The sequence below is a fragment of the Rahnella sp. Larv3_ips genome, from assembly GCF_003697865.1.
GTDB lineage: Bacteria > Pseudomonadota > Gammaproteobacteria > Enterobacterales > Enterobacteriaceae > Rahnella > Rahnella rivi.
This window is the reverse complement of record NZ_MJIB01000003.1, coordinates 345,610-402,106: the sequence shown is the minus strand read 5'-3', so window position 1 is coordinate 402,106 and position 56,497 is coordinate 345,610. Positions and strand designations below refer to the sequence as shown.

Below are 56,497 nucleotides of genomic sequence, written 5' to 3'. Positions count from 1 at the left end.
ACGCGCAGACGGCAGCCTGACAGATATTGCAATTCAGGACGGCAAATTCGCCGCCATTGGCACGCTGGCAGCCGATGCCACCGCCCGCCAGACGCTCGATCTTCAGGGCAAGATTTACGCCAGCGCTGGCTGGATCGATTCCCACGTTCACTGTTACCCAAAATCGCCGATTTATCATGACGACGCCGACCTGATTGGCGTGGCCTGTGGCGTCACCACCGTCGCAGATGCCGGCAGCACCGGCGCCAACGATGTCGACGATTTCTATCAGATTACCCGTGCGGCGAAAACCAACGTCTACGCGTTTGTGAATATCGCCCGCACCGGCATCGTGACGCAGAACGAACTGGCGGATATGACGCAGATCGACAAAGTCGGCGTGCGTGACGCCATCGCGCGAAATCCCGATTTTATCATCGGGATCAAAGCGCGTATGAGCAGCAGCGTGGTCGGACAGAACGGCATCAAACCGCTGGTGCGCGCCAAAGAAATTCAGCAGGAAAACGATGACCTGCCGCTGATGGTGCATATCGGCAATAACCCGCCGAACCTCGATGAAATCGCGGATTTACTGACGTCCGGCGACATCATCACCCACTGCTACAACGGCAAGCCGAACCGCATTCTCTCGCCGGAAGGCGTGCTGCGCGATTCGATTAAACGTGCGCTGAGCCGCGGCGTGTTGCTGGATGTCGGTCACGGCACCGCGAGTTTCAGTTTTGAGGTGGCGGAGCTGGCAATTAAGCAGGGCATTTTGCCGCACACCATCAGCTCCGATATTTACTGTCGCAACCGTATGAACGGGCCGGTGCATAGCCTGGCGACGGTGATGTCGAAATTCTTTAGCGTCGGCATGACGTTGCCGCAGGTGATTGATTGCGTGACCTCTCATGCCGCTGACGCGCTGCGCCTGCCGGCCAAAGGCCGTCTGGAAATCGGTGCTGACGCCGACCTGACCCTGTTCGAGCAGCGTTTTGCGCCGCAGGTGTTTGTCGATTCCGAAGGACAGTCCGTGAAGGGCGAAAGTTTGCTGGTGCCTCTGGCCGCTGTGGTCGCGGGCGTCACCCTGTTAACCGAAGAAGGGAAATCTGCTCATGTCTTCTGAACACTCTCTGTATGAAAAGTACCAGTTAAAACAAGTCATTAATGCCTCAGGCCGCATGACGGCGCTGGGGGTTTCCACGCCGCGCGAGGAAGTCGCCGCGGTCGTGAATACCGGTCTGAATCATTATTTTGAGATGAAAGATCTGGTGAACAAAACCGGCGCATACATCGCGAAACTGCTGAACGTCGAAAACGCCGTGGTGGTTTCCTGTGCTTCTGCCGGGATCGCGCAGTCCGTGGCGGCGGTGATCGTCAAAGATAACGCCTGGCTGCTGGAAAACCTGCACGCCGCGCCGCTGGAAATCCCTCACGACATCGTGCTGCCAAAGGGCCATAACGTGAATTTCGGCGCGCCGGTGGGCACGATGATCACCCTGGGCGGCGGTAAAATTGTTGAAGCCGGTTATGCCAACGAATGCTCTGCCGCGCAGCTTGCTGCCTGCATCACGCCGCGCACCGCCGCCATCATGTACATCAAATCGCACCACTCGGTGCAGAAAAGCATTCTGTCGGTTGCGGAAGCCGCCGAAGTGGCGCGTGCGCATAATGTGCCGCTGATCGTCGATGCTGCCGCTGAAGAAGACCTGACCTGCTATTACGAGATGGGCGCAGATCTGGTGATCTACAGCGGCGCAAAAGCCATCGAAGGGCCGACCAGCGGTCTGGTGCTCGGCAAAAAACAGTATGTCGAATGGGTAAAACTGCAATCGGGCGGCATTGGCCGTGCGATGAAAGTCGGCAAAGAGGGCATTCTCGGCCTGACGCAGGCGATTGAAAGCTATATCACACTGCCGAAAACCACCGGGCAGGAAATGGTCGACAAAATGACGCCATTTATCGCCAGCCTGAATGACATCAACGGCGTCTCGGGGCGTGTGGTCTGGGACAGCGCCGGGCGTGATATCGCCCGTACGGAAATCACCTTTGATGAAGCGGTACTCGGCTGGAAAACCAAAGCCATTGCGGACGCCATGAAGAACGGCGATATCGCCATTTATTTCCGTGGCTATCGCGCCAACGAAGGCAAGATCGAAGTCGATGTGCGCAGCGTGACGCCGCCGCAGCTCGCCATCGTCGCAGAGCGTTTTAAACAACTTTTCAGCGGAGAAAAAGCATGAAGCTGACCCCGAATTTCTACCGTGACCGCGTATGTCTGAACGTGCTTGCCGGTTCAAAAGACAATGCCCGCGAGATTTATGAAGCGGCAGAAGGTCATGTGCTGGTGGGCGTGCTGTCCAAAAATTATCCGGATGTCGCGAGCGCGGTGGCGGACATGAAAGAGTACGCCGCACTGATTGAAAACGCTTTGTCCGTGGGCTTGGGCGCGGGCGATCCGCGTCAGTCGCTGATGGTCAGCCAGATTTCTGCGCAGGTTCAGCCGCAGCATGTGAATCAGGTTTTCACCGGCGTCGGGACCAGCCGCGGAATGCTCGGGCAAAACGACAGCGTGGTCAACGGCCTGATTTCACCGACCGGTAAAGTCGGCTTCGTGAAGATCAATACCGGACCGCTGAGTTCAGCCTCTGCTGACGCCATCGTGCCGGTGGAAACCGCCATTGCGCTGCTCAAAGACATGGGCGGCAGCTCGGTGAAATATTTCCCGATGGGCGGCCTGAAAACCCGTGACGAGTTCGCGGCGGTGGCCCGTGCCTGTGCGGAACAGGATTTCTGGCTGGAGCCGACCGGCGGCATCGATTTAGAAAACTTCGAGCCGATCATGGACATCGCGCTGGCGGCGGGCGTGACCAAAATCATCCCGCATATCTACAGTTCCATCATCGACAGCGCGTCGGGTCATACCCGCCCTGAGGATGTAAAAACCCTGCTGGCCAGCGTCAAAAAACTGCTGGGCTGAAGGTCCTGACCTTTCCTGCGCGGTAAGCCGTCTGCGCGGTTAAACACCCTGCATCCCCCGTTCACTGCGCGGGTGCAGGGTTCTCTTGTCTGACAGTCCCAAATTCTGAGGAAATGTATGAGAAACTGGTTTCTGATTTCAGGTTTAACCTCCGCGATGCTGGCAGTGTCTGCCATGCCGCTCTATGCAGCAGAAAAAACAATGAATTCGACGATTTCGCATTTTGCTTATGTCGGCACCTACAACCCGAACGGGGAAGGTGTCTACCGCTTTACATTCGATCCGAAAACCGGCGCGCTGAGTGATAAAACCCTCGCCAGCCAGTTGCCCAATCAGGCGCAGATGGTACTCAGCCACGACGGCAAAACGCTGTTTATCGGCAGTGAAACTGACAATTACAACGGCGGTGAACACGGATCCGTGGCGGCTTACCGCATTTCGCCAGAAGACGGCAGCCTGACGCTGATTAATCAGGTGGATTCACAGGGCGCGGGGCCGGTGTACTTGTCACTGACGCCAAAAGGCGAACATCTGCTGGTGGCGAACTACATCAGCGGCGTGGTCGCGGTGTTCCCGGTGGAGGCCAGCGGAAAACTGAGCGAAGCCAGTAACAGCCAGCAGGATGCCGGTCCGGCGGGCGCGGGCAAACCGGCCGCCGCCGCGGAGGGCAGTTTTGCCATCAGCGACCACAACGGACCCCACGCGCATATGATCGCCACCGATCCTTCCGGTAAGTTCGCCTTCTCCACGGATCTTGGGCTGGATCGGATTTATCAGTGGAAACTCAACGGCGAGAGCGGCGCGCTGGAAGCTAACGATCCGCCGTTCATCAAAGCCTCTTCGGAAGGCGCCGGGCCGCGTCATTTTGTTTTCCATCCCAACGGCCACGTGGTTTTCCTGATCAACGAAGAAGCCTCGACGCTGACCAGTTATCGCTTTGATGCAACCAAAGGCACGCTGACGGAACTGCACAGCCTGTCCTCGCTGCCCGCCGGTTTCAAAGGCACCAACTTTGCGGCTGGCATCGTGCTGAGCAAAGACGGCAAACATCTGTACGTGGCCAACCGCCTGCACAACAGCATTGCGCAGATCACCGTGACCGGCGAAGGCGCAATGACCTGGAGCGGGGAAACCTGGACGCGGGGCGATTACCCGAGAACGCTGACCCTGTCCCCGGATGGCAAATATATTTACGCAATGAATCAACGAAGCGATAACATCACTACATTCAAGGTATCGCCGGACAGCGGCAAACTGACGTTTGTCGACAGCTACGTGGCGGTCGGCAGTCCGTCGCAAATGGTGATTGCGCCTTAACCGGCGCAGCAGAAACAAACCCCGTCCACGGCCAGTCATTGCCGTGGACGGGGCCTCGCTGAAACGAACTGGAAAAACCATGGTGAGATTTCCCAATCAACGGCTGGCGCAATTGTTCGACGCGTTACAGACCGAAACCCTGCCTCAGGACGAGCTGGCGAAGCGTCTGGCGGTGTCAACGCGTACCGTGCGTGCTGACATCACCTCGCTCAACGAAATCATCGCCGACTACGGTGCAAGCTTTGTTCACAGCCGTGGCAGCGGGTATCAGCTGAAAATCGACGATCAGGCGCTATTCTCGTCGTTACAGCACACGACGCAACGTAAACCGAACCCGACGCCGCGCACCGCCGCCGAACGGGTGAAAACGTTGCTGATCCGCTTTTTGACCTCAGCTTTTTCACTCAAGCTGGAAGATCTGGCCGATGAATGGTTTGTCAGCCGGGGAACCCTGCAAAATGATATGGCTGAGGTGAGGGAGCATCTGGCGCGCTACCACCTGAATATTGAAACCAAGCCGCGTTATGGCATGAAGCTGTTTGGTGCAGAGCTGGCGATCCGCGCCTGTCTGACCGATCTGCTGTTCCAGCTGGATGCTGAAGAACAGGCGAATCCGCTGCTGAAAGCGGAAAGTCTGGAACCGGAAGCGCTGGTGCCGCTGACGCGCTTTATGCATCAGCTGCTGACGCAGTCCTCCATTCAGCTGACCGATGAAGGCGAGCAGTATCTGATCCTCTATTGTGCGGTCGCCATCAAGCGCATTACCGGCGGCTATCCGCTGACGGATTTTGATGCCGAAGACGGCGACCCGGCGGTGAAACAGGTTTCTGTACGGCTGGCGGCTGAGCTGAAAAATCTCGTCGGCAAGGAAATCCCGGCTTCTGAAGAAGCCTATCTGCGGGTGAATATCGCTGCCCGTCGCGTGCAGCAAATTCTGCCGACCGACATTAATGCCGACGATGACGAATCGCTGGTCGATTACATTCTTTCATATATCAACTCGCACTATAACTACGATCTTCAGGGTGATAAGCAGCTGCGCGCCGACCTGCTGACGCACATCAAGACCATGATTACGCGGGTGAAATACCAGATTAATATCCCCAATCCGCTGCTGAACAACATCAAACAGCATTATCCGATGGCCTATGACGTCACGCTGGCGGCGGTGTCCAGCTGGGGGAAATACACGCCGTATACCCTCAGCGAAAACGAGATCGGTTTTCTGGTGCTGCACATCGGCGTCGGGCTGGAGCGGCATTACAATATCGGTTATCAGCGCCATCCGCAGGTGATGCTGGTGTGCGACACCGGCAATTCGACCATCCGCATGATCCAGGCGCAGATCAGCCGTAAGTATCCGCAGCTGGTAATGAAACAGATTGTGACGCTGCGTGATTACGAGAAGCTGGAGCACATCGACGAAGATTTTATTATCTCCAACGCCCGTATCAGCGAGAAGAATAAGCCGGTGGTGGTGCTGTCGCCGTTCCCGACCGAATACCAGATGGAACAGCTCGGCAAGCTGGTGCTGGTCGATCGCACACGGCCTTATATGCTGGAAAAATTCTTCGACGAAAAACACTTCATGATCGTCAACGAGCCGATGACCCAGGCGGAATTATTCCGCCATGTGTGTTCGCAGTTGGAGGCCGAGGGATATGTCGATCAGGCGTTTTATCCGTCGGTGGTGGAGCGTGAGGAAATCGTTTCGACCATGCTGGGCGAAGGCATTGCTCTGCCGCACTCGCTGGGGCTGCTGGCGAAGAAAACGGTGGTGATTACGCTGCTCTCGCCGCAGGGCATTGCCTGGGGAGAAGGGGAGACGGCGCACGTAATTTTCCTGCTGGCCATCAGCAAGGCCGATTACGAAGAAGCGATGGCGATTTACGATTTGTTCGTGACGTTTGTGCGGGAGCGTTCGATGAGCCGTTTACTGAGCAGTGAAAATTTTGAAAGCTTCAAGGCCATTGCAATAGATTGCCTTTCCCGCATTTAGCCTGCATCCCTGACGCCGCAGTGGCGTTCGTTCACCCGAATCACTGACTGATGTCAGCTCATCGGGAGTCTCTCGCTGGCTGCCTTGCTGCAACGCCAATGACTATGACTATGACGAAGACTATGACTAAGAGTGAGGAGTCTTAGTCTTCGTCAAATCCTGAATTGATCAGGTTCACGACTGCGGTCAGCGCCTGCTCTTCATCGGGGCCGGTGGCTTCGATTTCGATCTGCTGACCTTTCGGGGAATCGAGCATCAGCAGTGCTATCACGCTGCTGGCTTCTGCTTCTATGCCTGTGCCATTGCGCAGCATCACTTCCGATTCAAAACTCTGCACCAGTTCAAACAACTTCATGGCCGGACGGGCGTGCATGCCTAACCGGTTTTTGATTTCTACCGTTTGTTTCACCGTCATGATTTGCGTTTTTCCAGCGTGCGATGGCGGGATTGCACATTCTTCCCGCGGGAACGGAAATAGTCGGCCAGTTGTTCTGCGATATACACCGAACGGTGTTTACCCCCGGTACAACCAATGGCGACGGTCAGATAGCTGCGGTTGTTGGTTTCCAGCATCGGCAGCCATTGTTCGAGGTAGCTGCGGGTCTGGTAGATAAAGTTGTGCACTTCGGTGTGACGATCGAGGAACGCCGCCACCGGTTTATCAAGGCCGGTCATCGGACGCAGTTTCGGATCCCAGTGCGGGTTTGGCAGGAAACGCACGTCAAACACGTAATCGGCATCAATCGGCAGGCCGTGTTTGAAGCCAAAGGATTCGAAGACCATCGTCAGTTCACGCTCACGTTTGCCCAGAAGACGGGTACGCAGCATTTCTGCCAGTTCATGAACCGACATTTCTGAGGTGTCGATGATCAGATCGGCGGCGGAGCGCAATGGCTCGAGCAGATCGGCTTCTTCATCGATGGCACTTTCAAGGGACAGGTTTTTGCTGGAAAGCGGGTGCAGACGACGGGTATCGCTGTAACGACGGATCAGGGTATTGCGGTCTGCGTCGAGAAACAGCAACTGCGGCGAAAAACTCTCAGGCAGTTGTGACATCGCATGCTCATACACTTCCGGTGTTTCTGGCATGTTGCGCACGTCAATGCTGACGGCGGCAGACGTATTGCGTTCGACAAGTGTCTGGGCGAGCTGCGGCAGTAAAACCACCGGCAGATTGTCCACACAGTAAAATCCCATGTCTTCTAATGCCCTTAGGGCAACCGACTTCCCGGAACCGGAACGGCCGCTGACAATCATCAGCACCATGGTGTCACTCCCCTGGCATTCAGTGTTCAGAATTCACTTTCCCGGCGCGTTGCCGGGAATCATCAATTTATTCGTTTTCTGTCATTATCTGGAACAGTTCTTCGTCGCTTTGCGCTCCGCGCAGACGGCGACACACTGTTTTATCAGCCAATTTTTTGGCCACTAAAGACAAGGTGTGTAAGTGGGTTTTACATTGATCTGCCGGAACCAGCAAGGCAAAAAGGAGATCCACCGGCTGATTGTCGATAGCGTCAAACGCGATCGGTTGATCGAGCTGAATAAACACGCCGACGGCGCGTAATGTGTCTTCTTCCAGCTTGCCGTGCGGGATGGCGATCCCGGCACCGATCCCGGTGCTGCCCATACGCTCACGGGTCAAAATGGCGTCGAAAATCACTTGTGGCGACAAATTCAATTGTTTGGCAGCCAGTTCGCTGATGATTTCCAGCGCGCGTTTTTTGCTGGCGCAATGAACGCCGCTTTTGGTGCATTCGGCATTCAGCACCGACGTTAATTGCATTGCAGTATCGTTGATCATGTCATCTTCACTTTTGCACTGATTCACCCTTAAAGCTATATCGGCTCGTTCCCCGAAGGTCACAAGCCGATGCCCGAAGGTGTGTAGCACAGGGTTGGCTACATGAATGTCAGTGCTGTTTCAGTTTGTCTTTATGTTTGTTCAGCTGGCGCGCCAGTTTATCAACCAGGCCGTCAATCGCTGCGTACATATCCTGATGCTCCGAGGTGGCATGCAACTCGCCTCCGTTCACATGCAGCGTCGCTTCCGCGATTTTCTGCACTTTTTCAACGCTTAACACCACATACACCTGATTTATCCTGTCGAAATACTGTTCGAGCTTCGCCAGTTTCATCGTGATGAATTCTCTCAGGGGATCGGTGATCTCAATGTGATGTCCGGTAATGTTGAGCTGCATAATGTCTTCCTTCTCTGTTGAGGTCAAACTAACTGTTTACGCTGGTTTGAGGGCGGGATGGACAAAGACTCTCGGTATTTTGCGACAGTACGACGCGCCACCATAATTCCCTGATTGGAAAGCAGGGTAGCTAACTTACTGTCACTCAGCGGTTTTACAGGATTCTCCGCTGCAATTAATTTCTTCACCAGCGCCCGGATCGCGGTGGACGATGCCTCGCCGCCGCTGTCAGTACTGACGTGGCTGGAGAAGAAATACTTCAGTTCGAAAATGCCACGCGGGCTGTGCAGGAATTTCTGCGTTGTAACGCGTGAAATCGTCGATTCGTGCATTTCCACGGCGCTGGCGATATCGGCCAGCACCATCGGTTTCATGTATTCATCACCCATCTCAAAGAACGCCTGCTGCTGCTCAACGATGCAGCGCGTGACTTTCAGCAGTGTGTCGTTGCGGCTCTCCAGACTTTTGATCAACCACTTGGCTTCCTGCAAATTGCTGCGGATAAATTGCCCGTCGCTGTCGCTGCGGGTCGAATTGCCCATCGCAGCATAATGCTGGTTGATTTTCAGTCGCGGAATGCTGTCTGAGTTCAGTTCGACAGTCCAGACACCGGACACTTTGCGTACCAGCACATCCGGGATGACGTATTCGGATTCGCCGGTGTTGATCGACTGGCCCGGTCGCGGATCAAGAGACTGGATCAGGAGCATCGCTCCTTTCAGTGTATCTTCTTTTAGACGGGTTGAACGCATAAGTGCGCGGAAATCATGGTTCGCCAGCAAATCCAGATGTTCGCTGATGATAAGCCTGGCTTCTGTAATGAAAGGCGTTTCCGGGACGTACTGGGAAAGCTGAATCAGCAGACAATCGCGCAGGTCGCGTGCGGCGACACCCACGGGATCAAAACGCTGAACGCGTTTGAGCACGGCTTCCACTTCGTCCATCGTGACGTCGTCATCGCCGATACTTTCGAGAATATCGTCGAGAGAAATCGTCAGATATCCGGTGTCATCCACCGCATCGACAATCGAGGTCGCGATAGCCGCATCGGTGTCGGAAAACGGCGTCAGTTCGACCTGCCACATCAGGTAATCCTGAAGCGTCTGGGTGGTTTCACCCTGATAAACGGGCAGTTCGTCGTCGCTGTAATCGTTACCGGTACCGGACGGTGTTCCGGCGGTGTAAATTTCATCCCAGGTCGCATCCAGCGGTAACTCTTCGGGCATGTCTTTTTGCTCGAGAGCCTCGCGGGTATCCAGACCTTCACTGTCAGCGGTTTCGACCGCATCGATCTCATCGTGAAGATCGGTTTGTTCCAGCAGAGGGTTGCTCTCCAGCGCGAGTTGGATCTCCTGTTGGAGCTCAAGCGTGGACAATTGCAACAGGCGGATTGCCTGCTGTAATTGAGGAGTCATTGCCAGTTGTTGGCTGAATCTGAGTTGCAAACCTTGCTTCATATCTTGGCTTTATATCCGTAGATGAGTTCGAACGGCAACACTTCGGTCAGAAACGGCCTGTTTCAGTGTAAAGCGAAACAGGCGCGCTTCAGGCGGCGCAGATCACAGACGGAATTCTTCACCAAGATAAACACGTTTCACTTGTTCATCAGCAAGAATGTCGGCTGGGGTGCCGTGGGCGATAAGCTTGCCCTGACTGACGATATAGGCGCGTTCACACACGTCGAGCGTTTCACGGACGTTGTGGTCAGTGATCAGAACGCCCAGACCGCTGTCGCGAAGATGCTCAATGATTTTTTTGATGTCGATAACGGAAATCGGGTCAACACCGGCAAAGGGTTCATCCAGCAGGATAAACTTAGGGTTGGCTGCCAGTGCGCGGGCAATTTCCACACGACGGCGTTCACCCCCGGACAGCGACTGGCCGAGGTTATCGCGCAAGTGAGAGATATGGAATTCTTCCATCAGCTCATTGGCGCGATCATTGCGCTGTTCTTTGTTCAGGTCGTCACGGATTTGCAGCACGGCCATCAGGTTGTCGAACACGCTGAGGCGGCGGAAAATAGAGGCTTCCTGAGGCAGGTAACCAATGCCGCGACGTGCGCGGGTATGCAATGGCAAAAGGCTGATGTCTTCGTCGTCAACGATGATTCGGCCAGCGTCACGCTGTACGATACCGACCACCATGTAGAAGGTGGTGGTTTTACCGGCACCGTTAGGGCCAAGTAATCCGACGATTTCGCCTGAATTGACTGCCAGGCTGACATCTTCAACGACCTTACGGCCTTTGTATGCTTTCGCCAGATTTTCTGCGATTAATTTTGCCATAAATTATCAGTTACTCTTTTTGGTCTGGCCACCGGCTGCTGCCGGGGTCTTTTCCTGCAACTGTGTCGGAACCAGCACGGTCGTGACACGGTTGCCTTTATCACTGAAGGCTTCCATCTGCTGTTTTTGCACCAGATAGGTAATACGATCGCCTTTCACATTGCTGTCCAGCTGTTCAAGGTAAGCGTTTCCGGTCAGGGTCACCAGATCGGTTTCCACTTCATAACGGACTTTCTGCGCGTGACCTTTGATCGGTTTACCGTTGTCCTGCAACTGGTAGAAGGTCACCGGATTACCGTAGCCTTCCACCACTTCTTTACCGGAGACACCTTGCGGGCGGATCACCACAACTTTGTCGGCTTTAACCTGAATCGAGCCCTGATTCACCACCACATTGCCGGTAAAGGTTGCCGTGTTGGTGTTCACATCCAGCGCCTGATTGGCGGAATCAATGGTGATCGGTTTCGTTGTGTCGTCTTTCAGCGCGAATGCCGGAATGCTGATGGCCAACAACGAGCCGGTGATCAGAAGATTACGGATTTTATTTTTTGCTTTGAATTTCATAAGAGGTCGTTACCTTTTCGATCAGCTCTGCTGTTTTATCGCGCAGATTACCACGCATTTTCATGCCGTTAGATGTAAAACCTGTGCCATAAAGCGTTACTTCATCGTCTGAGGCAACGTCCTGTGTCGTCAGGTTAACCTGTGCATTATCCGTTTTGATTCTTTGCAGCTGTGATGTTTCTGGCGTCAGGCTGTCTGCCTGCACATGCCCATAAAGATAGAGCATTTTATCCTGAGTCATCTTGGCTTTATCAGAACGCAGCACCCAGGTTGGCACTTTATTCTTGTCATACATGGTCGCCACCGGGTTGGTAAACCATGTTACCTGATCGGTGGTGTAGTATTTGACCTGATCCGACACCAGTTTGTAGGTCAGGCTTCCCAGCGGGTCATACACCATGGTTACCGTGTGGGAACTTTGGTAGGTCGGTTCCTGATCGTTGACCGCCTGCGGCGCATCATCCGTATTGTCTGACAGTGACCAGCCAATCAGTATCAGCACGATGGCGGTCAGTACCAGAATGATCCAAAGTCTTGTTTTATTCATATCGACAGCCCTTTGGCGTCCTCCAGCTTGCCCTGCGCCAGCAGAATCAAGTCACATAATTCGCGTACTGCGCCACGGCCACCGGCAATGCGGGTCACGTAATGCGCCTTTGGCAGCAGGATAGGGTGTGCATCCTGAACCGCAACGGAAAGACCCACTTCAGCCATCACCGGCCAATCAATCAGGTCGTCACCGATGTAAGCGACTTCCTCTGCCCGAAGCGACAGTGTATCTAACAGTTCGCGGAAGGCCAAAAGCTTATCTGATTGCCCCTGATACAAGTGGCGAATTCCAAGGGTTTTGGCGCGATCTTCCAGTAATTTCGCATTACGGCCTGTAATAATCGCGACCTCAATGTCGGACGTCAGCAGGCAACGAATTCCATAACCGTCGCGAACGTTGAAACTTTTCAGCTCTTCTCCCTGATTTCCCATGTAGATCAGGCCATCAGACATGACGCCATCCACATCGCAAATCAGCAGGCGAACCGCTTTCGCACGTTCAAGCACATCGGTGCTGACCGGACCGTAGCAGGTATCCACCAGGGCTGCGCTATTACTCATTCAGGGCATTCCTCAATTAAACTACGCCAGCGCGCAGCATGTCGTGCATATGTAACACACCTAACAATTGGTCACCATCGGCAACCATCACACAGGTAATGTGTTTTTCCTGCATTAAATTCAGTGCGTCGACCGCCAGCAGGGAAGGGCGCACGCGCACGCCGCCGGTAGTCATCACTTCGGCAATGGACGCGTTATTGATATTGACGCCCATGTCGAAAATGCGGCGTAAGTCACCGTCGGTAAAGATCCCTTCGATTTTCATTAAATCGTCGCAGATGACGGTCATTCCCAAATTCTTGCGGGTAATTTCCAGCAGGGCATCACGCAGAGACGCATCGCGGCTGACGTGCGGGATTTCGTCACCGGAGTGCATGATATCGCTCACGCGCAGCAAGAGCTTGCGACCGAGTGCTCCGCCAGGGTGCGACAGGGCGAAATCTTCCGGTGTGAAGCCGCGCGCTTCCAGCAACGCGACGGCCAGCGCATCGCCCATCACCAGCACGGCGGTAGTGCTGCTGGTCGGTGCCAGCCCGAGCGGGCAGGCTTCTTTCGGAACACGCACGCAAAGGTGTACATCGGCGGCTTTTCCCATGGTACTTTCGGGATTGGCGGTAATGCAGATAAGCGTGATATCCAGGCGTTTTAATACCGGGATCAGCGACAGAATCTCGTGCGCTTCGCCGGAGTTGGAGATCAGGATCACGACGTCTTGTTTGGACACCATGCCCAAATCGCCGTGGCTGGCTTCGCCCGGATGTACAAAGAACGCCGGTGTGCCGGTGCTGGCGAAGGTCGCGGCCATCTTGCGGCCGATGTGACCTGATTTGCCCATCCCCATCACCACGACTTTGCCGGTACAGGCGAAAATCATTTTACAGGCGCGCGTGAAATCGCCATTAATGTATTGATCTAACTGCTCAAGTCCTTCACGTTCTGTTTTCAGCACTTCACGTCCGACAGCCTGGAAATCAAAGTCGGAGGCGAGGGTATCGTTAGCCATAGTCAATTCCTGACAGAGTTCAGAGGCCGATGCTGTCCGGTTGAAGGAACAGCACTGCCATATAGGCGATAAATCCACAGAGTAATAGTGCGCCCGCAACGTGGCCGATGCGATGTTTGCGCATCAGGCACAGCCCGGAGAGCACGATACTGACCGCCAGCATCACCCAGTAATCGCGATGAAACGCATCCGGGTTGAACGAGCCTGGCGCCACCAGCGCGGGTAATCCCAGCACCAGACAGGTATTAAAGATATTCGCGCCGATGATATTACCCAGCGCGATGTCATCTTCACCTTTGATGGCACCGGCAATAAACGTCGCCAGTTCCGGCAGGCTTGTCCCGATGGCGATGACCGTCAGGCCAATCACCAGCTCGCTGACACCAAAATAACGTGCAATAACCGTACTGTTGTCGACAATCATCCCGGACGCCAGCGGCATGATGATAAAGCCCAATGCCAGCCATAAAAACGCCACGGTATTACTGCTGTCGGAAGGAAGCTCAGACATCTGCTCGTAAGTCAGCGTATCCAGCCCTTCTTTTTCGGCCGCGCGGGCGATTTTTATCGCCAGCATCATAAACGCGGCGGCACTGGCCAGCAGCAAAACACCGTCAAAGCGACTAAGCTCTCCGTCACTTAACAGAAAACCACACAGTCCTGTGACCAGTAACAATAGAGGGAGTTCGCGGCGTAATATATCAGAACGAACGGAAAGTGGATGAATCAGGGCTGCACCGCCCAAAATCAGAAGAATATTAATGATATTTGAACCAATTGCGTTTCCAACCGCCAAATCCATTTGATCATTGATGGCGGCGGTGGTGGAAACGACCAGCTCCGGAAGGGATATGCCGACACCGACTACGGTAATGCCGATGATAAGCGGCGGCATGCCCATCGAGCGTGCTAATACTGCGGCTCCGTACACCAGACGATCGGCGGCATAAACAAGAAGTAAGAGGCCGACAATCATCAGTACGATAGCGAGAAGCATGCAACATCCTTTATTGGGTATAATGCGAGGTTCGTTGCCCGTTCAGGCAGGCGATTCCTTCGTCAACATAAGTTAAGGCAATATTTTGTACGAAAACGGCGCCAGCAGGTTCCTGTATGTTAGACGATGAAGGCTTTTATCATAAAATGGTAATTCGTTGATTTTGACCGTCTGTGGCGGAAAAGTAAATCGATGGCAACTTTGGTAACGAAACTGGGGTAAGTTTTTGTAAAAATACCAAAGTTATACAACACGGCTTGCGGGCCAGACGTATTCTTAGCGAAAGTAATTTAAGCGGAAGTCGTCTTTAGCGAAGGCATTCCGAAGGGATAAACGAATGAGTCAAAGCGAGTCGAATCTGGTTGAGATCAAAGGCATGAGTTTTGTGCGCGGCGATCGTCCCATTTTCGAAGAGATAAACATGACGGTCCCACGGGGTAAAATTACCGCCATTATGGGGCCTTCGGGGATCGGTAAAACGACGTTGCTGCGCCTTATCGGCGGTCAGCTGACGCCTGACAGCGGTGAAATCTGGTTCGACGGAGACAATATTCCCACTCTTTCGCGCCGCAAGCTTTATGAATCCCGCAAGAAAATGAGCATGTTGTTTCAGTCCGGTGCATTGTTTACTGACCTCAATGTGTTCGAGAATGTGGCGTTTCCGCTGCGCGAACACAGTAAATTGCCCGAAGCGTTATTGCGCAGCACCGTGACCATGAAACTGGAAGCGGTGGGTTTGCGCGGTGCCGGCGAACTGATGCCTGCTGAACTTTCCGGTGGGATGGCGAGGCGTGTTGCCCTGGCGCGTGCGATAGCACTCGACCCGGAACTGATCATGTTCGATGAACCCTTTGTGGGACAGGATCCGATCACCATGGGCGTCTTGGTCAAGCTGATTGACGAGCTGAACCATGCGCTGGGTGTCACCTGTATCGTGGTTTCCCATGATGTGCCTGAAGTTCTGAGCATCGCGGATTATGCGTATATCGTGGCTGCGCAACATGTCATTGCTGAAGGAACGCCTGAGGAGCTGCAAAACAATCCTGATCCGCGCGTTCGCCAGTTCCTTGACGGTATCGCCGATGGACCGGTGCCTTTCCGTTTCCCGGCCGGTGATTACAAAGCAGAGTTGCTCGGATAATGGAGTTTCCTATTTATGTTAACTAAGGCGCTCGCCTCAGTCGGACGTCGCGGGATACAAACCTGCGTGTCTTTTGGCCGTGCGGGCCTGATGCTCTTTCGGGCATTGGTCGGTAAGCCACAATTCGCCAAGCAGTGGCCTTTGCTGATTAAGCAACTCTACAGCGTGGGCGTGCTTTCCCTGTTGATTATCCTGGTGTCCGGTCTGTTTATCGGCATGGTGCTGGGATTACAGGGCTATTTGATTTTAACCACCTACAGCGCTGAAGCCAGCCTGGGCATGATGGTCGCGCTCTCTTTGCTGCGCGAACTGGGCCCGGTGGTCACCGCGTTACTGTTTGCCGGGCGCGCCGGGTCTGCATTAACCGCAGAGCTGGGTCTGATGAAAGCGACAGAACAAATCTCCAGTCTTGAAATGATGGCGATCGATCCGCTGCGCCGCGTTGTGGCACCGCGTTTCTGGGCCGGTCTGATTTCCATGCCTCTACTGACAGCGATTTTTGTCGCGGTGGGGATTTGGGGAGGATCGCTGGTCGGTGTTGACTGGAAAGGGATCGACAGCGGTTTCTTCTGGTCAGCGATGCAAACCGCTGTAGACTGGCGGACTGACTTGCTTAACTGTCTGATTAAAAGCCTTGTTTTCGCTATCACCGTGACCTGGATTGCGCTGTTCAACGGCTATGATGCGATACCGACATCCGAAGGGATCAGCCGGGCAACGACACGTACTGTAGTGCATTCGTCACTGGCGGTGCTGGGATTAGATTTTGTGCTGACAGCACTGATGTTTGGAAATTAAAATCATGCAAACGAAAAAGAGTGAAATCTGGGTAGGCGCATTTTTGATTATCGCATTGATTGCGGTGGTTTTCCTGTGCCTTAAAGTGGCGGATATCCGCTCTATTGGTTCGGATCCGACCTACCGAATCTCAGCGGACTTCGACAACATCGGTGGCCTGAAAAGCGGCTCGCCGGTGAAAGTGGGTGGCGTCGTTATCGGCCGCGTCAGCAGCATTACGCTGGATAAAAACTACTCTCCGCGTGTCGAAATGGACATCGACCAGAAATACAACCAGATCCCGAGCACCAGTACGCTGGCTATCCGTACCTCCGGTTTATTAGGCGAACAATTCCTGGCGCTGAACATTGGTTTTGAAGACCCGGAAATGGGAACGACTATCCTTAAAAATGGTGGCGTGATTCAGGACACCAAATCGGCGCTGGTTCTCGAAGATTTGATTGGACAGTTCCTGTACAAGAGCGGTGATGGCAAGGCGGATCCTGATGCGGGTGATACCACCGCTGCGCCAGCGTCAGAAGAGAAGACCGCGCCAGCACCTGACGCGAACACGGCTCCGCAACCGGCTGCCCATTAAGAATTGGCTCACGGATTCTCCACAAAAGAGGAAATAAGTATGTTTAAACGTTTAGTTATCGCTGCGCTGCTGGTGGTTATGGCCCCGATGGCCAATGCTGCTGTGGATAAAACCAATCCGTACAGCGTGATGAATGAAGCGGCGAGCAAGACTTTCACCCGCCTCAAAAATGAACAGCCAAAAATCAAGCAGGATCCTAACTATCTGCGTCAGGTCGTGCGTGATGAACTGCTGCCTTACGTGCAAATCAAATATGCCGGTGCACTGGTGTTAGGCCGTTATTATCAGCAGGCGACGCCTGCACAGCGTGATGCTTACTTTGCTGCGTTCAGCGACTACCTGCAACAGGCTTACGGCCAGGCGCTGGCGCTGTACAACGGCCAGAGCTATCAGGTTCAGCCAGAACAGTCCTACGCCGACAAAGACATTATCGCTATCCGCGTGACCATTACCGATCCAAACGGTCGTCCTCCGATTCGCCTGGACTTCCAGTGGCGTAAAAACAGCCGTACCGGTGAGTGGCAGGCTTATGACATGATCGCCGAAGGCGTCAGCATGATTTCCACCAAGCAAAACGAATGGGCGGATATCCTGCGTCAGAAAGGGATTGATGGTCTGACTGCGCGTCTGAAACAGGCTGCAGCACAACCGATTACTCTGGACCAAAAATGAGTGACGCACTGCGCTGGGAATGCCAGCCGCCTTTGCTGACATTGCATGGCGACCTGGATCGCGAAACGCTGTTACCGGTCTGGGATGCGCGGAAAACGCTGCTCGCTGGCGTGACGCGTCTGGACGTTTCCGGTCTGGCGCGTGTGGATTCTTCCGGCCTGGCGTTGCTGGTACATCTGCGTCAGGAGGCCAGCCAGCAAGGTGCGTCCCTGACCGTGGAAGGCATCACCGATCGACTGAGTACGCTTATCGCGCTGTACAACCTTCAGGACATTATTCCGGCCAACACCGATGCAGTGCCGGTGAGTCAATAATAGTGAATGGTTACGGCAAGTTAGCGACGCTGCCGTGAACCCCTGACGTCATGACCTCAAAGCCCCTGTGCGAAACTCTTCCTCAGGGGCTTTTTCGTGGTTTAAGATTTGCCCCGATCCCTATAAGATACCGGGCTGTTATGATCCTTCAGAAGAATTGATCCCTATGGAAACGAATGAAATTAAAGACGTGCTGATGAACGCATTGGCACTGGAAGAAGCACACATTACTGGCGATGGCAGTCATTTTCAGGCCATTGTCGTTGGTGCGATGTTTGATGGCATGAGCCGCGTGAAAAAACAGCAGACCGTTTACGCCCCGCTGATGGAATACATCGCCGACAATCGAATTCATGCACTGTCTATCAAGGCGTATACCCCTGAAGAATGGGCGCGTGACCGTAAACTGAGTGGGTTATAAGACTGTCGGGCATCCGGCAGCTTCCTCGTCTTTGACTTGTATTTGAACCTCATAAAAGAGAGCAGTCACAATGGATAAATTCCGTGTACAGGGTGGGACTCGCTTAAGTGGCGAAGTCACCATCTCTGGTGCAAAAAATGCAGCACTTCCTATTTTGTTTGCCGCACTGCTTGCTGAAGAGCCGGTTGAACTTCAGAACGTTCCTTATCTGAAAGACATCGATACCACGATCAAACTGCTCGGTCAGTTGGGTACCAAAATTGAACGCAACGGTTCTGTGTTCGTTGATGCCAGCGGTGTGAATGAGTTTTGTGCGCCGTACGACTTAGTGAAAACTATGCGTGCCTCCATCTGGGCACTGGGTCCGCTGGTCGCGCGTTTTGGTCGCGGTCAGGTTTCCCTGCCGGGTGGCTGTGCGATTGGCGCACGTCCGGTTGACCTGCACATCAGCGGTCTGGAACAGCTTGGCGCAACGATCGTGCTGGAAGAAGGCTATGTGAAAGCTTCTGTTGATGGTCGCCTGAAAGGCGCGCACATCGTGATGGATAAAGTCAGCGTGGGCGCGACGGTAACCATCATGAGTGCGGCGACACTGGCCGAAGGCACCACCATTATTGAAAACGCCGCGCGTGAGCCGGAAATTGTCGATACTGCCAATTTCCTCAATACGCTGGGCGCGAACATCACAGGCGCAGGCACCGATAAGATCACCATCGAAGGCGTTGCACGTCTGGGTGGCGGTGTGTACCGCGTGGTACCTGACCGCATCGAAACCGGGACTTTCCTGGTGGCGGCGGCGATTTCCGGTGGCAAAGTCACCTGCCGCGAAGCCCGCCCTGATACGCTGGATGCCGTTCTGGCAAAACTGCGTGAAGCGGGTGGCGATGTCGAAGTGGGCGAAGACTGGGTCAGTCTGGACATGCATGGTAAACGCGCCAAAGCCGTCACTTTCCGTACCGCGCCTCACCCTGGCTTCCCGACTGACATGCAGGCGCAGTTCAGCCTGCTGAATCTGGTGGCTGAAGGGACCGGTGTGATCACTGAGACAATCTTCGAAAACCGCTTCATGCACGTGCCTGAGCTTATCCGTATGGGTGCTCACGCTGAAATTGAAGGCAGCACCCTGATTTGTCATGGTGTTGAGAAACTGTCAGGTGCTCAGGTGATGGCGACCGATCTGCGTGCATCAGCCAGCCTGGTTCTGGCGGGTTGTATCGCTGAAGGCGTAACCGTGGTTGACCGTATTTATCACATCGACCGGGGTTACGAGCGTATCGAAGATAAATTGCGTCAGCTGGGCGCTAAAATCGAGCGCTTTAAAGGCGAGTAATAACTCAGGCCTGAAGCAATAAAAAAGCCGGAAGGGGAAACCTTTCCGGCTTTTTTGTTTGTGTAATATCTGCGGTCAGTGGTCGGGATATTCCTGCACCGTGACGTGCAGCGTCAGCTTGTCGCCGTTACGCATAATTTCTACCGGGATCACCGTGCCAGGGCGTATTTCTGCCACCTGGTCCATTGTTTCAATCGCGGAGACGGCAGGCTTATTATTGACGTTTACAATCACGTCACTGACCTTCATACCGGCATTCGCCGCCGGACCGTTTGCCGTCACTTCGTTCACGACGATGCCCTGAATACGATCCAGCCCGCTGTTCGGCCCGTGCAGAGGAGAAACTTCGCGTCCGCTGATGCCGATATAACCGCGGATCACACGCCCGTCGCGGATCAATTTGCCCATCACTTTGGTTGCAAGAGCCGTCGGGATTGCAAAGCCAATGCCTTCGGGCGTCGCGCCATCATTGCTCTGGTCAAAGGATAATGTATTGATGCCCACCAGTTCACCCAGTGAGTTCACCAGCGCCCCGCCGGAGTTACCCTGGTTGATTGATGCATCGGTTTGCAGGAAGTTCTGGCGGCCAGATGGGCTGAGGCCGATACGGCCCGTGGCGCTGATGATGCCCTGCGTCACTGTCTGGCCGAGGTTGTACGGGTTACCGATCGCCATAACAATATCGCCGACGTGCGGATTACGGTTCGGGTTGATCGGGATTACTGGCAGATTACCGGCATTGATTTTCAGCACCGCGAGGTCAGTCAGGCTGTCGGAACCGACCAGCAATGCTTCGAAAACCCGGCCATCCTGCAATGCGACGATGATCTGATCGGCATTGTTGATCACATGTTTGTTGGTGAGAATATAACCGCTGTCATTCATGATCACGCCGGAGCCCAGCGTGCGGATCTGTAATTCGTTTTGCGAGCTGTTGCCCATGTTGCGGTTGTACACATTGACTACCGCGGGCGCAGCGTGGCGTACACCGGCGTTATAGCTGACCGGTTCTTCGCTGGTTTGATTGAAGTTACGCTCAAAAAGCGGTTCTGTGATCTTTTTACGCAGCATAGGGACCGCCGCCAGCAAAAGGCCGGCAACAATCAGTCCGATAATGGCGGATCTCAATAGCTTAACAAACATGAGTGTATGGGGTGCGAGATGAAAAGTGACTGAAGAATAGCACGACTTAATCGGACGCAGCAGCATCTGCGTCCGATTTTCAACGCTTTACGGCATCAGCAGGTACATATTTTGCCCTTTGCGCAGAATGCTCAGGGCGATCAGGTCCGGTTTGGTTTCAAGGATCTTGCGTAAGGCGGCCAGATTGTCGATGGGTTCACGGTTTACACCGATGATCACATCGTCTTTCTCCAGGCCCACCTGCTCTGCCGGTGTGCCTTTCTTCACGTCATCGACCTGAACACCTTTGCCTGTCTTAGCGTCCACATCACTGAGCGTAACGCCCTGTAAGGCCGGGTTGATTTTCTCGATGCTGACTTCCACTGCCGGGCTCTGGGCCAGTGTGACACTCACCGTCATCGGTTTGCCTTCGCGCAGCAAACCAATTTGCATCACGACGCCCGGGCCGGCAGTACCGACTTTGGCGCGCAGTTCTGCGAAGCTGCTGAGCGTTTTACCCTGCAACGTAATCAGCACGTCACCGGATTTAATCCCCGCTTTGGCTGCCGCAGAATCTGGCAGCACTTCATTGACGAACGCCCCACGCTGGCTGTCCAGCTTGAAGGCCTGCGCCAGTTCTGGGGTCATTTCACTGCCACGGATACCCAGCAGGCCGCGTTTGACCTCGCCAAACTCAATCAGCTGATGGCTCAGATTTTTCGCCATGTTCACCGGGATAGCAAACCCAATACCGACGCTGCCACCCTGAGAAGAGATGATTGCGGTATTGATCCCGATGAGCTCACCTTTCAGGTTAAGCAATGCACCACCGGAATTCCCCCGGTTAATGGAGGCATCGGTCTGGATAAAGTTCTCCAGCCCTTCGAGATTCAGCCCGCTGCGCCCGAGCGCCGAGACGATACCGGAGGTGACGGTCTGCCCAAGCCCGAACGGGTTGCCTACTGCGACGGCGAAATCGCCGACCTGCAAGGCATCAGAATCGGCCATTGCGATTTGCGTCAGGTTTTTCGCATCAATCAGTTGGATCACGGCGATATCTGACTGGTCATCTTTACCAATCAGTTTTGCCTTGTACTCGCGGCCATCGTTGAGCTGGACGGTAATTTTATCCGCATTGTTCACAACGTGATTGTTGGTCAGAACGTAACCTTTTGCGGCATCAATGATCACGCCGGAGCCCAGCCCTTCGAACGGCTGTGCACCCTGATTAGGCTCAGGATCTTGCTGACCAAAGAAGAATTTGAATTCCGGGGGAACGTCAGTGCTTGGCGGTTGCGTTCCGGAAACCTGAACGCCGACGACCGCGGGCAAGACTTTTTCAAGCATCGGCGCCAGACTTGGCAGCGGTTGCCCTTGTACAGCCATTGGCAAAGCAGCACTTACCATCGGCGCAGAAGCGAAGGTTAATCCAAGGCTAACAGCTAACACACTGAGCAAAAATGACTTTTTCTTCATCAGGATAACTCTCTCGCTTTCTGTAATGGGCGTCTTTTACGGACAATCGAACGATGATTCACAGCACGGGAAGGGTCAGGTCTGGAGAACGGTGCATGCGCAGGGCATGCACCGTATTTGTCCCGGCGCCGGAGAACTGCGGGGCCGGGCAATCGCGTCTGTTATTTGCGAACAGGACGCTCGCCACGCAGCAGACCCGATGCACCATCGGAGTAATCGCGTGGCATCTGCACAGGTGCCTGATCGTTATCGGCTTCAGAACCGGTCAGACGGTAGTTGAACGGATTATCTTGCTGTGGCAAGTCCGGCAACAGGTTGTTGGAGCTCTTCGCCATGTGCTGATAAAGCTGACGGTAATCCGTCGCCATGTTATCGAGCAGTTCTGCGCTGCGCGCAAAGTGGCCTGTCAGTTCCTGACGGTATTCGTCGAGTTCTGCTTTGCTTTTCTCCAGCTCATTTTTCATCACTTGCTGATCGCGTAATTGACGATTGCCAAAGCGCATCGCCACCGCACCAATTGCGATACCGACCACTAATCCAATGAGTGCATACTCCCAGGTCATAATGACTCCTATTTTGACTTCGTTGTCCCGCAGGGCTTTTTCACGTAACTTTTATGACTTAACTTTTTTACACAATGGTTTTAACGTAATTGTCACACGCATTCGTCATGCAATAGCTCCACTATAACCGTTAACCTTGTCCGAGTGGAATCCTGCCGTCACAATCACCGCGGTCCGACGCTTTTTTCACGCGCAGACTGAGGGTAAAAGCGGCGAACAGACGGCAAAAAAGCGGCGAAACGACGTGAAAAACGTAAAATTTTTTTCTCAGGGACGTTAACTAACATGCAACCCAAATCACCCCTTATCCTTTATCAGAACGCCGTAGATGCCGGAGAGTTCCAGCCGGACGCCGTTCAGAAGCAGGCCGTCGCCCAGCTCGATGCCATTTATCAGGCGCTGAGTGCCAACATTGCGCCCACCGATCAACCCGCCAGCCGGGGGGGGCTGCTCGGTCGCCTGTTCGGCAAAGCCCCGGCAAAAACCGCGCAACGCCCGGTTCAGGGCTTATATATGTGGGGCGGAGTAGGGCGAGGCAAGACCTGGCTGATGGATCTTTTTTTCCACAGTTTGCCGGGCGATCGCAAACTGCGACTGCACTTCCACCGCTTTATGTTGCGCGTGCATCAGGAACTGACCCAGCTTCAGGGGCAGGAAGATCCGCTGGAAGTGATCGCCGACCGCTTTAAAGCTGAAACCGATGTGTTGTGTTTCGATGAATTCTTTGTTTCCGATATCACCGATGCCATGCTGCTTGCGACGCTGCTGCAGGCGCTTTTTGCCCGTGGTATTACGCTGATCGCCACCTCCAACATTCCGCCGGATTTGCTGTACCGTAACGGCCTGCAACGTGCACGCTTCCTGCCAGCCATTGATCTGATTAAAGAATACTGCGACGTGCTTAACGTTGATGCGGGAATCGATTACCGTCTGCGCACGCTGACGCAGGCGAATCTGTGGCTGTCACCGGCGGGAGCGCAAACCGCCGATGCGATGCACTCCATGCTTGGAAAACTGACCGGAAACCACAGTGGCTCCGCCAATGAACGGCCTGTGCTGGAAGTGAATCACCGTCCGATGCAGGCCATTGCGGCCGTCGATGGCGTCCTGGCGGTGGAGTTCCATACGCTGTGTGAAGAAGCCCGCAGCCAGCTCGATTACATCGCACTGTCGAAAATCTATCACAGCGTGTTGTTGCATAACGTCCCGGTGATGGGAGCCGACAGCGAGAATGCCGCCCGCCGTTTTCTGGCGCTGGTCGATGAATTCTATGAACGCCACGTGAAACTGGTGATCTCCGCTGCGGTGCCGATGTTTGAAATTTATCAGGGCGAGCGGTTGAAGTTCGAATACCAGCGCTGCCTGTCGCGCCTGCAGGAGATGCAAAGTGAGGAATATCTGAAGCGGCCTCATCTGCCCTGATTGTTGACTGATTATTTTTTGTTCTATTTGTGATATAAAAGACCCGGTACAGCCTGGATAGCGAACCTTCAGACGGCCCTGAGGGAAATCTTCCTTTTTGTCGAAAAAGGGTTCGATTTTTGCAGGAGACTTCTCTATAATCTTGCGACCCCACGTTACTACAAAGTTTTTTTCCCGAAACTTTATAAGTGCCAGCATTGGCTATTCGAAGGGGTAGGTTTGCTGGACGATGGTCGTGTGAACCTCAAATACTTATTTTATAAACAAGTAAGCGTTCGGGTGTTCGCCAACGTGTAACTTTAATTGGGTAAGCTTTTAATGAAAACTTTTACAGCTAAACCGGAAACCGTACAACGTGACTGGTTCGTAGTTGACGCTACCGGCAAGACCTTAGGTCGCCTGGCCACTGAACTGGCCCGCCGTCTGCGTGGCAAACATAAAGCGGAATACACTCCGCACGTTGATACTGGTGATTACATCATCGTTCTGAACGCAGAAAAAGTTGCTGTAACCGGCAACAAGCGTAACGACAAGATTTATTACCATCACACCGGCCACATCGGTGGTATCAAGCAAGCGACCTTTGAAGAGATGATCGCTCGCCGTCCTGAACGCGTGATCGAGCTCGCGGTTAAAGGCATGTTGCCAAAGGGCCCGTTGGGTCGTGCAATGTACCGTAAAATGAAAGTTTACGCGGGTAACGAGCACACTCATGCGGCGCAACAACCGCAAGTTCTTGACATTTAATTCGGGATTATAGGCAATGGCTGAAAATCAATACTACGGCACTGGTCGCCGCAAAAGCTCCGCCGCTCGTGTTTTCATCAAACCGGGTAGTGGTAACATCGTAATCAACCAGCGTAGCCTGGAACAGTACTTTGGTCGTGAAACTGCCCGCATGGTAGTTCGTCAACCACTGGAACTGGTCGATATGGTTACTAAATTTGACCTGTACATCACTGTTAAAGGTGGTGGTATCTCCGGTCAGGCTGGCGCTATCCGTCACGGTATCACCCGTGCACTGATGGAATATGACGAAAATCTGCGTGGCGAACTGCGTAAAGCAGGCTTCGTTACTCGCGATGCTCGTCAGGTTGAACGTAAGAAAGTCGGCCTGCGTAAAGCACGTCGTCGTCCTCAGTTCTCCAAGCGTTAATTTTCTGCTGCTCATGCAGCACAGTGCTACGGCACGAAAATCAACGTCAAAAACCCGGTGCTACACCGGGTTTTTTTATGCCCGTCATTCCGCCAGAGCGTGTGTAAAACAGGCATTAATGATTTTCAGACACACAATTCACCACGAAATCATCTCGCCGTCCCCACAGCACGCGTAAAATCTGGTAAACTATCACACACTTTTGTGCCTATTCGCCGAGCAGTTGACGTTGCCGCGCTTCCTGGTTGGGTTCGCCCTGCCAACGGTTGTCTATGAAACTACGGAACAAAAACTGCAGGCTGGCGATAAAATGATTGTTCAGGATAGCAGCCTGACAGTTGGCTATTCGCTGTATAATTCTAGATAACTTGGAGGTTTTCATGGCTGTCGCTGCCAACAAACGTTCGGTAATGACGCTGTTTTCCGGCCCGACCGACATTTTTAGCCATCAAGTACGTATCGTACTGGCCGAAAAAGGTGTCAGTGTCGAGATTGAGCAGGTTGAGATGGATCACCTGCCGCAGGATCTTATTGACCTCAACCCCTATCGCACCGTGCCAACGCTGGTCGATCGTGAGCTGACCCTGTTCGAATCCCGCATCATCATGGAATACCTTGATGAGCGCTTCCCGCATCCACCACTGATGCCGGTTTATCCGGTTGCACGTGGTGAGAGCCGTCTGATGATGCACCGCATCGAAAACGACTGGTACTCTCTGATGCGTCAGGTTGAACAAGGTACTGCTGCTGAAGCTGATGCAGCACGTAAGCAGTTGCGCGAAGAGCTGCTGGCGATTGCGCCAATCTTCTCTTACATGCCTTATTTCAAAAGCGAAGAGTTTAGCCTGGTCGATTGCTACCTGGCACCGCTGTTATGGCGTCTGCCAGAGCTGGGTATTGAGCTGTCAGGTACCGGTTCTAAAGAGCTGAAAGGCTACATGACCCGCGTATTCGAACGTGATGCATTCCTGGCTTCTCTGACCGAACCCGAGCGCGAAATGCGTTTGCATACACGAGGTTAAGGTATGGAGATGAACGACATGTCTCCGCGCCGGCCTTACCTGTTGCGGGCCTTTTATGAGTGGTTACTCGATAACCAGCTCACTCCGCACCTGGTGGTTGATGTCACGATGCCCGGCGTCATGGTTCCGATGGAGTTTGCTCGTGACGGACAAATTGTTCTGAACGTTGCACCTCGCGCCGTCGGTAATCTTGAACTGGGTAATGACGATGTACGTTTCAACGCCCGCTTTGGCGGTGTGCCGCGTAATGTGTTCGTGCCGATTGCCGCTGTACTGGCGATTTATGCCCGTGAAAACGGGGCTGGAACCATGTTCGAGCCTGAGCCGGCTTACGAAGCTGAAGGTGCCTTCGCGGGTAACCTGAGCAACGATGAGACATCAGAACCGACTATGTCAGTGATTGACGGTGATTTACCGGATGTCACGGAAGAAGGCCCTGATGACGAGCCACCTGCGCCACCACGCGGTGGACGCCCGGCATTACGCGTCGTTAAGTAACACGTCGTCGAATGAACCCAGGTTTTCTGTAAAGCCTGACAAAAACCCTGCGTTGATACGCGGGGTTTTTTATTGCCTGTCCCTGCCTGTGTCTCCTTTCGCCAGTGCGTAATGGCTGTGTTATGATTCAAAATTATTCGCGCATACCTTTCATTCTTAAAGGTCTTATTCTGACGCTATGAGCACATTTGACGATCAGCCCCCGGAGACGACAGACACCATCGGCCATGCGATGCGTCGCCGACCGCTTGCGCGCAAGAAGCTGTCCGACATGGTGGAAGAAGAGCTGGAACAAATGATCCGCAGGCGCGAATTTGCTGAAGGTGAGCAACTTCCTTCAGAACGCGAACTGATGACATTTTTCAACGTTGGCCGCCCCTCCGTTCGTGAAGCGCTGGCGGCGCTTAAACGTAAAGGGCTGGTGCAGATCAGCAATGGCGAGCGGGCGCGGGTGTCACGTCCTTCGGCTGACACCATCATCAGTGAATTATCCGGTGTGGCGACAGACTTCCTCGCGCGCCCTGAAGGGATTGCGCATTTCGAGCAGTTGCGGATGTTTTTCGAATCCAGCCTGGTGCGTTACGCCGCAGAATTTGCCACCGACGAGCAGATTGCCCGCCTGGGCAAAGCGCTGGAAATGAACAGCCAGTCGCTTGATGACAACGATCTTTTCATCCGCTCTGATATTGAATTCCACCGTGAACTGGCTGAAATCCCGGCGAACCCGATCTTCATGGTCGTGCATGTGGCGTTACTGGACTGGCTGATTGCGGCGCGTCCTTCCGTCCCTCAGGAAGAGCTGCACGCGCATAACAACTTCAGTTATCAGCAGCATATCGACATCTTCAAGGCTATTGAGGCGCGTGATCCTGATGCCGCCGATGCCGCGCTGAAAACGCATCTCAAAAGCGTCTTCGCGGCGTATTACGCGTCATCAGCGAAGCGCGGATCGAAGAAGTAATCATTTCTGAACTGGGATCTTCCCCGCACTCTCTTTGATCACCTCTGATCAGCCATCACTATTTCCTATGGTCGGGATCACATTCTGAACCTTCCGTTGTATTGTGTTTGTTTTTTGGTCTGGTATAACAGGTATAAAGGTATATCGACTTGCCTGATAACCCAATAACCAAGAGGCGTTTATGAAACAGAATCTGCGGGGCGTGATGCCGGCATTGCTCACTCCTTTTAATCAGCAACAGCAAGTGGACACCGACAGCCTGCGCCGTCTGGTACGTTTCAATATTGAGCAGGGGATCGATGGCCTGTACGTTGGTGGTTCTACCGGCGAAGCTTTTCTGCAAAGCTCTCAGGAACGTGAGCAGGTGCTGGAAATCGTGGCGGAAGAAGCGAAGGGCAAGGTGACGTTAATCGCCCACGTCGGCGCCATCAGTACCCGTGAAAGCCAGACGCTGGCCGCCGCCGCACACCGTTACGGCTTTGATGCCGTCTCCGCCGTGACGCCGTTCTACTATCCTTTCAGCTTCAATGAACATTGCGACCACTACCGTGCGGTCACGGATTCCGCCGAAGGCCTGCCGATGGTGGTCTATAACATTCCGGCACTCAGCGGCGTGAAACTGACGCTGGATCAGATCGACACGCTGATCAAACTGCCCGGTGTGGGCGCGCTGAAACAAACCTCCGGCGATTTGTATGAAATGGAAAAAATCCGCCGCGCGCATCCGGATTTGGTGCTCTACAACGGTTACGACGAAATCTTCGCATCCGGCCTGCTGGCAGGTGCCGATGGCGGAATAGGCAGTACCTATAACGTGATGGGCTGGCGCTATATGGCGATCAAAAAAGCCGTGCTGGAAGGGGATGTGCCGCGGGCGATGCATTTGCAAAGTGAATGCAACAAGGTCATCGACCTGCTGATAAAAACGGGCGTTTTCCGCGGCCTGAAAACGATTCTGCATTACATGGATATCGTGGCCGTGCCGCTGTGTCGCAAACCTTTTGCGCCGGTTGATGAGCAATATTTGCCGGCGCTTAAAGCGCTGGCGGCACAACTTCAGGCAGAACGTAGCGCGTTCTGACGCCTGATGCCGGGCTTTCCGGCATCAACAATTCTTTATCAGTCCTTACCAAAGGGCGGGTTGATGCAAACCCGCCCCGGGGGTGATTTATGCGTAACAATGCCCGACAGATCTCATGGTTTCGCCATTTGACTAAACCGCAATGGAAAGCATTTTCGGCCGCCTGGATTGGCTACCTTTTGGATGGTTTTGATTTTGTTCTGATCGCCTTAGTGCTGACAGAAATTAAAAGCGAGTTCGACCTGACCGGCGTTCAGGCGGCGAGTCTCATTTCTGCGGCGTTCATCTCCCGCTGGTTTGGCGGATTACTGCTTGGCGCCATGGGCGACCGTTATGGTCGCAAACTGGCGATGATCACCAGTATCGTGTTGTTTTCTGTCGGGACGCTCGCCTGCGGTTTTGCGCCGGGCTTCACGGTGATGTTTTTCGCACGCCTGATTATCGGCATGGGCATGGCAGGTGAATACGGCTCAAGTGCCACCTATGTTATTGAAAGCTGGCCAAAGCATTTGCGCAACAAAGCCAGCGGATTTCTGATTTCCGGCTTCTCGGTGGGTGCGGTGATTGCCGCGCAGGTTTACAGCCTGGTGGTGCCGGTCTGGGGCTGGCGCGCCCTGTTTTTCATCGGCATCTTGCCGATTATTTTCGCCCTCTGGCTGCGTAAAAATATCCCGGAAGCGGAAGACTGGCAGGCGAAATTCGCCCATAAGCAGCCGACCAAAACCATGGTGGATATTCTCTATCGCGGCAAACATCGGGTCGTCAACGTCGGTATGACGATTGTCGCGGCCACCGCGTTGTATTTCTGTTTTGCCGGCGATGTGGGCAGCGCCGCGGTGATTGCCATACTGGGGCTGATGTGTGCGGCTGTCTTCATCAGCTTTATGGTGCAGAGTAGCGGCAAACGCTGGCCGACCGGCGTTACGCTGATGGTCGTGGTCTTCTTTGCCTTCCTCTATTCGTGGCCGATTCAGGCGCTGTTACCGACGTATTTGAAAACCGAACTGGCCTATTCACCGACGCTGGTGGCTCATGTGCTGTTCTTCAGCGGCTTTGGCGCAGCGGTAGGGTGCTGCGTGGGTGGTTTCCTCGGCGACTGGCTGGGAACGCGCAAAGCGTACGTTTACAGCCTGCTGGCCTCGCAGCTGCTTATTATTCCGGTCTTTGCGATTGGCGGCGGAAATATCTGGGTGTTGGGATTACTGTTATTCCTGCAACAAATGTTGGGTCAGGGCATCTCCGGCATTCTGCCTAAACTGATTGGCGGTTATTTCGATACCGAACAGCGTGCGGCCGGGCTGGGCTTTACCTACAACGTCGGCGCGCTGGGTGGCGCTCTGGCACCGGTTATCGGGGTGGCGATTGCCCAGCGTCTGGATCTCGGCACTGCGCTGGCCTCCTTATCTTTCGGGCTGACGTTCGTGGTGATCCTGCTGATCGGGCTGGATATGCCGTCACGCGTTCAGCGCTGGATCCACCCTGAAGCCGTGCGGACGCACGACACCATTGATGGCAAACCTTTCAGCGGTGCGGTGAAAGTAAAGCCGGAAAACACCAAGAGCGGATTGATCAGAAACTGAATTTTGCAGGGAGTTTATATGTCATTGCTTGAAACACTGGATACACAGATTTCACAGGCTGGCGGATTGATTGTCTCCTGCCAGCCGGTTCCCGGCAGCCCGCTGGATAAGCCTGATATTGTGGCCGCCATGGCGCTGGCAGCAGAACAGGCCGGTGCGGTGGCGCTGCGCATTGAAGGTATTGAGAATCTCAGAGCCACTCATGCACGGGTGTCGGTACCGATCATCGGCATTATCAAACGCGACCTGCCAGATTCACCGGTGCGTATCACGCCTTTTCTGGCCGATGTGGATGCGCTGGCAGGCGCAGGAGCCAGCATCATTGCGTTTGACGGTACACAGCGTGAAAGGCCGGTGGCGGTCGCGGAACTGCTGGCACGCATTCATCAGCATCACCTGCTGGCAATGGCGGATTGTTCCAGCGTGCAGGACGGACTGGATTGTCACCGGCTGGGGGCTGACATCATTGGTACGACGCTGTCAGGTTATATCACGGCGCAAACACCGGAAGAGCCGGATCTGGCCTTAGTGAAAGCGCTGAGCCATGAAGGATGCCGCGTGATTGCCGAAGGGCGCTATAACGCGCCTGCGCTGGCGGCTCAGGCGATGCAAAATGGCGCGTGGGCGGTCACCGTCGGTTCGGCAATCACCCGCCTTGAGCATGTCTGCCAGTGGTTCCGGGATGAAATCGTGAAGGTCGCGAAATGACCACCCTGGTGATCGATATCGGTGGCACCAAGCTGGCGGCGGCGCTGGCGGGCAGCGATCTCACTCTCACCGGACGGCGGGAAATCCCGACGCCTGCCAGTAAAACGCCCGATGCCTTGCAGGCTGCGCTGGCGGAACTGGTCGCGCCGCTGGTTTCACAGGCGCAGCGGGTCGCGGTCGCTTCTACCGGTATCATCAGGCAGGGCGTTCTCACGGCGCTGAACCCGGATAATCTCGGCGGCCTCAGCCATTTTCCGCTGGTGGAGGTGATCTCCCGGCTGACGCAACTGCCGTGCATGGCCGTCAATGACGCGCAGGCGGCTGCGTGGGCGGAATATCATGCCCTTTCGGCGGATATCACTGACATGGTCTTTCTCACTGTCTCGACCGGTGTGGGCGGCGCAATGATCAGTGGGGGTAAATTGCTGACAGGAACGCAGGGGCTGGCGGGGCATTTCGGTCACACACTGGCAGATCCGCAGGGGCCACGCTGTGGCTGTGGCCGGACGGGTTGCGTGGAGGCTATGGCGTCAGGGCGAGGCATCGCCAGCGCAGCGCGTGATGATTTAGCCGGTTGCACTGCCAAACAGATTTTCGCTCATGCGGCGGCAGGGCATCCGCAAGCGGGGGCATTGATCCAGCGTTCAGCCAGGGTGCTGGCAAGATTAATCGCGGATATCAAAGTAGCGACGGATTGTCAGTGTGTGGTTTTGGGCGGAAGTATTGGTCTGGCGGAAGGCTATTTGGCGCAGGTGAAAACGTTTCTTAATGAAGAGCCGGAGGTTTACCGTGTCACGCTTTTGATGGCAAAACATCAGCACGATGCCGGTTTGCGGGGTGCCGCCTTGCTGGCGCAGGAGATGACGTTTTAGTTTCAGCCCGCTCAAAAACAACGGGGCTGCCATCGCTGGCAGCCCCGTTTTCATGACAGAGTGGGTCAGACTTCGAGGAAGTTCATGATGCCTTCTGCTGCTTTACGGCCTTCGGCAATCGCCGTGACCACCAGATCCGATCCGCGAACCGCATCGCCACCGGCGAAGATTTTCGGGTTGCTGGTCTGGAAGGCGTTGTCGCTGCCTTCAGGCGCCAGAATGCGGCCCTGAGTATCCAGCTCAACATCGTGCGCTGCCAGCCATTCCATTTTGTGAGGGCGGAAACCAAACGCCATCACCACGGCATCGGCTTCCATCACATGTTCGGAACCCGCGACGATTTCTGCACGACGGCGGCCATGAGCATCCGGTGCGCCAAGTTCGGTACGCGCCATACGCACGCCACAGACGCGGCCTGAATCGTTCAGTTCAATGCTCAGCGGTTGCAGGTTGAATTTGAAATCCACCCCTTCTTCGCGCGCATTCTTCACTTCACGACGTGAGCCCGGCATGTTCTCTTCATCACGACGGTACGCGCAGGTCACATGCGTTGCGCCCTGACGAATTGACGTACGCACACAGTCCATCGCGGTGTCACCACCGCCGAGCACCACCACGCGCTTCTTATCCATCGTCACGTAAGGCTCTTCCTGACTGTCATCGTAACCCATCAGTTGCTTGGTGTTGGCGATGAGGAACGGCAGGGCATCGTACACGCCCGGCGCATCTTCGTTCGCCAGACCACCGCGCATGGACTGATAAGTCCCGACGCCGAGGAACACAGAATCATATTCTGCCAGCAGGGCGTCGATGGTGATGTCTTTGCCGACTTCAGTATTGAGCTGGAATTCGATCCCCATCTCCGTGAAGATTTCGCGACGCTTGGTCATCACCGATTTTTCCAGCTTGAAGGCCGGAATACCGAAAGTCAGCAGGCCGCCGATTTCCGGATGGCGATCGTAAACCACTGCTTTCACACCGTTACGGGTCAGGACGTCAGCACAAGCCAGACCTGCCGGACCTGCGCCGATAATCGCCACGCGCTTGCCGGTAGGATGCACGTGAGACATATCCGGACGCCAGCCCATTTCGATGGCTTTATCGCTGATGTAGCGCTCGATGTTACCGATGGTCACCGCACCAAACTCGTCGTTCAGGGTACAGGAACCTTCGCACAGTCTGTCCTGAGGACAAACGCGTCCGCAGACTTCCGGCAGGCTGTTGGTCTGGTGCGCGAGGTCGGCGGCTTCCATGATGCGACCTTCGTTTGCCAGTTTCAGCCAGTTCGGAATGTAGTTGTGAACCGGGCATTTCCATTCGCAATAAGGGTTACCGCAGGACAGACAGCGGTCTGCCTGTGATGCAGCCTGAGTTGCTGAGAACGGCTCGTAAATTTCCACAAACTCAATTTTACGGATCTTCAGCGCTTTTTTAGGCGGATCAACACGCTGTAAGTCGACAAATTGATAAACGTTTTGACTCATCTTAACCTCTTACTGCGCTTGTACCCGCAGCTCAGCTGCGGAACGACTACGGTGACCCAACAATGCTTTGACATCACTGGACTTCGGTTTAACCAGAGCAAATTTCGCTGCCCATTCAGGCCAGTTCGCCAAAATTTCTTCACCACGGGCCGAGGCGGTCAACTGTACGTGTTCGATGATCAAACCGCGCAGATGCTCTTCATGGATAGCCAGATCGGCCACTTCCAGGACTTCAACCAGTTCCGGGTTAACGCGTTTGCGGAATTCGCCGTCTTCATCAAGAACGTAAGCGAAGCCACCGGTCATGCCTGCGCCGAAGTTGACGCCGGTACGACCGAGCACACACACAATACCGCCGGTCATGTATTCACAACCGTTATCGCCAATGCCTTCAACCACGGTGATGGCACCGGAGTTACGCACGGCGAAACGTTCACCCGCACGGCCCGCTGCAAACATTTTGCCGCCGGTAGCGCCGTACAGACAGGTGTTACCGATGATGCTGGCTTCGTGGCTGCGGAACGCTGAACCTATTGGTGGACGGATGGCGATGCGGCCACCGGCCATGCCCTTGCCCACGTAGTCGTTCGCGTCGCCGGTCAGCATCAAATCGACGCCGCCTGCGTTCCAGACGCCGAAGCTCTGGCCCGCGGTGCCGTTGAAGTTAATGCGCACCGGATCTGCCGCCATACCCTGATCGCCATGTTTCTCAGCAATCGCACCAGACAACATAGCGCCGACGGAGCGGTCAGTGTTGCGGATATCGAAGTAGAACGCTTTGCTCTGCTTGGAATCGATGTGCGGCGCAGCCTGCTCCAGAATGTCTTTGTTCAGCTGACCCTTATCGAACGCCGGGTTGCTTTCGGTGCAGTACACCGCTTTGCCTTCATGCGGCGTGGCGGTTGCCAGCATCGCAGAAAGATCCAGACTGTTTTGTTTGGCGGTGAAGCCATCCAGCTCGGTCAGCAGATCGGTACGACCAATCAGATCGACCAGCTGGCTCACGCCCAGTTCGGCCATGATTTCACGGGTTTCCTGCGTGATGAACTTGAAGTAGTTCACTACGCGTTCTGGCAGGCCGTGATAATGGTTGCGACGCAGTTTATCGTCCTGAGTTGCCACGCCGGTTGCGCAGTTATTCAGGTGGCAAATACGCAGGTATTTACAGCCCAGTGCGACCATAGGGCCGGTACCGAAACCGAAGCTTTCTGCGCCCAGAATCGCCGCTTTGATGATGTCGAGGCCGGTTTTCAGGCCGCCATCTACCTGCAGACGGATTTTATGACGCAGGCCGTTGGCGACCAGTGCCTGCTGTGTTTCCACCAGACCCAGTTCCCACGGACAACCGGCGTATTTCACCGAAGACAGCGGGCTTGCGCCGGTGCCGCCATCGTAGCCGGCGATGGTGATGAGATCCGCATAGGCTTTTGCCACGCCGACGGCGATAGTGCCGACGCCCGGTTCAGAAACCAGCTTCACCGAAATCATGGCTTTCGGGTTGACCTGTTTCAGGTCGAAAATCAGCTGCGCCAGATCCTCGATAGAATAGATATCGTGGTGCGGCGGTGGAGAAATCAGGGTCACGCCCGGCACGGAATAACGCAGTTTCGCGATGTACGGCGTCACTTTGTCACCCGGCAACTGGCCGCCTTCGCCTGGTTTTGCACCTTGTGCGACTTTGATCTGAATAACGTCAGCATTCACCAGGTACGCCGGTGTTACACCGAAACGACCGGAAGCGACCTGCTTAATACGGGACACTTTATTGGTGCCGTAACGCGCCGGATCTTCGCCGCCTTCGCCGGAGTTAGAACGTCCGCCGATGCTGTTCATCGCTTCGGCCAGAGATTCATGCGCTTCCGGGCTTAACGCACCGATAGACATCGCCGCGGTATCGAAGCGGGTAAACAAGCCTTCGGCCGGTTCCACCTGATCCACCGGGATTGGCTGGCCTTTTGGTGTCACTTTCAACAGGTCACGCAGTGTCGCTACCGGACGCTCGTTAACCAGTTTGGCGTATTTTTTATAATCGTCGTAATCACCGCTGTTCACTGCGGTTTGCAGTGTGGTGACCACGTCCGGGTTATAAGAGTGATATTCGCCACCGTGGACAAATTTCAGCAGGCCGCCCTGATCCAGCGTTTTGCGTTTCAGCCACGCGCGTTTGGATAGGTTCAGCAGATCTTGTTCAAAATCTGTATAACCGGCACCGCCGATACGGCTGACCACGCCGTTGAAGCAGGTGTTGCACAGATCTTTTGCCAGACCGACCGCTTCAAACAGTTTGGAGCAACGGTAAGAGGCCACGGTTGAGATGCCCATTTTGGACATGATCTTGTACAAGCCTTTGTTGATGCCGTTGCGGTAATTCAACATCACTTCACGGTATTTCTTCTCGATGACCTGAGAGTCGACCAGTTTTGCCAGGGTTTCGTAGGCCAGATACGGATAAACCGCCGTGGCACCAAAACCAATCAGCACGGCGAAATGGTGCGGGTCGCGGGCGCTGGCGGTTTCAACAATGATGTTGGCATCGCAGCGCAGGCTTTTCTCAACCAGACGCAGTTGCAGTGCGCCGACGGCCATTGGCGCAGGCAGCGGCAGGCGGTTGGCCGAAATATTTCGGTCAGACAGCACCAGTAACACGGCGCCGTTGCGCACTTTCTGCTCGCCTTCGTCACAGAGTTTCTGGACGAACTGCTCCATGTTCTGTTCGCTCGGATCGTAAGTCAGATCCAGCGTTTCCGCGCGATAGTGTTTGCTGTCCAGCGTGGTGAGCTGTTTAAAGTCAGACCACAGCAGAATAGGTGATTTGAAGCTCAGACGGTGCGCCTGACCTTCGGCTTCGCAGAACACGTTCATCTCGCGGCCAATGCTGGTCGCCAGAGACATCACGTGGGCTTCACGCAGCGGATCGATTGGCGGGTTGGTCACCTGCGCAAACTGCTGGCGGAAGTAGTCATAAATAATGCGGGGACGACTGGAGAGCACGGCAAATGGCGTGTCATCACCCATCGAGCCGACGGCTTCCTGACCGTTCTCACCCAGTACGCGGATGATCTGATCGAGTTCTTCGCTGCTGTAGCCGAACTGTTTCTGGAAGGTTTCCAGCGTAGTGTCATCCAGCTCGCGGCTGCCAACCTGATCTTCCGGCAGGTCTTCGAACGGCACCAGACGCTGAACGTTTTTCTCCATCCACTCTTTGTAAGGATGACGGCCTTTCAGGTCGTTGTCGGTTTCAGCGGAGTGATGGATCTTGCCGCTGCGGGTGTCGATTACCATCAGTTCGCCAGGTCCGACGCGGCCTTTTTCGACCACTTCGTCCGGCTGATAATCCCAGATCCCGACTTCAGATGCGCAGGTGATCAGCTTGTCTTTCGTGATGACATAACGCGCCGGACGCAGACCGTTACGGTCGAGGTTACAGGCGGCATAGCGGCCATCTGACATCACGATACCGGCCGGGCCGTCCCACGGTTCCATGTGCATGGAGTTAAAGTCGAAGAACGCACGCAGATCGTTGTCCATATCCGGGTTCTGCTGCCAGGCTGGCGGCACCAGCAAACGCATCGCGCGCAGCAGATCCATCCCGCCCGCCAGGAACAGTTCCAGCATGTTATCCAGCGAGCTGGAGTCGGAGCCGGTTTCATTGACGAAAGGCGCAGCATCTTGCAGATCGGGGATCAGCGGTGTTTTAAATTTATACGCACGGGCACGCGCCCACTGGCGGTTACCGGTGATGGTGTTGATTTCGCCGTTGTGCGCCAGATAGCGGAAGGGCTGAGCCAGTTGCCAGCGCGGAACGGTGTTGGTCGAGAAGCGCTGGTGGAACAGGCAGATCGCCGATTCCAGACGCAGGTCGGCCAGGTCTAAATAGAAGCGTGGCAGATCCGCAGGCATACACAGGCCTTTATAGATCGTGACCACGTTGGAGAAACTGCACACATAGAAATCTTTATCCTGAATGCGTTTCTCAATGCGGCGGCGCGCCATATACAGGCGTCGCTCCATGTCACGCGGACGCCAGCCGGCAGGCGCGTTGACAAAAATCTGTTCGATACGGGGCAGGGAGGAAAGCGCGATTTCACCGAGAACGTCCGGATTGGTTGGAACGTCACGCCAGCCCACCACGGACAGCGTTTCGTTTTGCAACTCTTCTTCAACAATGCGGCGGCTGGCAGCCGCTTCTGTTTCGTCTTTGCTGAGGAATAGCATGCCGACGGCATAGTTCTTCGCCAGACGCCAGTTGCGCTCTTCGGCGATCATCCGGAAGAACCGATCCGGTTTCTGTAAATGCAGGCCACAGCCGTCGCCAGTCTTGCCGTCAGCAAGGATCGCGCCACGGTGTTGCATACGGGCCAGCGCGTGAATGGCTGTACGCACGACCTTATGGCTAGGTTCGCCTTCTATATGGGCGATCAGGCCGAAACCACAGTTGTCCCTCTCTTGGGATTTATCGTACAACATAACGTGAACCTCCCCAGGCTCTGCGAGACTCTCACACCAACCGCGAGGGGACTTATAGACAGAGATTGCTCGCATTTTCGCGCACTCTTGCGGTGCGTTGAATGCCCGGGCATCTCCGTCAAAGGCCTCTCGTGATGGTTCTCACAAGTGGTGGTTGACTTGTTTTAATGAGGGAGTCTTCAATTACTGCATAAATATGACGAGTTGCTCACCCGTCGAGATTGCTTCCAGCGGACTCCCAACTTAGCGAGAAAGCATTGACAGGTCAAATGGCGATTTAAGTTATATTAAAAGTGATATAAAGGGATTTAATTATTTGAAATATATATAGATTATGGTGATTTTATTGGCGTAATTTCGGTGTGGTCATGCCTGTAAAGTGTGAGCTGACTCACTATGGAGAAAGCTTCAGATCTCCGCACCATGCTGGCAGGCGACTATTTACCAGTATTTTATACTGCAAAACACAGCCCCCATGCGGTTTGTCACTGTTTTTAACCGGGCCGTAATAATGTGCTAATGCAGCGGATGTAATAAGAATTATTCATACTGTCATGAATGACTTTATTTGCAGTAATAATGAATAGTTATGCCTGTGCGGGCAGCGCCTTTAGGGAAAGGATTAGGGAGTGAAAGGAGAAATACGTTAGCCAGAGGGCAGTTGGCCTGGCAACGGGCAGAAAATTGCCGGCCGATATTAATAATATCGCGGCAGAAATTAGTCAATATCTCTGCACTTATTTCCCGCATTGCACCACCGTAAGCCCCTGCACGGTGCAGGTCACAAACTTTCAGCTCAATACCGCCCCGCGCTCACCCCGGCAAGGTTTTGCGGTATGATTCAGTCGACTTCGTTTTAAGGGAACCGTTATGAAGCAAATCCGGGTTTTAGCGCAGTATTATGTCGATCTGATGGTCAAACTGGGGCTGGTGAGATTCTCACTGCTTCTGGCTTCTGCGCTGGTGGTGCTGGCGATGATTGTTCAGATGGCGGTGACCATGCTGTTGCGTGGTCAGGTGGAAAGTATCGACGTCGTCCGGTCCATTTTCTTTGGATTACTGATCACCCCCTGGGCCGTGTACTTTCTGTCGGTGGTGGTGGAGCAGCTCGAGGAGTCGCGTCAGCGTCTCACCCGTCTGGTCGATAAGCTTGAAGAGATGCGTCATCGCGATCTCGAACTGAATCAGCAGCTGAAAGACAATATTACCCAGCTGAATCAGGAAATTGCTGACCGCGTCAAAGCAGAAGAAGCGCGTCTGGCCGTGGTCGATAAGTTGAAACTCGAAATGCATCATCGTGAACAGGCGCAGATCGAACTGAGTCAGCAATCGGCGTTACTGCGCTCCTTCCTCGATGCTTCACCAGATCTGGTGTATTACCGTAACGAAGACAAAGAATTCTCCGGCTGTAACCGTGCGATGGAATTGCTCACCGGCAAAAGCGAGAAGCAACTGATCGGTCTGACGCCGAACGATGTCTATACCCCCGATATCGCCGAGAAAGTGGTGGAAACCGATGAGAAGGTGTTCCGTCACAACGTTTCCCTCACCTATGAACAATGGCTGGTCTATCCGGACGGGCGGAAAGCCTGTTTCGAGCTGCGCAAGGTGCCGTTCTACGATCGCATCGGTAAACGCCACGGCCTGATGGGCTTCGGGCGCGATATTACCGAGCGTAAGCGCTATCAGGACGCGCTGGAGAACGCCAGCCGGGAAAAGACGACGTTTATCTCGACCATCAGCCACGAGCTGCGTACGCCGCTTAACGGCATCGTCGGGCTGAGCCGCATCCTGCTGGACACAGAACTGGACAAAGAGCAGCACAGCTACCTCAAAACCATTCACGTCAGCGCCATCACCCTCGGCAATATCTTCAACGACATCATTGAAATGGACAAAATCGAGCGCCGCAAAGTGCAGCTCGATAACCAGACGGTGGATTTCACTGAGTTCCTGTCCGATCTGGAAAACCTCTCCGGCCTTCTGGCACAGCCGAAAGGGCTGAAATTCATCATGGATCCGGATTTACCCTTGCCGCGCAGCATCACCACTGACGGCACGCGCTTACGCCAGATTTTATGGAACCTGATCGGTAACGCCGTCAAATTTACCCGTGAAGGGGAAATCGTGCTGAGCGTCCATTACGAAGCGAACGACATGCTGCGCTTCGTGGTGCGCGATTCGGGAATGGGCATTCCGCAGGATGAGCAGGATAAAATTTTCGCCATGTACTATCAGGTGAAAGACCGTAACGGGGGCAAACCCGCAACCGGAACCGGGATCGGTCTGGCCGTTTCTAAGCGTCTGGCGCAGGCGATGGGCGGCGATATTACCGTCAGCAGCGTGCCGGGGCAGGGTTCCTGCTTCACGCTGACGGTGCGTGCGCCGACGCTGGATGCGCCGGTAACGCAAAGCGACGATGAAGAGGAGGAGATGCCGCTGCCGGCGCTTCATGTGTTGCTGGTGGAAGATATCGAGCTGAACGTCATTGTGGCGCGTTCGGTGCTGGAGAAACTGGGTAACAGCGTGGAAGTGGCAATGAACGGGCATGATGCGCTGGAGATGTTCGATCCCGACGAATTCGACCTGGTTCTGCTGGATATCCAGCTGCCTGACATGACGGGGCTGGATATCGCCCGCAAATTACGCACCGATTACGCCGGTAAGCATTTGCCGCCGCTGATTGCGTTGACGGCCAACGTGCTGAAAGACAAAAAAGAGTATCTCGACGCCGGAATGGACGACGTGCTGAGCAAGCCGCTGTCTGTTTCTGCCCTGACCGCGATGATCCAGCAGTTTTGGGATCATCAGCCAGAAGTATCCGTGATGGAAAAGGAGCCTGCAGTGATGAAAGACAGCGAAACTTTACTCGATACCGCCATGCTGGAGCAATACATCGACCTGGTGGGCCCGCAACTGATTTATCAGAGTGCAGATATGTTTGAAAAAATGATGCCGGGTTATCTCGCGGTATTAGATTCCAACATGACGGCGCGTGACCAGAAAGGCATTGCCGAAGAAGGGCATAAAATCAAAGGTGCAGCGGGTTCTGTCGGTCTGAAGCATTTACAGCAACTGGCGCAACAAATTCAAACGCCAACATTGCCGGCCTGGTGGGATAACGTTCAGGAATGGATTGATGAGCTGAAGGCGGAGTGGCGAAATGATATTCAGGTGCTGCGTGAATGGACTTCAAACGCTGAAAAAAAATAACCCCAGCCGAAGCCGGGGTGCGCGAATACTGCGCCAACACCAGGGAAAATGGTAACCCACGATAGTTGTTAGGGTTTGGATTTCGCAGGTCTTGGAATTCAGGGTAAGTCTAATACATCCTGTAGCCATCAACATAACAAATATAAGCTGAACTGTTACAACATTCATTAAAAACTGTGATGTAGATTAGTCTTTGTCTATACAAAACATCAAGTCTTTATCGCAGGATTTTTGAGAGAATACAAATGAAGGTTGTTGATGACGTTATGACGGCATGCAATTTTGCTTATGTTCGTGAAAATTCAGACGGCGATTTGCTGGTTTTTTCTACAAAAACTGTGCGTAATCCCCCTGAATACACCGCACGGAACCCGCGGCAACTTACTGTAAACCATGGTGTATGCGTGAAAGTGGATTCAGACCGTCTGTTAAATGGCATAAGATTTCATCTGATTTTCTGTAGTGAAATAATTTCACTTAGGTAGACGTCCTGAATGCCCGTCCGTTGTGTGAATTTTCGTCTGCATTGTGGTTTTTTTGAGTAACCGATTTGACTTAGTGACGCCAGAGGCGGGCGAGTATCTGATGAGTTTTCGTTCACTATCTAAAATTGAATGTATAAGTTTTGTTAATCAATAAATTTATGAATTGTTACGGAATGTAGCAAAAGAATACAGTCGATGCCGGGGGATGAAAACCTCTGGGAACCGGTTCCCAGGATCTGGAACTCATTGATGATATGGATCAAAAGCCTTTTAATTTGGTTAATGTGCGGTTAAAAATGGGATAGGCCTGACCGGATTGTTAGCAATCTGCGTCTTAGTTTCGCTAGCCCGAATCCGGTGGTTCTTGCGGAGAATGATTAGATGGTCAGATGTGTTACGGAAAGCGCTTAATGAATAAATCTGCAAAAAAAGGTCTTTTACGTAAGCCACTGTTATGGCTCAAACGTGTGCTGATACTGTTACCCTGCTTATGGATAGCAGGAATTGTGATTTTCGCCTTTTTACCGGTGCCTTTTTCTGCCGTGATGGTGGAAAGGCAGGTATCGGCGTGGCTGACCGGTGACTTTGGTTACGTCGCACATTCCGACTGGGTGGCGATGGATGACATTTCCTCGCCGATGGCGCTGGCGGTGATGGCGGCGGAAGACCAGAAATTCCCTGAACACTGGGGATTTGACGTGGATGCCATTCAGTCGGTGCTGGACAGTGATAAAGACGGCGGAAAAATGCGCGGTGCATCGACGCTTTCGCAGCAGACGGCCAAAAATTTATTTTTGTGGGATGGGCGCAGCTGGATCCGCAAAGGGCTGGAAGCCGGGCTGACCGTTGGCATTGAAACGGTATGGACAAAGCGACGCATTCTGACGGTTTATCTGAACATCGTGGAGTTCGGCGACGGTGTCTTTGGCGTTGAACAGGCGGCACAGCATTTCTTCCATAAACCGGCCAGCAAACTGACCGCTTCTCAGGCGGCATTACTGGCTGCCGTGCTCCCCAATCCACACCTGTTTAAGGTCAACGCGCCTTCAGCCTACGTCATTCGCAGGCAACAGTGGATCCTGCGCCAGATGAGCCAGCTCGGCGGTGAGTCTTTCCTGGTGGAACATAAACTGCATTAATTTCCTGAGCAACGCACATAAAAAAAGGACAGCCAATGCGCTGTCCTTTTTCGTGATGGCCGCCGGAATTACTTCACGTAGGTGAATGCCGTGGTCACGTGTTTCACGCCGCTGACACCTGCCGCGATACCTGCCGCAGATTTACCTTCATCCTGTGTCACCAGACCCAGCAGGAAGACTTCGCCGTTTTCAGTGGTCACTTTCACGTTGGAAGATTTCACTGAATCACTGGTCAGCAACTGCGAGCGGACTTTGGTGGTGATCCAGGTATCGGTAGAGGCGGTACCCATGGTCACAGGTTTACCTGTGCGAAGCTCGTTATACACTTCCGTTGCACCCTCAACGCCAACCGCGATCTGCTTGGCGCGCGCGGCCATATCCGGTGTCGGGGTCTGACCGGTCAGCAGGACTTTGCCCTGATACGCCGTCGCCACAATACGCGCTTCGTCCTTCAGCTGTTTGTCTTTGCTGATGGCATTAGACACCCTGGCTTCCAGCGTGCTGTCATCAACCTGTGTGCCGACGGTACGCGGGTCCGTGGTGGTTTTGGTGGCAACGCCAGCAACGCCAACCACTGCGGCGGCAACGCAACCTTGTAGCAGAAGGGCGCTAAACAGTATTGCAAAGAGAGGACTTGCCTTCATTTGATCTCCTTAATCGTCCTGGTGAGGGAACAGCGTGCTATCAATCAGATCACAGAGGCAATTCACTGTGAGCATATGCATTTCCTGAATACGGGCGCTGCGATGAGACGGAATACGGATCTCAACATCATGAGGACCCAGCAAACCCGCCAGCTCGCCGCCGTCATAACCTGTAAGCGCCACAATGGTCATATCACGGGTGACCGCGGCTTCAACGGCTTTGACAATATCACGGCTGTTGCCGCGCGTAGAAATAGCCAACAGAACGTCGCCCGCCTGGCCTAAGGCCCGCACCTGTTTGGCATAGATTTCATCATGCAGCCGGTCGTTAGCGATGGCGGTCAGCACAATGTTATCTGCACATAGTGAGATTGCAGGAAGGCTGGGACGTTCAGTTTCAAAACGATTAATCAGACTGGCGGAAAAATGCTGGGCATTTGCCGCAGAGGTGCCGTTACCGCAGCAGAGAATTTTATTGCCGTTAAGCAGCGATTGCACCAGCGTCATTGCGGCGCGGGAAATCGCGTCAGGCAAGGCTTCTGCCGCGGCAATCTGGGTTTGGATACTTTCGGTAAAGCAGACTTTGATTCTATCCAGCACGGGTTTTCGTCCAGTCAGTCGTCATAATATTTATTCCGCATTGAAGGCATCACGCAGCCATTCTATCTGGCTACCGGTGATGGCAAAAACATCAAAACGGCAAGATGATGTGTCAAAGCTTGCATGGCGTCCTGCAAGCCAGAAAGACGCAGCGCTTAACAAACGCTGCTGTTTTTGACGCGTTACGCTTTCCGCTGCGCCGCCGAAACGGGCGGTGCGCCGGTAGCGAACTTCAACAAACACCCAGGTTTGCTGGTCGCGCATGATCAGGTCGATCTCTCCGGTGCGGCACGCCACATTGGCGGCCACAAAGAATAATCCGGCGCTCTCAAGGTAGCGACGTGCGAAAGCTTCATACTGGTTTCCACACGATTTTGCGCCAGTGAGCCGCGGCGTTGACACTTTTTCAAACATCAGTACATCCTTGTACCTGTCACTCTCGGAATACCGGTTCTGAAGAGCGGTTCCCGAGAGTGGCGATAGCCGTTCTTAAGAGGAAACCGGCACCAGTGAGCCCTGACGGTATTGCAGCCACGGCATTTTACGGTGGATGACGCAATTGCTGTTGGCGCTCAAATCCCCGGTACTGCCGGAGACTTCAAAGCCCGGCAGGGTGCGCATTTGTGAGAAGTGATTCGCCAGACTCCAGGCATCAATCCCCATCGCGTACAGACGCACCAGTGAGTAGTCGTTACCGAATTTCGCGGAGGCCTGTTGCATCAGCGCCGGATTAGAGCCCGCCAGCAACGGAATGTCGCTGAACTGAACGCCTTCCATTTCCAGACGATAATCCGGGCCTGCACCGGCCTGATAGCTGCGGGAACTGGCGTAAACGGACGGACGCGAACGGCCACTGCCGCTCATGTCGAGCATCGGCTTGATCAGCGTCAGTTCGCTTTGCGTGGCGACGACGTACACCGAATCCACGGCACCTCCTGAACTGCCCTGCACGATCTGCGCATCAGTCGGTGGCGCCGGGATGGTTATCCCGCCAATGGTCACGCCCTGCGCCTGGGCAGGAGCGGCGGTATTGCTGGTCATCACCGGGGTACCGGTCAGACGGATACCGCTGCCGATAGAAGAGCGCAATTCACCTGCTGAACCCAGCCCCTGCTTGAGGACCGTCTGACCGCCCAGTTTCTGCCATTCATTGGCAAAAGCCTGCGCGATACGGTCGCCAAAGTTGCCACGCGGAACCAGCAACAGCGGCATCCGTTTTTGCTGTGACCACATATGACGTGCGGCATCCTGCGCCTCGTCTTCCGGAGAGAGGGCAAAGTAACAGATATTCGGGCTGTTTTTCTCAGTTTCTGGCTGATTAAGCGCTAAAACATTCAGCGGTGTCTGGTCAGAAGCGAGTTCGTTGACCTGATCTTTAAGCAGAGGACCGACAACCAGCGTTGCGCCATCTTGCTGCGCCTGGGTGAGAAGCGCGGCCAGAGGCTGACCATTCGTGTCGTAAACTTTGACCTGAGCATTGCTGCTGGCTACCGGAGTAGCGACAGGCGCAGGCGTTTGTGGCTGTTCAGCCTGTGTGGCTGTCGCCTCCGGCGCTGAGGTGCTGACGGCCGCATTCGGATCAACCGGTGGTTGCGCCTGAGCGTTTTGATCGGCAGAAGTACTTTGTGGCGCAGGTTGTGACACCTGACCGGTCATTGCCGCGTTAAAACCTTGCTGAATGGCGTTACCGTAAACCTGCGCCGGGCCGCTCATTGGCAGGAACAGGGCGATTTTACCGGTAGAAGCAGGCTGGAACGTCAGCACGTTATTAAGCTGCGTTGGCAGGTTTTTTGCGGCCGGATTGACCGGATAACGGCGCTGCCAGTCTTTAATCCCGGCTTTCAGCAGATCGGGATCCTGCTTGTTACTCTGCCAGACGCTGAGTAAATCCAGCCATCCCTGCAATGTATTTTCATCTGCGTTGATCACGATGCTGCTCGCATCTTGCGGGGAAAGTTGCGTCAGCGACATCCAGGTACGATCGATATTGTCCTGATGCGGCTGGCCCTGCAACAGTGGCTCCTGCGCAATATACGCGCGGATCACGCCCAGACTGACACGTCCCTGGCTGGCATCGATTTGCGCCTGATAGTAACGCGCCTTCTGATCGTTGGTCAGCGCGGTCGGATCGATGGTGCTCAGCGTGGTCGCCGCAGGGGTGAAATCTTTGATGGCCAGTTGCACTTCGGCCGTCGTCAGCTTTTGCTCCAGCTGCTGCGCGGCAGTGAGTTCTTGCGGCAGGGTCTTCAGCTGATTGTAGGCTTCAGCCGCTTTGCCTTCACGCACCAGGGCACGCACTGCAAGCAATTGCCAGTCAGCCTTGTTATCATCACCGCTTTGCTGTGCCTGTTGCAGATAATAATCAGAGCTGCCAGTCGCCGCGCCCTGGACACTTTCAGTCGGTGCCTGTGGCGCCTGACCGGTACAGCTGGCGAGAAGCATCGCCACGATAATGGCAGGGAGTAAACGTCCCGAACGGGTACGAAAAGTCATTGAGGAAGGCATTCAGTTTCCAGTGATGTTTTTTCAAGATGCTCAATATTAAATCGGCAATCCGGATGAAACAATGAATCAACACGATCAAGCAGATATTTCTGCATCAACGCTGTACATCGTACCCACGCCAATCGGCAATTTAGGGGACATCACCCAACGGGCATTGGCCGTGCTGAGCAGCGTGGATTTGATTGCGGCGGAGGATACCCGTCATACCGGATTATTGCTGCATCACTTTGGTATCAGCGCAAAAATGTATCCGCTTCATGATCATAATGAACAGCAAAAAGCGGAACATTTATTATCAAAACTTCAGGAAGGTCAAAGCATTGCGCTGGTTTCCGATGCAGGAACGCCGCTGATCAATGACCCTGGCTACCATCTGGTGCGCTGTTGCCGTGAAGCGGGTGTGCGCGTTGTGCCATTGCCGGGTGCCTGTGCGGCGATTGCGGCATTGTCTGCCGCCGGTTTGCCGTCCGACCGCTTCTGTTATGAAGGCTTTCTGCCTGCCAAAACGAAATCACGAAAAGATACACTTCAGGCCCTGATCGAAGAGCCGCGCACGCTGATTTTCTACGAATCGACCCACCGGTTGCTCGACAGCCTGCAGGATATGGTGGAAGTCTGGGGGCCGGATCGCTACGTGGTGCTCGCCCGCGAGCTGACCAAAACCTGGGAAAATATTCGTGGTGACGCGGTCGGCGCATTGCTCGCCTGGGTGCTGGAAGATGAAACCCGCAAGCGTGGCGAAATGGTGCTGATCGTCGAAGGTCATAAAGCCGATACCGAGGCTTTGCCGGCGGAAGCGTTGCGCACGCTGGCGCTGCTGCAAAAAGAACTTCCGCTGAAAAAAGCCGCCGCGCTGGCTGCAGAAATTCACGGTGTGAAGAAGAATGCGTTGTATAAATACGCGCTTGATGAGCAAGAGGGTGACAAGTAGGTGATTTTCCCCTATCATCCGCCGCGGAGTTGACCAGACAGTCGCCGCTTCGTTGCCGTCCCTTTCGGGGGAGACAGATGGAGGGGAGGAAAGTCCGGGCTCCATAGGGCAGGGTGCCAGGTAACGCCTGGGAAGCGCGAGCTTACGACAAGTGCAACAGAGAGCAAACCGCCGATGGCCCACGCAAGTGGGATCAGGTAAGGGTGAAAGGGTGCGGTAAGAGCGCACCGCGCGGCTGGCAACAGTCCGTGGCAGGGTAAACTCCACCCGGAGCAAGGCCAAATAGGGGTTCACATGGTACGGCCCGTACTGAACCCGGGTAGGCTGCTTGAGCCAGTGAGCGATTGCTGGCCTAGACGAATGACTGTCCACGACAGAACCCGGCTTAACGGTCAACTCCCTCGTCAAAAAGAAAGCCCGCGCAGTGTTAACTGCGCGGGCTTTCACCTTTCTGAAATCCGAAAAACTCAGACCGGCAAATCAATCAGCAGCGCGCGCAATGGCGTGCTGGCAGACACGGTCAGGCTGTTTTCCTGATGGATAAATGCCCCATCGCCACAGGCCAGTCTTTGCGATTCGTTGCTGACTGCGCCCTGTGCATCAACCTGCCCGTGAATCGACTGCAAATAAGCACGCGGTCCGCGGATAGGTATCGAAATATGATCGCCTGCGGCTAAATCCAGATGATGGATCCACACGCTCTGGCGCAACTGCAGGCTGCCTGCTTCACCATCCGGCGAGGCCAGCAGGAAATGCTTCGCATCCGGCAGCATCATTTTCTGGGTAATCGGATTTTCATGCTCGGGGCAGGCATCCAGCCACAGCTGCATCCGCGTCAGTGGCTGTTTCTCGCGGGTGTTCAGCTCGCTGTAGCTGACGCTGGCCTGCGTCGATAACAGCGCCGCTTCTCCGGCTTTCACCCGCACGCTATGACCTTCACTGTCGCGATACTCGGCCTCGCCCTGCAACACCAGATTGAGCACGTCAACGCGCGGATAAGTTCGCGGCTGAAAACTCGCCCCCGGTGCCAGCACTTCCTGATTCAGCACCCGCAAAGAGGCATAGCCCATCAGCTTGGGATCGAAGTAGTGACCAAAGGAAAACGTGTAGCGGGCTTGCAGCCAGCCAAAGTCAGCGGTGCCGCACTCTTTTGCCGTTCTGCTGGTAATCATGGCGGTCGCCTCAGTTAAAAATATCAATGGATAAATGGTAAGCGTCTGGACGTGTGATTGTTAGCCAGTTAATCTGGTCGCTATATTCAAATTTCCTGAAAGAGAAAAGAATGGCTAAGGATCGCGCACTCACACTGGAAGCCTTACGGGTCATGGATGCGATAGACCGCCGGGGCAGCTTTGCCGCGGCTGCCGACGAGCTGGGCCGCGTCCCTTCTGCCCTGAGCTACACCATGCAGAAGCTGGAGGAAGAGCTGGATGTGGTGTTATTCGACCGCTCAGGTCATCGGACAAAATTCACCAACGTTGGCCGTATGCTGCTTGAACGTGGCCGCGTGTTGCTGGAAGCGGCAGATAAACTGACCGTGGATGCCGAAGCGCTGGCGCGCGGCTGGGAAACCCATATCACCATCGTGTGTGAAGCGCTGTCACCGGCAACGAAACTGTTCCCGCTGATTGAAAAGCTGGCGCTGAAAGCCAATACGCAGGTGTCGCTGATCACTGAAGTGCTGGCCGGTGCGTGGGAGCGCCTTGAGCAGGGGCGCGCAGACATTGTGATCGCCCCGGATATGCACTTTCGCTCATCAACAGAAATTAACAGCCGTAAACTTTACAAGCTGGTCAGCGTGTACGTTGCCGCACCGGATCATCCGATCCATCTGGAAGCCGAGCCGTTGTCTGACGTCAGCCGCGTGAAGTACCGGGGCATTGCGGTGGCGGATACTGCCCGCGAGCGCCCGGTGCTGACCGTGCAACTGCTGGATAAGCAGCAACGTCTGACGGTCAGTACGCTGGAAGAAAAACGTCAGGCATTACTGGCAGGGTTAGGTGTGGCGACGATGCCTTATCCGATGGTCGAAAAAGACATTACCGAAGGCCGTTTGCGGGTGGTGAGTGCCGAATACAATCACGAAACCGACATCATTATGGCGTGGCGTCGCGACAGCATGGGCGAAGCGAAAGCCTGGTTCCTGCGTGAAATTGTCAAACTGCTGGCTACGCGTGAAGTGAAGTAAGCGTCGGTCAGTTGCTATGCCACACCTTCCCCTGCTGTAAGGGGAAGGTGCAGATGCAGATCAAAAACGCGTATCACGCCCGTGCTCAGATTCTAAATCCTGCGCGGGTCCGGTGGAGATAATGCCGTGCGGGTTGATCGTCGCGTGGCTGCGATAATAGTGGTGACGGATATGGGCAAAATCCACGGTTTCACGAATGCCCGGCATCTGGTAGATATCGCGCAGGAAGCCGTAAAGGTTCGGATAATCGCTGATCCGGTAGCGATCGCATTTGAAATGCGTAACGTACACCGGGTCAAATCGCACCAGCGTGGTCCACAGGCGAAGATCGGCTTCGGTCAGCTGGTTCCCCGTCAGATAGCGGTGTTTACCCAGTAATTCCTCGGCACGGTCAAGCGCGGCAAACACACCGTCAACGGCCTCATCGTAAGCATCCTGAGACGTCGCAAACCCGGCTTTGTAGACGCCATTGTTAATTTGCTGATAGACCCATTCATTAATCTCATCAATCTGCGGGCGCAAGGTCTGCGGATAATAATCTCCGGCTTTTGCACCGACCGCATCAAAAGCGCTGTTGAACATGCGAATGATATCGGCAGATTCGTTACTGACGATGGTCTGCTGTTTCTTGTCCCACAGGATCGGCACAGTGACGCGCCCGGTGTAATCCTTCTGCGCGCGCAGATAGATTTCATAGGCAAAATTCAGGTGATACAAATCGTCGCCGGTGGCCGCCGGGAAATCCGTTCCGAAGGTCCAGCCGTTTTCTAACATCAGCGGATGCACGACGGAAACGGGAATGATCTCTTCCAGGCCTTTCAGCGCGCGCATCAGTAAGGTGCGGTGCGCCCACGGGCAGGCGAGAGAAACGTACAGATGATAACGATCGCGTTCTGCCGTAAAGCCACCCGCACCATGCTCACCCGGTGCGCCGTCTGCGGTGATCCAGTTACGAAATTGCGAAACGGAACGTTTGAAGTGCCCGCCGGTAGAGCGGGTGTCATACCAGGTGTCCTGCCAGATGCCGTCAACCAGTTGTCCCATCGTTATGTACCTTTTTATCAGATGTATTTTCAGAATAAAAAAGGGCGAGGTGATAAATCACATCGCCCTGCAGGTCTTACATATTATCTAATTATTTGAGTATAGCGTGGTATTGCCGGTGCGATGCCCGGCGTTATCCCTGGTGCGGACGATTACCAGTTTTTCTTGATCAGACGGTCGATGCTGAATGCACCTGGACCCGAAGCAAACAGGACGAAGAAACCACCGGCGATGGACAGGTTTTTCATGAACATCATCTGGTTTACGCCCTGGGCGAAATCAGTGTGGAAGATGACGGCGGTCAGGATGGTGAAGATTGCCGTGATCAACGCGGTAGTGCGAGTGAAGAAGCCGAACAGGATCGCCAGACCGCCGCCAAATTCTAACAAGATAGTCAGTGGCAGGAAGAAGCTTGGCACGCCCATGGACGTCATGTAGCCCGCTGTGGCGGTGTAACCGTTGATTTTGCCCCAGCCTGCAACGATAAACAGAATGGGCATCAGGATACGTGCAACCAGCAAAGCAGTGTCTTGTAACTTAGTCATCTTCATCTCCGAAAGGTCATGCGCTCAAATTGAGCTAAAATGTTACCGGCCCGGTCGGAAAATGTTTCCTGCCGTTACCGCATCAGTTGATGACGGAATAATAGGTCGGATGAATAAGTTTTGTTAGCAAGTAAATCTGTCTGAATGATTCAAAAAAATTGAATGGACTCTGGATTGTTATTCAAAAGAAAAGGGCCGGATGAGTATTCATCCGGCCCTCAGACGTGAAAGCATTGATACGAAAAAAGAGCGTTTATTTCTGAGCGAAAGTCTTACGGAACAGTCTGACCGTTCCCCAGATCCCGAAAGCCCGTCGTGACCAGCGCACAATCACGCTGGGGTGGCGAATACCGTAAACGGCAATCAGGCTTGAGCCCACTACCAGATATTTGCGCATATCAACGAGTTTCACCCAGCCGCGATCGATTTTCGCTGTGGCATCCAGCCAGTCATCACCGGCACGGGATAACTCCTGCCGCTGGCGCTCAATCTTGCGCATAATTCTGACTTTTTCGATAGCGCGGTTCGGGATGCTCATTCCTCGTCATCCTTTTCAAGCAGGGCACGGTCAACGTCCAGTTGCTTGCGCGTAAGGCTGAGCAGCGTCGAACGTTTGGCTTTCGCCAGCGTCAACATGCCCAGGATCACCGCGAGCAATAACAGCACGCCTGTGGTAGTGCCCATCGCCATCAGACGGTATGCCGGATCGATAGCCCAGAAAAGGACCACCAGCAGACTCATCAGGCCGAAGGCTGTAAAGATCAGGGTAATGCCGGCCATGAGCAGCAGTTGGAAAATATTGGCCTTTTCCTCTTCCAGCTCAATAACGGCCAGTCTGACGCGCGTTTCGACAATGCCGACCACGACAGTGGCGACACGTTGAATGATGTCGAAAAGCCCCTTACCCGGTCCTTGTGGTGAAGGTTTTAACGGTTCAGTCATGGTTATCGGCGAGCTAACAGAACGCCGATGACTACGCCGACCGCGGCACCAATACCGACGCCCGTCCAGGGTTTATCATGTACATAATCGTCGGCTTTACCGGCAATTTCTTTGGTCTGGTAGGCAATCTTTTCGCCCGTATCGCTCAGACGTTCGCGGGTATCTTTCAGCAGGGATTCTGCTTTACCACGCAGTTTATCGAGTTCAGCTTTCGGCTTATCGGTAGAGGTCTGGAGCACTTCTTCCAGGGTATCTGCCAATGACTTTAATTCAGCCCGCAGTTGTTCTGATGTATTACTCGCCATGTGTAAGTCACTCCATACGTTAACTGATTCGAACTTTTAACATAGCGGATATTCGGGTGATCGCAAATGCGAATTGTCTGTTTCAAAACGCAAGATCCCCGAATAATCCGCTGTGGCGTGGTGCAAAATCACCGCTGGCGGAACAGGATTACAGGCCCTGGGCCTGTTTCAGTTCTGCCTGTGCTTCCTGCAATTTATGCTGTTTCTTAACGATTTTTTCGTGATCGCCCTTGGCCTGAGCTTCTTTCAGCTCCTGCTCACGTTCTGCGACTTTTTCACGCTTCTCTTCAACACGTTGTTGATTTTCAGCTTTCAGACCGGCATCGGTGCAATGTGCCTTATTTTCACGCAGTGCCTTTTCCAGACCGTCTACGCGGTTCTGGTTTTTATGGGCACGGGCTTCGTCGATCTGTTTCTGAATTTCGTTTTGTTTGGTCACGCAGCTTTCTGGCTGAGGCGCAGCAAAACTGGCGGAGGTGAACAACAATGCCGGGGCGAATACGAGGGCGGAGAGAGTCAGTTTCATCGTGTAGCTTCCTTTTGATGGTTAAGTGAGTGTGGCACTTAATTCCTTGAACAGGGGACTGCGTGTCAAATCATGGGTCGCATGAATGACTAGCCCATAAATAATATCACCGTCGAATGGACGGTGATATCAGACATTTTCCCTAAACCTGACGAAAGGCTTAACCGAGCTTCAGCCGGTTATGATTGAGTTTTTCCATCAACGCTCTGGAATGGGAGGGTTCACAATTCCTGATGATGAATCCCTCCGGCAGGATGTCTTGCAACGCGCTGTGCGCCATCTGGCGCTGCTCAGCGGAGTCGAGCTGCACGACTAAACCGTCATCGAGGGGCGTGATGCTTTTGATATGGATGCCGCGCTGACTCAGGCTCTGATACACATAAAAGCCGTCTGGCAATGAGATACCCGTTCTGGCCGGGCGGATTTGCAGCGCATTGCCGTTGGCTGGCATCCGTGAAATAGCCAGCCCGATCATGGCGGCCGCTGCCAGCAGCATGATAATCACCGGCCAGAGTAGGGAACGTTTGAGAAACCTGCGGTTCATTATGCGCTCTTGCCTTTATTCTGGCGGTCAGCGTGTTTTTTACGCCACAGCACAATGATCGAACCGACCAGCCCGCCAATTAATAACAGGACCGGCAATAACATCAGGCAGTTCATCACGGCGTCTTCGTATTTCAGGAACAGCGGTGTTTTGCCGAGGAAATAGCCCAGAGACGTGAGGATGAGGATCCATAACAATCCGCTGACCCAGTTAAAGAACTGAAAGCGGCTGTTGCTCAGGCCCGATAAACCGGCGATTGTCGGCAGTAGGGTACGCACAAAGGCCAGAAAACGGCCAACTAACAGCGCCGACAGGCCATGCTTGTGGAAAAGTGCATGGGCACGTTCGTGATAATGCACCGGCAAATTCCCCAGCCAGCTTTGTACTATTCGGGTGTTTCCCAGCCACTTTCCCTGCGCATAACTCAGCCAGCAACCGAGGCTGGCCGCGCTGGTCAGCAGGAAAACCGTCAGCGGGAAATTCATCGCATCTTTGGCAATCAGTACGCCGACCAGAATTAACAGGCTGTCACCGGGTAAAAACGCCGCGGGCAACAGACCGTTTTCCAGAAAAATGATCATGAATAAAATCAGGTACAGCGCCCAGACCAGCGAGGGATCGGCCAGGGTTTTATAGTCTTGTTGCCAGAGTGCATCGATGAGAGAACTGATAATTTCCATCTGGTTTCTAAAACTCCATCATGTTCAGTGAGTCAGCGAAATACATCTGCGGAGAAAAGTCTCGACGCGGCATGTACAGCTGAAAAAGGTCGCCTGTTCCCTGGCGTGCTGTCTGGTTACGGGTACTGCGATTTCCCGCGCGTCGTTTTGGCGTGTTTCACCTGGCGCAAACGGGTAAGAAAAGTCGTCTAACTGTAACAAAATAACAATAAGTCAGACAGGTAAATATAGCGCGTCGGCGGCGATCATTTAAGCCTCAGGCACGATATGAAAAAGGGTTTTACATTGACTGACACTACTCGACAGTGGCTGACAGGGAAGGGCGAAATCGGGCAGAGGAAGATAAATGGCAGGTTGGACGAAGGAACCTGCCGTAATGCGGATTTATTTAGAATTCATCAGCGGCGGATCGAGATGAACCACCGGATTTTCTGAATAAAGATAGCGGTCTACATTGAACTCAAAATCATCACTGGTGGCGCGGAAAAGCATCTGCTTGGTGTTTTCCAGGTGCTGCCACATCGCCAGTTTTGCGGCGTGCGGATCGCGGCGGATTAACGCTTTGAGGATCAGATCGTGTTCTTCACACCAGCTTTCGATTGAGCGCTCATCGATATGCTCATGCAATTTACGCCAGTACGGATTATGCAATCGCTGGCTCCACATCTTTTCGACAATCGTTGCCAGTGCGCTGTTTTGGGTTGCCTGCGCAACCTGCACGTGGAATTTCAGATCCCATTCCGAATCGCGGAAACGGTCTTCCTGCCGCGCGTACTCCTGAATTTCCATCAGGCGCATAATGTCTTGTTTGGTCACCTGCGTGGCGGCAAATTCAGCGATGTTGCTTTCAATCAGCTGGCGCGCCTGCAACAGCTCAAACGGGCCTGCCGTACCAAATTCACTGCCGCAATCCGGCACAACCAGATGGCGCTGCTGATTGGACATGACATGAATGCCCGAGCCTTTGCGCACTTCCACATAGCCCTCCACTTCCAGCATGATGATCGCTTCACGCACCACGGTGCGGCTGACGTTCATTTCATCGGAAATCAGACGTTCAGCGGGAAGTTTCTCGCCAACCGGATAGACTCCGGATTCAATGCGTTCCTTGAGCGTGGCAGCCAGTTGTTGATAAAGGCGTCTGGTGTCTGTGGATTCCATGTGAGTGCTCTTTAAAGTAGTGAAACCTGCCGGATGGGTGCCTGAAAGATCCCGGGACCTGTCATACAACTCCAGTATACGATTTAAGAAGAGGGGATGCACCGTGCATTGGTCAGAAAGGTTGGCGGTTAAAGTCAGGAAATAGCAAAGCCCGGTAAAGTGACTTACCGGGCTGCGTTCAGGCTATCAGGCTTTCGCGGTACTGAGCGGAACCGGCACAGGCTCCACTGCGGACCGGTTTTGCAACACTGTCCAGATGATGATGGCACCGAGCAGATCGAAGACCGCAAGGGCTGCAAACAGCGGGCTGAAACCGATGGTATCGGCCAGCGCACCGACCACCAGTGCAAACATCGTACTTGCCATCCAGGCGGCCATCCCGGTCAGTCCGTTAGCCGTCGCCACTTCGTTACGACCGAACACGTCAGAAGAGAGCGTGATCAGCGCGCCGGACAGTGACTGGTGAGCGAAACCACCGACACACAGCAGGGCGATAGCCGCATACGGGCTGGTGAACAGACCGATCATCCCCGGGCCGATCATCAGGACAGCACCCATCGTCACGACCATTTTACGAGATACGATCAGGTTCACTTTGAAATGCTTCTGGAAGAACGGAGGCATGTAGCCGCCGAGGATACAACCGAGGTCAGCAAACAGCATCGGCATCCAGGCAAACATCGCAATTTCTTTCAGATTGAAGCCATACACCTTGAACATGAACAGCGGGATCCAGGCGTTGAACGTGCCCCAGGCCGGTTCAGCCAGGAAGCGTGGCAGCGCGATACCCCAGAACTGACGGTTACGCAGGATCTGCATGGCAGACATTTTCTTGCCGTTGGTGGTCTGATGCTGTGCTTCCTGACCATCAAGAATATAAGCGCGTTCTTCGGTGCTCAGCTTTTTCTGATCTTTCGGGTGTTTGTAGAACACTAACCAACTGAT

Annotated in this window: 56 protein-coding genes, 1 other RNA gene and 1 pseudogene (1 of these 58 cut by a window edge); 27 read left to right on the top strand and 31 right to left on the bottom strand. The window is 54.1% G+C overall.

Annotation, left to right across the window (positions count from 1 at the left end; translation table 11 throughout):
• The 5 genes from ED901_RS01870 to ED901_RS01850 all read left to right on the top strand — a co-directional run.
• A protein-coding gene (locus ED901_RS01870) for an amidohydrolase/deacetylase family metallohydrolase (protein ID WP_122094462.1) crosses the window boundary here: on the top strand, positions 1-1,105 show its 3' portion. 29 nt of this gene lie to the left of the window's left edge; only the last 1,105 of its 1,134 coding nucleotides appear in the window; the start codon falls outside the window, past its left edge; it ends in the stop codon at positions 1,103-1,105.
• On the top strand, positions 1,095-2,222 hold the full coding sequence (locus tag ED901_RS01865; protein ID WP_122094460.1) for a DgaE family pyridoxal phosphate-dependent ammonia lyase: 1,128 nt from the start codon (positions 1,095-1,097) through the stop codon (positions 2,220-2,222). The genes ED901_RS01870 and ED901_RS01865 overlap by 11 nt, the downstream gene beginning before the upstream one ends.
• Positions 2,219-2,959 carry a KDGP aldolase family protein gene (locus ED901_RS01860; RefSeq protein WP_122094458.1) on the top strand — a complete coding sequence of 247 codons (741 nt, stop codon included), beginning with the start codon at positions 2,219-2,221 and terminating at the stop codon, positions 2,957-2,959. The genes ED901_RS01865 and ED901_RS01860 overlap by 4 nt, the downstream gene beginning before the upstream one ends.
• A gap of 117 nt (positions 2,960-3,076) precedes the next feature.
• Complete coding sequence (locus ED901_RS01855; RefSeq protein ID WP_122094456.1) at positions 3,077-4,276, top strand: lactonase family protein; 1,200 nt, start codon at positions 3,077-3,079, stop codon at positions 4,274-4,276.
• Positions 4,277-4,355: 79 nt separating this feature from the next.
• The gene (locus tag ED901_RS01850; protein WP_056776240.1) at positions 4,356-6,275 is read left to right on the top strand and encodes a transcription antiterminator; all 1,920 of its coding nucleotides are present in this window, start codon (positions 4,356-4,358) and stop codon (positions 6,273-6,275) included.
• 142 nt (positions 6,276-6,417) lie between these two features.
• Here the strand turns inward: ED901_RS01850 and npr are convergent, their stop codons facing one another.
• The 11 genes from npr to ED901_RS01795 all read right to left on the bottom strand — a co-directional run bounded on the left by npr (position 6,418) and on the right by ED901_RS01795 (position 14,435).
• A complete protein-coding gene (gene npr / locus ED901_RS01845) occupies positions 6,418-6,690 on the bottom strand; it encodes a PTS phosphocarrier protein NPr (protein WP_056776243.1) in 273 nt (90 codons plus the stop codon).
• Positions 6,687-7,541, bottom strand: coding sequence for an RNase adapter RapZ (gene rapZ / locus ED901_RS01840; RefSeq protein WP_056776246.1), 855 nt, complete (start codon positions 7,539-7,541; stop codon positions 6,687-6,689). The genes npr and rapZ overlap by 4 nt, the downstream gene beginning before the upstream one ends.
• A 67-nt stretch (positions 7,542-7,608) precedes the next feature.
• A complete protein-coding gene (gene ptsN, locus ED901_RS01835; RefSeq protein ID WP_056776248.1) occupies positions 7,609-8,079 on the bottom strand; it encodes a PTS IIA-like nitrogen regulatory protein PtsN in 471 nt (156 codons plus the stop codon).
• A 109-nt stretch (positions 8,080-8,188) separates the two neighbouring features.
• Positions 8,189-8,476 (bottom strand): ribosome hibernation promoting factor, encoded by a 288-nt coding sequence (hpf, locus tag ED901_RS01830; protein ID WP_056776250.1) that lies wholly within the window; start codon positions 8,474-8,476, stop codon positions 8,189-8,191.
• Between the two features lie 23 nt (positions 8,477-8,499).
• On the bottom strand, positions 8,500-9,933 hold the full coding sequence (rpoN, locus tag ED901_RS01825) for an RNA polymerase factor sigma-54 (RefSeq protein ID WP_056776252.1): 1,434 nt from the start codon (positions 9,931-9,933) through the stop codon (positions 8,500-8,502).
• A gap of 102 nt (positions 9,934-10,035) precedes the next feature.
• On the bottom strand, positions 10,036-10,761 hold the full coding sequence (lptB, locus tag ED901_RS01820; protein WP_056776254.1) for an LPS export ABC transporter ATP-binding protein: 726 nt from the start codon (positions 10,759-10,761) through the stop codon (positions 10,036-10,038).
• A 6-nt stretch (positions 10,762-10,767) separates the two neighbouring features.
• Complete coding sequence (gene lptA / locus ED901_RS01815; protein WP_056776257.1) at positions 10,768-11,325, bottom strand: lipopolysaccharide ABC transporter substrate-binding protein LptA; 558 nt, start codon at positions 11,323-11,325, stop codon at positions 10,768-10,770.
• Entirely contained in the window at positions 11,303-11,872 is a 570-nt protein-coding gene (gene lptC, locus ED901_RS01810) for an LPS export ABC transporter periplasmic protein LptC (protein ID WP_056776259.1), read from the bottom strand. Before lptC ends, lptA begins: the two co-directional genes overlap by 23 nt.
• Positions 11,869-12,435, bottom strand: coding sequence for a 3-deoxy-manno-octulosonate-8-phosphatase KdsC (gene kdsC, locus ED901_RS01805; RefSeq protein WP_056776262.1), 567 nt, complete (start codon positions 12,433-12,435; stop codon positions 11,869-11,871). The genes lptC and kdsC overlap by 4 nt, the downstream gene beginning before the upstream one ends.
• Positions 12,436-12,451: 16 nt before the next feature.
• The gene (gene kdsD, locus ED901_RS01800; RefSeq protein WP_122094454.1) at positions 12,452-13,438 is read right to left on the bottom strand and encodes an arabinose-5-phosphate isomerase KdsD; all 987 of its coding nucleotides are present in this window, start codon (positions 13,436-13,438) and stop codon (positions 12,452-12,454) included.
• Between the two features lie 19 nt (positions 13,439-13,457).
• Positions 13,458-14,435, bottom strand: coding sequence for a calcium/sodium antiporter (locus ED901_RS01795; RefSeq protein ID WP_056776267.1), 978 nt, complete (start codon positions 14,433-14,435; stop codon positions 13,458-13,460).
• Positions 14,436-14,772: 337 nt separating this feature from the next.
• On the opposite strand from ED901_RS01795, the gene mlaF reads away from it, so the two are divergent.
• The 7 genes from mlaF to murA all read left to right on the top strand — a co-directional run bounded on the left by mlaF (position 14,773) and on the right by murA (position 19,688).
• Positions 14,773-15,576, top strand: coding sequence for a phospholipid ABC transporter ATP-binding protein MlaF (mlaF, locus tag ED901_RS01790; RefSeq protein WP_056776271.1), 804 nt, complete (start codon positions 14,773-14,775; stop codon positions 15,574-15,576).
• Between the two features lie 15 nt (positions 15,577-15,591).
• Positions 15,592-16,374, top strand: a complete 783-nt coding sequence (mlaE, locus tag ED901_RS01785) for a lipid asymmetry maintenance ABC transporter permease subunit MlaE (RefSeq protein ID WP_112169205.1) — start codon at positions 15,592-15,594, stop codon at positions 16,372-16,374.
• A 4-nt stretch (positions 16,375-16,378) separates the two neighbouring features.
• Complete coding sequence (gene mlaD / locus ED901_RS01780) at positions 16,379-16,951, top strand: outer membrane lipid asymmetry maintenance protein MlaD (protein ID WP_056777186.1); 573 nt, start codon at positions 16,379-16,381, stop codon at positions 16,949-16,951.
• A gap of 39 nt (positions 16,952-16,990) precedes the next feature.
• Positions 16,991-17,623, top strand: a complete 633-nt coding sequence (gene mlaC, locus ED901_RS01775) for a phospholipid-binding protein MlaC (protein WP_056776278.1) — start codon at positions 16,991-16,993, stop codon at positions 17,621-17,623.
• Positions 17,620-17,937: a lipid asymmetry maintenance protein MlaB gene (gene mlaB, locus ED901_RS01770; RefSeq protein ID WP_122094452.1), complete on the top strand. Its 318-nt coding sequence runs from the start codon at positions 17,620-17,622 to the stop codon at positions 17,935-17,937. Before mlaC ends, mlaB begins: the two co-directional genes overlap by 4 nt.
• A 166-nt stretch (positions 17,938-18,103) precedes the next feature.
• Entirely contained in the window at positions 18,104-18,358 is a 255-nt protein-coding gene (gene ibaG, locus ED901_RS01765; protein WP_056776285.1) for a BolA family iron metabolism protein IbaG, read from the top strand.
• A gap of 70 nt (positions 18,359-18,428) precedes the next feature.
• On the top strand, positions 18,429-19,688 hold the full coding sequence (gene murA / locus ED901_RS01760; RefSeq protein ID WP_122094450.1) for a UDP-N-acetylglucosamine 1-carboxyvinyltransferase: 1,260 nt from the start codon (positions 18,429-18,431) through the stop codon (positions 19,686-19,688).
• A 75-nt stretch (positions 19,689-19,763) separates the two neighbouring features.
• On the opposite strand, the gene degS is transcribed toward murA, so the two are convergent.
• The 3 genes from degS to zapG form a co-directional block, all read right to left on the bottom strand.
• Positions 19,764-20,831 (bottom strand): outer membrane-stress sensor serine endopeptidase DegS, encoded by a 1,068-nt coding sequence (degS, locus tag ED901_RS01755; protein WP_056776293.1) that lies wholly within the window; start codon positions 20,829-20,831, stop codon positions 19,764-19,766.
• A gap of 87 nt (positions 20,832-20,918) precedes the next feature.
• Entirely contained in the window at positions 20,919-22,286 is a 1,368-nt protein-coding gene (degQ, locus tag ED901_RS01750; RefSeq protein ID WP_122094448.1) for a serine endoprotease DegQ, read from the bottom strand.
• Positions 22,287-22,447: 161 nt separating this feature from the next.
• On the bottom strand, positions 22,448-22,849 hold the full coding sequence (gene zapG / locus ED901_RS01745) for a Z-ring associated protein ZapG (RefSeq protein ID WP_056776302.1): 402 nt from the start codon (positions 22,847-22,849) through the stop codon (positions 22,448-22,450).
• A gap of 285 nt (positions 22,850-23,134) precedes the next feature.
• On the opposite strand from zapG, the gene zapE reads away from it, so the two are divergent.
• The 10 genes from zapE (at position 23,135) to ED901_RS01690 (ending at position 32,149) form a co-directional block, all read left to right on the top strand.
• Positions 23,135-24,271: a cell division protein ZapE gene (zapE, locus tag ED901_RS01740; RefSeq protein ID WP_122094446.1), complete on the top strand. Its 1,137-nt coding sequence runs from the start codon at positions 23,135-23,137 to the stop codon at positions 24,269-24,271.
• A 318-nt stretch (positions 24,272-24,589) separates the two neighbouring features.
• Entirely contained in the window at positions 24,590-25,018 is a 429-nt protein-coding gene (gene rplM, locus ED901_RS01730) for a 50S ribosomal protein L13 (protein WP_013577239.1), read from the top strand.
• A 16-nt stretch (positions 25,019-25,034) separates the two neighbouring features.
• Positions 25,035-25,427 (top strand): 30S ribosomal protein S9, encoded by a 393-nt coding sequence (rpsI, locus tag ED901_RS01725; RefSeq protein ID WP_056776311.1) that lies wholly within the window; start codon positions 25,035-25,037, stop codon positions 25,425-25,427.
• Between the two features lie 380 nt (positions 25,428-25,807).
• A complete protein-coding gene (gene sspA, locus ED901_RS01720) occupies positions 25,808-26,449 on the top strand; it encodes a stringent starvation protein SspA (protein WP_056776315.1) in 642 nt (213 codons plus the stop codon).
• A 3-nt stretch (positions 26,450-26,452) separates the two neighbouring features.
• Positions 26,453-26,947, top strand: a complete 495-nt coding sequence (gene sspB / locus ED901_RS01715; protein ID WP_056776320.1) for a ClpXP protease specificity-enhancing factor — start codon at positions 26,453-26,455, stop codon at positions 26,945-26,947.
• 178 nt (positions 26,948-27,125) lie between these two features.
• On the top strand, positions 27,126-27,908 hold the full coding sequence (locus tag ED901_RS01710) for a transcriptional regulator NanR (protein ID WP_122094444.1): 783 nt from the start codon (positions 27,126-27,128) through the stop codon (positions 27,906-27,908).
• 181 nt (positions 27,909-28,089) lie between these two features.
• A complete protein-coding gene (nanA, locus tag ED901_RS01705; protein WP_122094442.1) occupies positions 28,090-28,989 on the top strand; it encodes an N-acetylneuraminate lyase in 900 nt (299 codons plus the stop codon).
• An 89-nt stretch (positions 28,990-29,078) separates the two neighbouring features.
• Complete coding sequence (locus tag ED901_RS01700) at positions 29,079-30,569, top strand: MFS transporter (protein WP_122094440.1); 1,491 nt, start codon at positions 29,079-29,081, stop codon at positions 30,567-30,569.
• Positions 30,570-30,587: 18 nt separating this feature from the next.
• Positions 30,588-31,277 (top strand): N-acetylmannosamine-6-phosphate 2-epimerase, encoded by a 690-nt coding sequence (locus tag ED901_RS01695; protein WP_056776336.1) that lies wholly within the window; start codon positions 30,588-30,590, stop codon positions 31,275-31,277.
• Positions 31,274-32,149 carry an N-acetylmannosamine kinase gene (locus ED901_RS01690; protein WP_122094438.1) on the top strand — a complete coding sequence of 292 codons (876 nt, stop codon included), beginning with the start codon at positions 31,274-31,276 and terminating at the stop codon, positions 32,147-32,149. The genes ED901_RS01695 and ED901_RS01690 overlap by 4 nt, the downstream gene beginning before the upstream one ends.
• A 65-nt stretch (positions 32,150-32,214) precedes the next feature.
• Here the strand turns inward: ED901_RS01690 and ED901_RS01685 are convergent, their stop codons facing one another.
• Entirely contained in the window at positions 32,215-33,633 is a 1,419-nt protein-coding gene (locus ED901_RS01685; RefSeq protein WP_056776343.1) for a glutamate synthase small subunit, read from the bottom strand.
• 9 nt (positions 33,634-33,642) lie between these two features.
• Complete coding sequence (gltB, locus tag ED901_RS01680; protein ID WP_056776347.1) at positions 33,643-38,100, bottom strand: glutamate synthase large subunit; 4,458 nt, start codon at positions 38,098-38,100, stop codon at positions 33,643-33,645.
• Between the two features lie 870 nt (positions 38,101-38,970).
• Here gltB and arcB point away from each other — a divergent pair.
• Positions 38,971-41,313 (top strand): aerobic respiration two-component sensor histidine kinase ArcB, encoded by a 2,343-nt coding sequence (gene arcB, locus ED901_RS01675; protein ID WP_056776351.1) that lies wholly within the window; start codon positions 38,971-38,973, stop codon positions 41,311-41,313.
• 895 nt (positions 41,314-42,208) lie between these two features.
• Positions 42,209-42,937, top strand: coding sequence for a monofunctional biosynthetic peptidoglycan transglycosylase (gene mtgA, locus ED901_RS01670; protein WP_056776356.1), 729 nt, complete (start codon positions 42,209-42,211; stop codon positions 42,935-42,937).
• A 68-nt stretch (positions 42,938-43,005) separates the two neighbouring features.
• Here the strand turns inward: mtgA and dolP are convergent, their stop codons facing one another.
• The 4 genes from dolP to ED901_RS01650 form a co-directional block, all read right to left on the bottom strand.
• Positions 43,006-43,581, bottom strand: a complete 576-nt coding sequence (gene dolP, locus ED901_RS01665) for a division/outer membrane stress-associated lipid-binding lipoprotein (RefSeq protein ID WP_056776359.1) — start codon at positions 43,579-43,581, stop codon at positions 43,006-43,008.
• 9 nt (positions 43,582-43,590) lie between these two features.
• Positions 43,591-44,181: a DnaA initiator-associating protein DiaA gene (gene diaA / locus ED901_RS01660; protein WP_056776362.1), complete on the bottom strand. Its 591-nt coding sequence runs from the start codon at positions 44,179-44,181 to the stop codon at positions 43,591-43,593.
• Positions 44,182-44,211: 30 nt separating this feature from the next.
• Positions 44,212-44,595 (bottom strand): YraN family protein, encoded by a 384-nt coding sequence (locus ED901_RS01655; protein ID WP_056776366.1) that lies wholly within the window; start codon positions 44,593-44,595, stop codon positions 44,212-44,214.
• Positions 44,596-44,670: 75 nt separating this feature from the next.
• A complete protein-coding gene (locus tag ED901_RS01650; protein WP_122094436.1) occupies positions 44,671-46,686 on the bottom strand; it encodes a penicillin-binding protein activator in 2,016 nt (671 codons plus the stop codon).
• A gap of 61 nt (positions 46,687-46,747) precedes the next feature.
• On the opposite strand from ED901_RS01650, the gene rsmI reads away from it, so the two are divergent.
• Complete coding sequence (gene rsmI, locus ED901_RS01645) at positions 46,748-47,617, top strand: 16S rRNA (cytidine(1402)-2'-O)-methyltransferase (RefSeq protein ID WP_056776374.1); 870 nt, start codon at positions 46,748-46,750, stop codon at positions 47,615-47,617.
• A 25-nt stretch (positions 47,618-47,642) separates the two neighbouring features.
• Positions 47,643-48,021, top strand: an RNA gene (gene rnpB, locus ED901_RS01640) — RNase P RNA component class A.
• A 63-nt stretch (positions 48,022-48,084) separates the two neighbouring features.
• On the opposite strand, the gene ED901_RS01635 is transcribed toward rnpB, so the two are convergent.
• Positions 48,085-48,789, bottom strand: coding sequence for a pirin family protein (locus tag ED901_RS01635; protein ID WP_056776378.1), 705 nt, complete (start codon positions 48,787-48,789; stop codon positions 48,085-48,087).
• Between the two features lie 110 nt (positions 48,790-48,899).
• Here ED901_RS01635 and ED901_RS01630 point away from each other — a divergent pair, with 110 nt between their 5' ends.
• Positions 48,900-49,805 (top strand): LysR family transcriptional regulator, encoded by a 906-nt coding sequence (locus ED901_RS01630; protein ID WP_056776382.1) that lies wholly within the window; start codon positions 48,900-48,902, stop codon positions 49,803-49,805.
• A 60-nt stretch (positions 49,806-49,865) separates the two neighbouring features.
• Here ED901_RS01630 and ED901_RS01625 read toward each other — a convergent pair whose 3' ends face one another.
• From ED901_RS01625 to ED901_RS01580, 10 genes and pseudogenes are all read right to left on the bottom strand, one after another.
• The gene (locus tag ED901_RS01625) at positions 49,866-50,849 is read right to left on the bottom strand and encodes a glutathione S-transferase family protein (protein WP_122094434.1); all 984 of its coding nucleotides are present in this window, start codon (positions 50,847-50,849) and stop codon (positions 49,866-49,868) included.
• A 152-nt stretch (positions 50,850-51,001) separates the two neighbouring features.
• Positions 51,002-51,394 carry a DoxX family protein gene (locus ED901_RS01620; protein ID WP_056776388.1) on the bottom strand — a complete coding sequence of 131 codons (393 nt, stop codon included), beginning with the start codon at positions 51,392-51,394 and terminating at the stop codon, positions 51,002-51,004.
• Between the two features lie 253 nt (positions 51,395-51,647).
• Positions 51,648-51,932, bottom strand: coding sequence for a YqjK-like family protein (locus ED901_RS01615; protein ID WP_056776392.1), 285 nt, complete (start codon positions 51,930-51,932; stop codon positions 51,648-51,650).
• A complete protein-coding gene (locus ED901_RS01610) occupies positions 51,929-52,336 on the bottom strand; it encodes a phage holin family protein (RefSeq protein WP_122094431.1) in 408 nt (135 codons plus the stop codon). The genes ED901_RS01615 and ED901_RS01610 overlap by 4 nt, the downstream gene beginning before the upstream one ends.
• A gap of 2 nt (positions 52,337-52,338) precedes the next feature.
• Complete coding sequence (locus ED901_RS01605) at positions 52,339-52,641, bottom strand: YqjD family protein (RefSeq protein ID WP_056776398.1); 303 nt, start codon at positions 52,639-52,641, stop codon at positions 52,339-52,341.
• Between the two features lie 148 nt (positions 52,642-52,789).
• Entirely contained in the window at positions 52,790-53,167 is a 378-nt protein-coding gene (locus ED901_RS01600; protein ID WP_056776402.1) for a DUF1090 domain-containing protein, read from the bottom strand.
• Positions 53,168-53,327: 160 nt separating this feature from the next.
• Positions 53,328-53,711 (bottom strand): EnvZ/OmpR regulon moderator MzrA, encoded by a 384-nt coding sequence (mzrA, locus tag ED901_RS01595; protein WP_122094429.1) that lies wholly within the window; start codon positions 53,709-53,711, stop codon positions 53,328-53,330.
• Positions 53,711-54,391 carry a DedA family protein gene (locus ED901_RS01590; RefSeq protein ID WP_056776407.1) on the bottom strand — a complete coding sequence of 227 codons (681 nt, stop codon included), beginning with the start codon at positions 54,389-54,391 and terminating at the stop codon, positions 53,711-53,713. Before ED901_RS01590 ends, mzrA begins: the two co-directional genes overlap by 1 nt.
• 384 nt (positions 54,392-54,775) lie before the next feature.
• Positions 54,776-55,552, bottom strand: coding sequence for a transcriptional regulator ExuR (gene exuR / locus ED901_RS01585; protein WP_056776410.1), 777 nt, complete (start codon positions 55,550-55,552; stop codon positions 54,776-54,778).
• Between the two features lie 186 nt (positions 55,553-55,738).
• Positions 55,739-56,497, bottom strand: a pseudogene (locus tag ED901_RS01580) (MFS transporter); the annotation flags it as partial.

Bases quoted from the DNA above. Each gene is read 5' to 3' on its own strand.
- ED901_RS01865 (WP_122094460.1), top strand. From the start codon at position 1,095: ATGTCTTCTGAACACTCTCTGTATGAAAAGTACCAGTTAAAACAAGTC.
- ED901_RS01860 (WP_122094458.1), top strand. From the start codon at position 2,219: ATGAAGCTGACCCCGAATTTCTACCGTGACCGCGTATGTCTGAACGTG.
- ED901_RS01855 (WP_122094456.1), top strand. From the start codon at position 3,077: ATGAGAAACTGGTTTCTGATTTCAGGTTTAACCTCCGCGATGCTGGCA.
- ED901_RS01850 (WP_056776240.1), top strand. From the start codon at position 4,356: ATGGTGAGATTTCCCAATCAACGGCTGGCGCAATTGTTCGACGCGTTA.
- npr (WP_056776243.1), bottom strand. From the start codon at position 6,690: ATGACGGTGAAACAAACGGTAGAAATCAAAAACCGGTTAGGCATGCAC.
- rapZ (WP_056776246.1), bottom strand. From the start codon at position 7,541: ATGGTGCTGATGATTGTCAGCGGCCGTTCCGGTTCCGGGAAGTCGGTT.
- ptsN (WP_056776248.1), bottom strand. From the start codon at position 8,079: ATGATCAACGATACTGCAATGCAATTAACGTCGGTGCTGAATGCCGAA.
- hpf (WP_056776250.1), bottom strand. From the start codon at position 8,476: ATGCAGCTCAACATTACCGGACATCACATTGAGATCACCGATCCCCTG.
- rpoN (WP_056776252.1), bottom strand. From the start codon at position 9,933: ATGAAGCAAGGTTTGCAACTCAGATTCAGCCAACAACTGGCAATGACT.
- lptB (WP_056776254.1), bottom strand. From the start codon at position 10,761: ATGGCAAAATTAATCGCAGAAAATCTGGCGAAAGCATACAAAGGCCGT.
- lptA (WP_056776257.1), bottom strand. From the start codon at position 11,325: ATGAAATTCAAAGCAAAAAATAAAATCCGTAATCTTCTGATCACCGGC.
- lptC (WP_056776259.1), bottom strand. From the start codon at position 11,872: ATGAATAAAACAAGACTTTGGATCATTCTGGTACTGACCGCCATCGTG.
- kdsC (WP_056776262.1), bottom strand. From the start codon at position 12,435: ATGAGTAATAGCGCAGCCCTGGTGGATACCTGCTACGGTCCGGTCAGC.
- kdsD (WP_122094454.1), bottom strand. From the start codon at position 13,438: ATGGCTAACGATACCCTCGCCTCCGACTTTGATTTCCAGGCTGTCGGA.
- ED901_RS01795 (WP_056776267.1), bottom strand. From the start codon at position 14,435: ATGCTTCTCGCTATCGTACTGATGATTGTCGGCCTCTTACTTCTTGTT.
- mlaF (WP_056776271.1), top strand. From the start codon at position 14,773: ATGAGTCAAAGCGAGTCGAATCTGGTTGAGATCAAAGGCATGAGTTTT.
- mlaE (WP_112169205.1), top strand. From the start codon at position 15,592: ATGTTAACTAAGGCGCTCGCCTCAGTCGGACGTCGCGGGATACAAACC.
- mlaD (WP_056777186.1), top strand. From the start codon at position 16,379: ATGCAAACGAAAAAGAGTGAAATCTGGGTAGGCGCATTTTTGATTATC.
- mlaC (WP_056776278.1), top strand. From the start codon at position 16,991: ATGTTTAAACGTTTAGTTATCGCTGCGCTGCTGGTGGTTATGGCCCCG.
- mlaB (WP_122094452.1), top strand. From the start codon at position 17,620: ATGAGTGACGCACTGCGCTGGGAATGCCAGCCGCCTTTGCTGACATTG.
- ibaG (WP_056776285.1), top strand. From the start codon at position 18,104: ATGGAAACGAATGAAATTAAAGACGTGCTGATGAACGCATTGGCACTG.
- murA (WP_122094450.1), top strand. From the start codon at position 18,429: ATGGATAAATTCCGTGTACAGGGTGGGACTCGCTTAAGTGGCGAAGTC.
- degS (WP_056776293.1), bottom strand. From the start codon at position 20,831: ATGTTTGTTAAGCTATTGAGATCCGCCATTATCGGACTGATTGTTGCC.
- degQ (WP_122094448.1), bottom strand. From the start codon at position 22,286: ATGAAGAAAAAGTCATTTTTGCTCAGTGTGTTAGCTGTTAGCCTTGGA.
- zapG (WP_056776302.1), bottom strand. From the start codon at position 22,849: ATGACCTGGGAGTATGCACTCATTGGATTAGTGGTCGGTATCGCAATT.
- zapE (WP_122094446.1), top strand. From the start codon at position 23,135: ATGCAACCCAAATCACCCCTTATCCTTTATCAGAACGCCGTAGATGCC.
- rplM (WP_013577239.1), top strand. From the start codon at position 24,590: ATGAAAACTTTTACAGCTAAACCGGAAACCGTACAACGTGACTGGTTC.
- rpsI (WP_056776311.1), top strand. From the start codon at position 25,035: ATGGCTGAAAATCAATACTACGGCACTGGTCGCCGCAAAAGCTCCGCC.
- sspA (WP_056776315.1), top strand. From the start codon at position 25,808: ATGGCTGTCGCTGCCAACAAACGTTCGGTAATGACGCTGTTTTCCGGC.
- sspB (WP_056776320.1), top strand. From the start codon at position 26,453: ATGGAGATGAACGACATGTCTCCGCGCCGGCCTTACCTGTTGCGGGCC.
- ED901_RS01710 (WP_122094444.1), top strand. From the start codon at position 27,126: ATGAGCACATTTGACGATCAGCCCCCGGAGACGACAGACACCATCGGC.
- nanA (WP_122094442.1), top strand. From the start codon at position 28,090: ATGAAACAGAATCTGCGGGGCGTGATGCCGGCATTGCTCACTCCTTTT.
- ED901_RS01700 (WP_122094440.1), top strand. From the start codon at position 29,079: ATGCGTAACAATGCCCGACAGATCTCATGGTTTCGCCATTTGACTAAA.
- ED901_RS01695 (WP_056776336.1), top strand. From the start codon at position 30,588: ATGTCATTGCTTGAAACACTGGATACACAGATTTCACAGGCTGGCGGA.
- ED901_RS01690 (WP_122094438.1), top strand. From the start codon at position 31,274: ATGACCACCCTGGTGATCGATATCGGTGGCACCAAGCTGGCGGCGGCG.
- ED901_RS01685 (WP_056776343.1), bottom strand. From the start codon at position 33,633: ATGAGTCAAAACGTTTATCAATTTGTCGACTTACAGCGTGTTGATCCG.
- gltB (WP_056776347.1), bottom strand. From the start codon at position 38,100: ATGTTGTACGATAAATCCCAAGAGAGGGACAACTGTGGTTTCGGCCTG.
- arcB (WP_056776351.1), top strand. From the start codon at position 38,971: ATGAAGCAAATCCGGGTTTTAGCGCAGTATTATGTCGATCTGATGGTC.
- mtgA (WP_056776356.1), top strand. From the start codon at position 42,209: ATGAATAAATCTGCAAAAAAAGGTCTTTTACGTAAGCCACTGTTATGG.
- dolP (WP_056776359.1), bottom strand. From the start codon at position 43,581: ATGAAGGCAAGTCCTCTCTTTGCAATACTGTTTAGCGCCCTTCTGCTA.
- ED901_RS01655 (WP_056776366.1), bottom strand. From the start codon at position 44,595: ATGTTTGAAAAAGTGTCAACGCCGCGGCTCACTGGCGCAAAATCGTGT.
- ED901_RS01650 (WP_122094436.1), bottom strand. From the start codon at position 46,686: ATGCCTTCCTCAATGACTTTTCGTACCCGTTCGGGACGTTTACTCCCT.
- rsmI (WP_056776374.1), top strand. From the start codon at position 46,748: ATGAATCAACACGATCAAGCAGATATTTCTGCATCAACGCTGTACATC.
- ED901_RS01635 (WP_056776378.1), bottom strand. From the start codon at position 48,789: ATGATTACCAGCAGAACGGCAAAAGAGTGCGGCACCGCTGACTTTGGC.
- ED901_RS01630 (WP_056776382.1), top strand. From the start codon at position 48,900: ATGGCTAAGGATCGCGCACTCACACTGGAAGCCTTACGGGTCATGGAT.
- ED901_RS01625 (WP_122094434.1), bottom strand. From the start codon at position 50,849: ATGGGACAACTGGTTGACGGCATCTGGCAGGACACCTGGTATGACACC.
- ED901_RS01620 (WP_056776388.1), bottom strand. From the start codon at position 51,394: ATGACTAAGTTACAAGACACTGCTTTGCTGGTTGCACGTATCCTGATG.
- ED901_RS01615 (WP_056776392.1), bottom strand. From the start codon at position 51,932: ATGAGCATCCCGAACCGCGCTATCGAAAAAGTCAGAATTATGCGCAAG.
- ED901_RS01610 (WP_122094431.1), bottom strand. From the start codon at position 52,336: ATGACTGAACCGTTAAAACCTTCACCACAAGGACCGGGTAAGGGGCTT.
- ED901_RS01605 (WP_056776398.1), bottom strand. From the start codon at position 52,641: ATGGCGAGTAATACATCAGAACAACTGCGGGCTGAATTAAAGTCATTG.
- ED901_RS01600 (WP_056776402.1), bottom strand. From the start codon at position 53,167: ATGAAACTGACTCTCTCCGCCCTCGTATTCGCCCCGGCATTGTTGTTC.
- mzrA (WP_122094429.1), bottom strand. From the start codon at position 53,711: ATGAACCGCAGGTTTCTCAAACGTTCCCTACTCTGGCCGGTGATTATC.
- ED901_RS01590 (WP_056776407.1), bottom strand. From the start codon at position 54,391: ATGGAAATTATCAGTTCTCTCATCGATGCACTCTGGCAACAAGACTAT.
- exuR (WP_056776410.1), bottom strand. From the start codon at position 55,552: ATGGAATCCACAGACACCAGACGCCTTTATCAACAACTGGCTGCCACG.